The organism is Telluria mixta (assembly GCF_029223865.1).
Lineage (GTDB): Bacteria > Pseudomonadota > Gammaproteobacteria > Burkholderiales > Burkholderiaceae_D > Telluria > Telluria mixta.
Genome location: NZ_CP119520.1, coordinates 3828766 through 3885264, shown reverse-complemented (window position 1 = coordinate 3885264; position 56499 = coordinate 3828766). Strand labels below are relative to the sequence as shown.

Here is a 56499-nt window from a genome sequence, read left to right as displayed (position 1 = left end):
AGGGCGAAGATTTCCTCGTCGTCATAGCTGCCCAGCGACGTGTAGGCCCCGTCCAGGTTGGCCGCGTCGAGCAGGCTGTCCCAGGCGGCGTCGCCATACGTACCGCTTACGGCTTCTTCCAGCAGATTAAAAACAATACCTTTCATGGGACTCCTCCGGCGCATTCGTCAAATTTTCGGCGCGGCGCCCCATGGACATGGGCAAAATGCCGTGCGATCAATGAATCTTGCATTATATCAACAATTTGATCAAATTAATTTTATTGATCTGTATCAAATCGATCAAGCTCCGCTGCGAATGATATTGAGAATGATTCGCGTTTACGATATGCTGCGTTCCCGTCGTTATTGAGAAGGCAAGCTGATGAACGCGATACCGAAACTGCTCAACCCCGTCGATCACTCCCTGGACGCCGTTGCCGCCGAGCTGGCCTCGTCCGACGCCCGCCGGCGCAGCCTGCAGCGCACATTGCAGGCCCTGTTCCGCGAAGCCCTCCTGAACCGGGACCAGTTGATCACGGAAGGCGCGGTATCATGGCTGCCGCTGTGGGCGCAACAAGGCATGCTGCGCTTCGAGGGCCTGAGCCTCGGCCGCATCGGCGATTGCCGGCTGGCCGGCGGCGTCTCGTACTACGCCACCGGGGAACGGCCGCAGCCGGTCGCGCACGCGTCGGCGCTGCTGGCCTGCGTGGCGCCTTCCCTGCCGGGGCGGGGCGCGGACCTGCAGCGGCTCATCCACGAACTCGACAACAGCCTCGCCAACGACGTGCTGTGCCTCAGCTACCGCCGCGGCTGGGCGCGGGCGCTGCGCGCCCGGCTGGGCAGAGCCCACGATCACTTCATCGCCGCGCTGCGCACCTCAAGCCATGCGAATCCCGCCCTGCTGCTGGAACAATGGGGCACGCTGGGCCACCCGTGGCACCCGACGTTCAAGACGAAGCTGGGGCTGTCCGCGGACGAGGTCACGGCCCTGTCGCCGGAATTCCAGCCGACGCTGTCGGTGCCGCTGGGCGCGCTCCGTGCGGACAAGGCGCACGTGACCTTTTCGACCGGCGACGGCGATTACCTGGCGTGGTTCGGCCGCCACTTCCCGCAGCCGCTGCTGCGCTGGAAAGTCGCCCTCGCGGCGCTGGGCAAGTCGCCCGCCGACTGGGTCCCGCTCCCTCTGCACCCCTTCCAGGCCAGCCGGGTGATCCCGGAAAAATTCGCGGCCGAGATCGCGCGCGGCGACCTGCTGCTGCCGGACGACGTCGTGCTGGATGCCACGCCGACCATGTCGTTCCGCACCGTCGTCCCGGCCGGCTCGCCGACCCTGCCGCACCTGAAGCTGCCGGTATCGCTGCGCCTGACCAGCGTGCAGCGGACCGTGTCGCCGAAGTCCGCCGTGATGGGCCCGCGCATCACGCGCCTGCTGGCGACGATCCTCGACGCCGAAGCGGGCTTCGACGGCACGCTCGACATCGTGCGCGAAGACGTGGGCCTGTACTACCTCGACCCGGACGGCGACGACGATCGCGCGCGCCACCTGGCGATCCTGTACCGCGCCAATCCGATGGCCAGGGCGGATGGCGAACGCTTCCCGGTCCCCGTCGGTGCGCTGTTCGCCGAATCGCCGTTCAGCGGCCGGCCGCTCGCGACGGAAGTCGTCGCGCTGGCGTACGGCGACCATGCCGCGGGCGCCGTCGCCTGCTTCGAGCGCCATGCGCGCACCGTGCTGACGGCGCTGCTGTCCGCGTATCTCGTGTACGGCATCGCGTTCGAGGCGCACCAGCAGAACAGCTTCATCATGCTCGACGCGGACTACGCGCCCGTGCAACTGCTGGCACGCGACTTCGGCGACCTGCGCATCCACGGCCCCACGCTGCGCGCCGCGGGCCTGGCGATCGATCCTTACCGCGCCGGCTTCACCGTGTACGAAGACGACGAACCGGTGCGCGACAAGCTGCTGCATGCCGTGCTGCTGTGCCACCTGTCCGAACTGGCGCTGCTGCTGGCGCGCGCGTACGGCCATCCCGAGCACCATTTCTGGGACGTGCTGCGGCGCGAGATCGAGGCCGTCTTCGCTGCCGTGCGTCCGCGTGTGGACGCGGCGCGCTGGCACGCCGAACGCCAGGCGCTGCTGGAGCACGACTGGCCGGCGAAAGCGTTCCTGCGCATGCGCCTGTCCGACACGCAGGACGACGTCCACGGCACCATGCCCAATCCGCTCGCATGACCACCACGCGCTGGCTGTTCGCGCTGCAGCTCGTGGCGATGGGCGCCATGGAGATGAGCGGCCCGTTCTGGCCCCTGCACCTGCGCCGCCTGGGCGAGCTGTCGCCGCACGCGCTGGCGTGGGTCAGCGCCATCGCCTATGCCGGCCCGATGGCCATGGCGATGTGCACGACGCCGTGGTGGGGCCGCCTGGGCGACAAGGTCGGCCACAAACCGATGCTGCTGCGCGCGCTGCTCGCGCTGGCGGCCACGCAGTGGTGGATCGCGGCGACCGACAGCGTGGCCGTCATCCTGTTCGTGCGCCTGTTGCAGGGCGCCCTCGCCGGCTACATCGCGGCGGCGCAGGCCTACGGTGCACGGCTCGTGACGCGCGCGGCACGCGGCGCCCTGATGGCGCAGCTGCAGGCCGCGACGGCCATCGGCTCCGTGGCCGGCCCCGTCCTCGGCGGCTGGCTGTTTGATGTACAAGGTTTTACCAGCGTGAACGTGTGGGCGGGCGCCGCATGCCTGCTGTGCGCGGCGCTGGCCGTGTTTGTCCTGCCATCCGTCACGCCGCCTCCGTCGCAGCCCGCGCGTGCAGGTGCGCAGAAAGCGCCGTTGCCGGCCGGCGCGTATGGCCTGCTGCTCGGCATCGTGCTGGTCCAGGCCGGAAAGATGATGCCGCAGACGTTCTTCGGCCTGTATGCCGACGAAGTCCTGCACGTGTCGAACCGCGTGACGGGCCTGTGCTATGCCGGCACCGCGCTGGGCCTGTGCGTGGCCGCGCCGTTCTGGGCCCGGCGCTTCGCGCACCTGGCGCATGCCCGCGTGCTCGCGCAGGTCGAAGGGATTCTCTGGGCCTGCGTCGCCATCGTCGCGGTACAGGCCGTCACGACGAACATCGTCGCGTTCGTGCTGGCGCGCGTGCTGTGGGGCGTGTGCCTCGCCGCGCTGCTGCCCGTCTTTTACGGCCTGCTCTCGCGCGAAGCCGCGGACGATGAACAGGGCCGCGTGCTCGGCGCCGGCAACGGCGCGGCCAAGGCCGGCGCGCTCGTCGGCGCCGGCGTTGGCGGCCTCGCGCTCGCGTGGGTGCCGCTGTCCGCCATGTTCTGGACCGTCGCGTTGCTGTACACCGTCGCCGCGGTCGGCATGCGCGCCATCCGTACCCGATCCAATCATTACCAACCCATCCAAACAACAACAGGGATATCATGAAACAAGCACTCCGCCCCCTCCCCTATCTCGTCGCCCTCGCCTGCAGCGTGTGGACACCGGTCCGCGCCGAAGAGCCGGCGATGCCGGAGGTCGTCATCCGCGACAGGAAGATCGATACCGGCTCGTACGAAGTCACCGAGACGAACACCGCCACCAAGATCAACGTGCCGCTGCGCGACATCCCGCAGACCGTCAACGTGGTGCCGGCCGTCGTGCTGCACGACCAGAACGCGCTGTCGCTGCAGGACGCGCTGCAGAACGTGCCGGGCCTCTCCTTTTCCGTCGGCGACGGCCAGCGCGACCAGGTGACGATCCGCGGCTTCTCCGGCATCAGCGACCAGTTCGTGGACGGCGTGCGCGACGACGCCCTGTACTTCCGCGACCTCTCCAATGTCGAGCGCGTCGAAGTGCTGAAGGGGCCGGCCTCCGTGCTGTACGGGCGCGGTTCGGCCGGTGGCCTCGTCAACCGCGTGACGAAGAAGCCGCTCGAGAATGCCCTGCTCGAAGCGGGCATCGCGCTCGGCTCGCGCGGACAGCGCCGCGGCGAATTCGACCTCGGGACGACGACCGCCGACAAGGACGCGCTGTTCCGCCTGACGGGCGCCGTCGAAGACTCGACCGGCTTCCGCGACCGCTACTTCCTGCGCCGCCAGGCGCTCGCCCCGTCGGCCACGTTCAAGCTGCGTCCCGGCACGACCTTGACCTTGCAGGCCGACTACCTGCACGACAAGCGCCTGGCCGACCAGGGCGTGCCCAGCTACCACGGCCGCCCCGTCGACGTGCCGGTCGACACCTATTTCGGCGCCGCGAACGCCACCGCGCGCGCATTCGTGCAGAGCGACGTGAAAAGCGCCACCGCGACGCTCGACCACGCATTCACCGCGGACCTGAAACTGCACACGGTGTTGCGCGCCTACGATTACGCGCTCGACCGCAACTACACGTCGATCGGTACCATCAAGGACGGCGCCGACCCGACCGTCGCCATCGGCCAGAGCCACCGCCTGCGCGACGAGGACGGCCGCTACCTGCAGAACGAACTCGCCCAGACCGTCGACTGGGGCACGACGAACCACAAGCTGCTGTACGGTGTGGAACTCGGCCGCCAGAACAAGCGCGAGGTACTCCGTTCGCGCAACAACGTGGCGACGTACAACCTGTTCGACCCGGTGCTCGTCGACCTGCCGGTGCTGCCGGACAGCGTCACGCCCGGCGCGGACAACAGGAACCGCGTCGACATCGCCGCCCTGTATCTGCAGGACCTCGTGGCGCTGACGCCCGAATGGAAAGTCCTGGCCGGCGTGCGCTACGACCACCTGAAGCAGGACCGCGACGACCGCACGGCGAAGAACGTCGACCTGCGCCGCACGGACGATACGTGGTCGCCGCGCCTCGGCGCCGTGTACCAGCCGACGAACCGCGTGGCCGTCTACGCGTCGTGGAACCGCTCGTTCCAGCCCATCGCGGATTCGTTCGTGTTTCGCGCCAACAGCGACACCCTGAAGCCGACGCAGACCGTCAACAAGGAAGCGGGCGTGAAGCTCGACCTGACGGCGCGTTCGAGCCTGACGGCCGCGCTGTTCGACATGACGCAGTCGAACATCCAGGTCGCCGATCCGGCCAACACGAATTTCTCGCTGCCGGTCGGCCGCCAGCGCACGCGCGGCCTGGAACTGAGCTTCATGGGCGAGATCGCACCGGGCTGGGATGCGATCGCCGGCTACGCGAACATGCGCGGCAAGATCGAGGACTCGACGGAACTGACGTCCGCCGGCAAGCCGTTCGAGGGCAACACGGCCGCGCTCACGCCGCGCCACACGTTCAACGCGTGGATCAAGCACCGCCTGGACGGCCACTTCTGGGTCGCCGCCGGCGGCCGCGCGGAGTCGAGCCGCTATGCGTCACCGGACGACCTGACGACCCTGCCGGGCTACGGCGTGCTGCAGTTGGGCGCCGGTTACGACAGCGGCAAGGTCGACGTGACGGTCACGGTGCGGAACCTGCTGAACCGGACCTATTTCGTGTCCGCGCACAGCGGCGCCAACGACTACAACATGCCGGGCGAGCCGCGCACGGTGCTGGTGAGCGCGCGCTACCGCTTCTAAAGGCGTTTTGTGTCAAACTAGCGCCATGTGCGTCAACTACCGCCCTCCGCTGCCCGAACAACTCGACATGGTGCTCGGCACCCTCGTCGACCTGTACCGCGACTGGGACTGGCCCAGCGAAACGTGGAAGGATTACACCGCACCCATCGTACGGGCGGGCGCGGGCGGCGAACGCATGTTGCAGCTGGCGAGCTACGGAATGGTCCCGCGCCGCCACATCCCCGCGGGCGTGAAACCGTTCGACACGATGAACGCGCGCGCGGAATCGCTGGGCGAAAAGCGTTCGTTCGCCCCGGCCTGGCGGCGCGCCCAGTTGTGCGCCGTGCCGATGACCTGCTTTTATGAACCCAACTACGAAAGCGGCCGCGCCGAACGCTTCGGCATCGGCATGCAGGACGACAGCGTATTCTTCGTCGCGGGCCTGTGGCGCGAATGGTCGGAGGCCGACGGCACGATCGCCGCGTCGTTCACGCAGATCACGATCAATGCGGACGACCACCCGCTGATGCGGCGCTTCCACAAGCCGGACGACGAAAAGCGCGCGCTCGTCGTGCTGCCGCCGAACGAGGTCGACTCTTGGCTGCACTGCCGCGATCCGGAGCTGGCGCGCAGCTTCCTGCGGCCCTATCCGGCGGAAGAAATGAAAACCTGGGCGGCCCCGAAGGCGCCTGCGGCGAAGAAAACACCGCCATCCGCGCCGCAGAACCTCGAGTTATTTTGACTCGGCTACTTTTACGACCTCGATCACCTTCTTCGCCACCTCGTTCGGCACCGCCAGCGACAGCTGGTAATGCACGATCTCGAACCCGGCCGGCGTCCTGCGGATGACGCCACTGGCCATGCAATGGCCCATGTTTTCCGTGTCGAGCAATTCGTCGAACCAGATCAGGGAACCGTCCGCCGTCGCGTAGACATTGCGCCGCGTCGGATGAAAGACCCACGCAGCCTGCTTGCCCTCGAAGTACTTGCGGCCCCATTCGCGGAACGCGTCGCGCTGCCACAGCTCGGTGCGGTCCGTGCCGATGTAGACGCCGTCCGGCGCCATCTTGTCGAAGTAGCGCATGCGCGCGTGCGCGGCATCGTCATGCCAGCCGTCGACGAACGCATTGACCTGCTGGACGAGGGCCGGATCGACGCCGGCGGCGTGCGCCAGTCCGGCCACGAACAGGCAGCACGCGAGGATGAACGATTTCATGCTTGGGTCCTTGCTGGAGTAAGTGATCAGGCGCGGCGCGACGTCTTGAGGGGTCGCACGTCGGACGCCGTCTCCACCCGCTGCGGCAGGCCCAGCGCGACGGCGAACGGGATCAGGAACGGATACAGGTTCCACACGATGCGCCCTTCGACGCGCACGCTCAGCGCCGCGTACAGTGGCGGCAACGCCATCAGCACGAGCAGGCTTTTCAATGGCGCGAGCCGTGGCGGCGCGCGGCGCATGCCGGCCAGCGCGAGCGGCAGCACGACGCCGGCGCAGCCGATGAGCGACAGCAGGCCGCGCGTATCGTCCAGCAGCGCGCGCACGGTGCCGAGGTTCGGTGCCCAGACGTAATGCGGCAGGCCGGGAATGAGCCACCAGCGCACGACGACGAGCCAGCCGGCCGCCGCAGCGAGCGCGGCCAGCGCGTGCGGGACCGCGACCTGGCGCATCACGAGCAGCCAGCCCAGCAGCAGGATGTTTTCTTCGCGGATCGCCGTCGCCGCGAGGCCGGCCGCCAGCGCGAGGCGCGGCTGCCCCGTCAGCACGGCGAACACGAACAGCATGCGCATGCAGAGGGCACCGGGATCGACGAGCAGATAAGGCGCATACCAGAACGTCGGCAACGACAGCACGACGAGCAGCCCCGCCGCCAGCGCCCGCTGGGTGCCGAAGCCCATGCGGCGCACGGTCGCCGTCGCCAGGCAGGCCGTCGCGGTGACGAAGATCCAGTTAAGCGCGGCAAACGTATTGTGGATGTCGCCGGGCAGCAAGGCCGCGAGGGCCGGGACGGCGAGGCGATACGGGAACGGCGCGCGCAAGTCCTGCAGCGGGATCTCGCCGCGCACCCAGCGGGCGGTGTCGAAATAGGCGAGCGAATCCTCGACGGTGCCGCCCCAGCGCCAGAGCATGATCGCGAGGGAAAGAAACGCGAAGCCGCCGATGACGAAGGGCCAGTTGAAGCGCCGGGGGATCCGGTAGATATTGCCCGAAAGTTGTTCCATGTGACGTAAATCGAATTGACAGTCGGACGAGGATAGCGAAATGTTGCCACTCCGTCCACCGGGACGGTTCATGCGGCGCTCGCGCATGCGCACGGAATCGTGGATAATTCTGGCCATGAACGATACTACCCAACTCCCACCCCTGCCCGACCGCCTGTCCATCGACCCGAAGAGCCCGCACCACAACGCGGAAGTCTTCAAGCACCCGGTCGGCATCCGTTTCAACGGCAAGGACCGCACGGACGTCGAGGAATATTGCCTGAGCGAAGGCTGGATCAAGGTCGCCGCGGGCAAGACCCTGGACCGCAAGGGCCGTCCGATGCTGATCAAGCTGAAAGGTACGGTCGAGGCGTATTACGCTGTCTGATCATTCACCGATAAGGTCGCAATGCAAAGGCCGCCGGGGCGATCCGGCGGCCTTTTTCATTGCGCAGGCGGCATTGGCGCTGCCGCCCAGGCACCGCCTCAGCGCGCCGCCATCCCTTGCCGCCCCGTCCCGGCGCCGGCGCGCCTCGCCGCGTACAACCCGCCGCCGATCAGCGCAATACCGAGCACGGTGCCCATCGACATGTGAGGCATCAGACGAATTGCGGTGGTCGCCCAGGCCGCCGGGCGCTCGCGCTGCGGGTCCGAATGCCGACGCGTCAGCGCGCCGTTGCCGGCCGGACCGCCGGCATACAGCTGGATCATCTCGCGCACGAAGGGCACCATGTCCTGCGGACCGCGGCTGGTCAGCCAGTTACCGTCACGCACCACTTCCTGGTCGAGCCATGTCGCCCCGGCGTTGACCATGTCGTCGCGCACGCCGGGCCATGAGGTGAGCGCGCGCCCTTCCGCCAGCCCGGTCGACGCAAGCAACCATGGTCCGTGGCACAGGGTCGCGATCGGTTTGCCCTGGTGGTCGAACTCGCGCACCCAGTCGCGCGCCATGGCGGACTGGCGCAGCAAATCCGGGTTGATGAAGCCTCCGGGAATCAGGAGCCCGTCGTAATCGCTGACCCTCGCCTCTTCGATCGTCCTGTCGACGTCGACCCGCCTGGCCGGCTTGTTCAGGTTGACGCCACGGATGGTGCCGCCGTGCAGCGAGACGATGTCGACCTGCGCCCCTGCCGCCTTCAGCGCGGTGACCGGCACACTCAGTTCGACCTGTTCGAAGCCATCCGTCGCCAGCACGGCAATACGCTGTCCAGCCAGTTTCTTACGTCCATTCATCATGCCCTCCCTTGTGAGTTAACTTGGCAGATCGCAGTGAGGACATACAGTACCGTGAATGCAAATGCCCCGACGTTCGATAACCGGCGAGCATTATTTTGGCTCGGCGAGCTGCCAAGCTGACTCGAACGGCTGAGAGCGGCCAAAATCGACATAAAAGTTTTACTGTAGCGATTGCTGATGCGTGCCGGCAACCGGCGCGACAACACCGAGTCGCCGTTCGTCGCCGTGCCGAGTCTTCGATGGAATGCGAACGGGTCGATATCGGTCCTTCGGGTAGACTGCCCTTGGCCACGTGAATCAAGCGGTTGCGCCGCAATGCGTGGCGGTCCGGTGAAGTCATGTCTGTTTAACCACAGGAGATAGGTCATGGTCAAACTCGCGTTATTCGTTCGTCTGGAAGCCAAGCCGGGTAAGGAGAAAGACGTAGAGAACTTTCTGTTAAGTGGTCTTTCCCTCGTTCAAGCAGAACCCGCTACCACAGCCTGGTTCGGCATCCGCCTGGGGCCGTCAACCTTTGGCATCTTTGACGCGTTTCCGGATGAGGCTGGAAGGCAGGCTCATCTTTCCGGCGCGGTCGCAGCCGCGCTCATGGAAAAAGCGGGTGAGCTATTTGCCCAGCCGCCGTCCATCGAAAAGGTTGACGTTCTTGCGGCAAAGCTGCCGGGCTGAGCAAGTCCAACAAGGCGCTGAACGGCCGCATGGGTGCGCAATCGCGCGGCCGGTGTAAAGCAAAAAAAAGCGAGCCCGCAGGCTCGCTTTCTGTCCAACGACGAAGCGGTTTAACGCTTGTCGATGGTCGGCACGTCGCGGCGCGGCGAGCCAACGAACAGCTGGCGCGGACGGCCGATCTTCTGTTCCGGATCGGCGATCATCTCGTTCCACTGGGCGATCCAGCCGATGGTACGGGCCATCGCGAAGATACCGGTGAACAGCGAGACCGGGATGCCCAGGGCCGACTGCACGATGCCCGAGTAGAAGTCGACGTTCGGGTACAGCTTGCGCGACACGAAGTATTCGTCGTTCAGGGCGATCTTTTCCAGTTCCATCGCCAGCTTGAACAGCGGGTCGTCCTGCAGGCCCAGTTCGTTCAGCACTTCGTGGCAGGTTTCACGCATCAGCTTGGCGCGCGGGTCGAAGTTCTTGTACACGCGGTGACCGAAGCCCATCAGCTTCACGCCCGAGTTCTTGTCCTTGACCTTCTCGATGAAGCCAGGGATGTTCTCGACGCTGCCGATTTCCTTCAGCATGTTCAGTGCGGCTTCGTTCGCGCCGCCGTGTGCCGGGCCCCACAGGCAGGCGATACCGGCTGCGATACACGCGAACGGGTTGGCGCCCGACGAACCGGCCAGACGGACGGTCGAGGTCGACGCGTTCTGCTCGTGGTCGGCGTGCAGGATCAGGATGCGGTCCAGGGCGCGGACGAGGACGTCGTTGACCTTGTACTCTTCGCACGGGTTACCGAACATCATGCGCATGAAGTTTGCGCTGTACGACAGGTCGTTGCGCGGGTACACGAACGGCTGGCCGATCGAGTACTTGTATGCCATGGCGACCAGGGTCGGCAGCTTGGCGATCAGGCGGATGGCCGAGATCTCGCGCTGCTTGGCATCGTTGATGTCCAGCGAGTCGTGGTAGAACGACGCCAGCGCGCCGACGGTACCGACCAGCACCGACATCGGGTGCGCGTCGCGACGGAAGCCGCGGAAGAAGAATTGCATCTGCTCGTGGACCATCGTGTGCTTGGTCACGGTGCTGACGAATTTTTCCTTTTCTGCGGCGTTCGGCAGTTCGCCGTTCAGCAGCAGGTAGCAGGTCTCCAGGAAGTCGCAGTTGACGGCCAGCTGCTCGATCGGGTAGCCGCGGTACAGCAGCTCGCCCTTGTCGCCATCGATGTAGGTGATGGCCGACTGGCAGGCGGCGGTCGACATGAAGCCAGGGTCATAGGTGAACTTGCCGGTCTGGCCGTACAGCTTGCGGATGTCGACGACGTCCGGGCCGATCGTGCCTTTGTAGATCGGCATGTCTACCGATGGGCTGCCGTCCGAGAACGACAGGGTGGCTTTGGTATCAGAGATGTTCATGGCACTTCCTTCTTTGGGAGGTGAGTCTACAAGACAAAATAAAACGAAATCTTCCGGTTTCGCTCAGGCTTGCCGCAGCCGCGCCACCAGGGCGCGGACATGCGGGAGGTCGACCTCGCCTTCGGGCTCGGCGCGCCCCAGCAGCAGGTCCATCAGCGGGTTATCCGCCAGGTCCAGCAGACGGGTCAGCGCATCGACTTCCTCGTCCGTCAAGGTTTCTTCATGCGCATCCAGGAAGCGCGTGAGGATCAGGTCGTTCTCGAGCAGGCCACGGCGGGCGCGCCAGCGCAGGCGGGCACGGTTGGCGGGGTCGGATTGATGCGTATTCACACTAGAGTCCGTTGTTGGGTCAACACTATACTCCGGCTGCCGGTAGCCGGCAGTACGGTAGTTTTACTGTTACGTATCGATGAGCCGGGATTAGATCGCGCGGCGTACCAGCAATTCCTTGATCTTGCCGATGGCCTTGTTCGGGTTCAAACCCTTCGGGCACACGTCCGTGCAATTCATGATCGAGTGGCAGCGGAACAGGCGGTACGGGTCTTCCAGGTTGTCCAGGCGCTCGTTGGTCGCCTCGTCGCGCGAGTCGGCGATGAAGCGGTACGCCTGCAGCAGCCCGGCCGGGCCCACGAACTTGTCCGGGTTCCACCAGAACGACGGGCACGACGTCGAGCAGCACGCGCACAGGATGCACTCGTACACGCCGTCCAGCTCTTCGCGCTCTTCCGGCGACTGCAGACGCTCCTTTTCAGGCGGGATCGACTCGTTGATCAGGTACGGCTTGATCGAGTGGTACTGCTTGAAGAAGTTGGTCATGTCCACGATCAGGTCGCGGATGACCGGCAGGCCCGGCAGCGGACGCAGCACGATCGGCTGCGTCAGCTCGTTCAGGTTCGTCGTGCAGGCCAGGCCGTTCTTGCCGTTGATGTTCATCGCGTCCGAACCGCACACGCCTTCGCGGCACGAGCGGCGCAGCGCCAGCGAGTCGTCGACGTCGGACTTGATGCGCTGCAGGACGTCCAGCAGCATCTTGTCGGTGTCTTTCAGCTGGACGGTGACGTCCTGCATATAGGGCTTCGAATCCTTGTCCGGATCGTAGCGGTAAATCTTCAGTTGGACTGTGCGTGCCATTGTTTGGTACCTAAATTAGAACGTGCGGGGCTTCGGTTTGAACGTGTCGACGGTGAGCGGCTTGGTCACGACCGGCTTGTAGTCGAGACGGTTGCCTTCCGAGTAGAACAGGGTGTGCTTCATCCAGTTCACGTCGTCGCGCTGCTCGTAGTCGCTGTGGGCGTGGGCGCCGCGCGATTCCTTGCGCGCCGCGGCCGACACGACGGTCGCCTTGGCCACTTCGATCAGGTTGTCCAGTTCGATCGCTTCGATGCGCGCCGTGTTGAACACCTTCGACTTGTCCTTGAACGAGACGTGCTTGCGGCGCTCGTCCAGGGCCATGATTTCCTTGACGCCTTCGTCCATCAGCGCCTGCGTGCGGAACACGCCGCAGTGCTTCTGCATCGTGGCGCGGATGTCGTTCGCGACGTCCTGCACCTTCTCGCCGCCGGTCGAGGTCTCCAGGCGGTTCAGGCGGCCCAGCGCGTAGTCGGCGAAATCCTTCGGCAGCGCGCGGTTGCCCTGCTCTTTCAGATTCTGCGCAACGATGTGGTTGCCGGCCGCGCGGCCGAACACCACCAGGTCGAGCAGCGAGTTCGTGCCCAGGCGGTTCGCGCCGTGCACCGACACGCACGAGCATTCGCCGATCGCGTACAGGCCATTGACGACCTTCTGCGAACCGGTGCCGTCGGGGACGACGACCTGGCCGTGGATGTTGGTCGGGATGCCGCCCATCTGGTAGTGGATGGTCGGCACGACCGGGATCGGTTCCTTGGTCGCGTCGACGTTGGCGAACTTGTGGCCGATTTCCAGGATCGACGGCAGGCGCTTGCGGATCGTGTCCGCGCCGATGTGGCGCAGGTCCAGCAGCACGTGGTCCTTGTTCGGACCCACGCCGCGGCCTTCCTTGATTTCCTGGTCCATCGAGCGCGACACGAAGTCGCGCGGCGCCAGGTCTTTCAAGGTCGGCGCGTAGCGCTCCATGAAACGTTCGCCATTGCTGTTGATGAGGATACCGCCCTCGCCGCGCACGCCTTCCGTGATCAGGACGCCCGCGCCGGCCACGCCGGTCGGGTGGAACTGCCAGAACTCCATGTCCTGCAGCGGGATGCCGGCACGTGCCGCCATGCCCAGGCCGTCGCCGGTGTTGATGAAGGCGTTGGTCGACGCGGCGAAGATACGGCCCGCGCCGCCCGTGGCGAACACGGTCGTTTTCGCCTGCAGCATCATGACGTCGCCCGTTTCCATTTCCAGCGCGACGACGCCGAGGACGTCGCCGTCGGCATTGCGCACCAGGTCCAGCGCCTGCCACTCGACGAAGAAGTGCGTGCGCGAGCGGACGTTACGCTGGTACAGCGTGTGCAGCAGCGCGTGGCCGGTACGGTCGGCGGCGGCGCAGGCGCGCTGCACCGGCTTCTCGCCGAAGTTCGCGGTGTGGCCGCCGAACGGACGTTGATAGATCGTGCCGTCCGGGTTGCGGTCGAACGGCATGCCGAAGTGTTCCAGTTCGTACACGACCTTCGGGGCTTCGCGGCACATGAATTCGATGGCGTCCTGGTCGCCCAGGTAGTCCGAACCCTTGACGGTGTCGAACATGTGCCAGTACCAGTCGTCCTCGCTCATGTTGCCGAGGGACGCGCCGATGCCGCCCTGTGCGGCGACCGTGTGCGAACGGGTCGGGAACACTTTCGACAGCACGGCCACGTTCAGGCCCGCTTCGGACAGTTGCAGCGCCGCGCGCAGGCCGGAACCGCCGGCGCCGACGATGACGACGTCGAAATGGCGGACGGGGATGTTGGTGTTGATTGCTGCCACGATTACACGCTCCAGAGAATTTGCACAGTCCAGGCGGCGCAGGCGAGCAGCCAGAGCACCGTGGCGATCTGCAGGGTCAGGCGGATGCCGACCGGTTTGACGTAGTCCATCCAGATGTCACGGATGCCCACCCACACGTGGTAGAACAGGCCGAAGAACGTGACCATCGTGAAAAGCTTGAACCACTGGCGGGCGAACAGGCCGGCCCAGCCTTCGTAGGTGAAATTCTGGCCGGTCAGGAACGAGACCAGCAGGATGACGGTGAAGACGACCATCACGATGGCGGTCACGCGCTGGGCCAGCCAGTCGCGCATGCCGTAGTGCGCGCCGACGACGAGGCGGCGCTGTCCGATGTTCTTGGGGGTAGTAGCCATGATAATTAAAACACTCCGAACAGTTTGAGGGCGACCAGCAGGGTCAGCGCCAGGGCGACGACCAGCACGTAACGGGCGGTGCGCTGCGAGGCGTCCTTGTCCAGGGCCATGTGATTGTCCATGAACAGGTGGCGGATACCGGCGCAGAAGTGGTGCAGGTAGCCCCAGGACAGGCCCAGGATGACGATCTTCGTGAACGGATGGCTGACGATGCCCGCGAAGTGCGCGAACGAGATCTCGGAACGGATGCTCTGCTCGAACAGGTAGAGCAGGAACGGCAGGAAGAGGAACAGCACGAAGCCGCTGATACGGTGCAGGATCGACACGATGGCCGACGGCGGCTGCTTGTAATTCATCGTGATGTCCGTAATGCTCACATTACGGATCGGCTGCCCTCTTTTTTGCGCGTTTTTCACGGCTTCGGACATTGGAACACCTCCCTTAAAGCGTATATTTATAGTGGACCCGGGATTGCGCCGGCGGGGTCGTCGACGCTTGCCCAAAATCAAGGCATTGTAATCGCTGCAAGCGATTCATGCACCAGCATAGAGCCGGCACAAAAACAATTCAGGACAATTCGTTTTGGTAATGGTGTTTGGTGGTCAGATACAGCCCACGCCGCAATTCCACCGCCTTGTCTCCATAGGTGAACGACACCCGGTCCGCGCACAGCAGCGGCGTTCCTTCCGGCACTTTCAGCGCCAGTGCCGTGGGCGTGTCCGCCGCCACCGCCCGGATCTTTTCCGACGCGCGGATCATGCGCGTGCCGAACTCCGATTCGAACAGTCCATACATCGGGCCCTTGTATTCCGCCAGGCGCTCGGCCGTCAGCCCCTTGAACAGCTGCCCCGGCAGCCAGAGTTCTTCCAGGATCGTCGGCGCGCCGCCGTCGCTCATCAGCCGTTTGATATAGACGACCGCGTCGCCCGACTTCAGGTCGAGCAGGCGCGCCACCTCGGCCGGCGCACGGATGCGCTTGACCTCGAGGTATTCGTGATCGAAATGCTGGGGGACGCCCTCGTCGGGCATCAGCTTGAGGAAACGGAAGTGGGCACGCGCCTCGTTGTGGGTGGCGACGAACGTGCCTTTACCCTGGCGGCGCACGACGAGGTGCTCGGCGGCGAGCTCGTCGATGGCCTTGCGTACGGTGCCCTGGCTGACCTTGTAGCGGCCGGCCAGCTCGACTTCGCTGGGGATCAGTTCGCCCGGCTTCCACTCGCCGGACTGCAGGCTCTGCGTGATGAGCGCCTTGATCTGCTGGTAAAGTGGAGAGAAGGTGGGGGAAGGCGCCGCGCCGCCGACAGCGCTGCCGGCGCTCGTATTCGTGGCGCCATTGCTGTTCGGATTGGACGGGGCTGGGTTCATAGACAGCGATTTTTTCATAAATCCAAAGGTCCGTCCAGTGGAGAAACCCTCGGATTATGTGTCTTATATAAGACATATGATATGAATTGACAGATGGAATCGTGCGGGCATACACTCGCGGTCGATCGAGCGTGGGCGCCCCGCCTGTCGGCAACTGTCGCACGCCCGGCCCGCGGGTAGTGCTTTTGGTATGATTGCAGTTTTCCCAAACTGGCGTATCCTCTGCGTCGCCCCGTTTTTCTTTCCCACTTTGGAGATTCATCATGGCTAAAACCCCTAAGCGCGTTGCCGTTACCGGCGCGGCCGGCCAGATCGGCTATTCCCTGCTGTTCCGCATCGCCAACGGCGACATGCTGGGCAAGGACCAGCCGGTCATTCTGCAGCTGCTCGAAATCGACAACGAAAAAGCACAGAAGGCGCTGAAAGGCGTCATGATGGAACTGGAAGATTGCGCATTCCCGCTGCTGGCGGGCATGACCGCCCACAGCGACCCGATGACCGCATTCAAGGATGCCGACGTCGCCCTGCTGGTCGGTGCCCGTCCGCGCGGCCCGGGCATGGAGCGTAAAGACCTGCTGGAAGCCAACGCCCAGATCTTCACGGTGCAGGGCAAGGCCCTGGACGCCGTCGCATCGCGCGACGTGAAAGTCCTGGTGGTCGGCAACCCGGCCAACACCAACGCCCATATCGCGATGAAATCGGCCCCGAACCTGCCGGCCAAGAACTTCACCGCCATGCTGCGCCTGGACCACAACCGCGCCCTGTCGCAAGTCGCTGCCAAGACCGGCAAGGCCGTCGGCGGCATCGAGAAGATGGTCGTCTGGGGCAACCACTCGCCGACCATGTACGCCGACTACCGCTTCGCTACGGTCGACGGCCAGTCGGTCAAGGACCTGATCAACGACCAGGAATGGAACGCCAATACGTTCCTGCCGACCGTCGGCAAGCGCGGCGCCGCCATCATCGACGCCCGCGGCGCATCGTCGGCAGCTTCGGCCGCCAATGCCGCCATCGACCACGTGCGTGACTGGGTGCTGGGCACCAACGGCAAGTGGACCACGATGGGCGTGCCGTCGGACGGTTCGTACGGCATCCCGGAAGGCATCGTCTTCGGCTTCCCGGTGACCACCGAAAACGGCGAGTACAAGATCGTGCAGGGCCTGGAAATCGACGCGTTCTCGCAAGAGCGCATCAACCTGACGCTGAACGAACTGAACGAAGAGCGCGCAGGCGTCGCTCACCTGCTGGGCCAGTAATCCCATAACGGCGGCGCGCACGACGCGCCGCCGTTTTTTTCGGAATCAATATGCATCCTTCCGAGGTTTTATTCCAGGGCCAACGCCAGCCATTGCTGCTCCCTGCCTGCGACCACTATGCCGGCAGCGAGAAGCTGATGCGCAAATCGATGGCCCTGCAACAAGAGCTTGGTCCCATTTTCGACATCACCTTCGATTGCGAGGACGGCGCCAGCGCCGGCGACGAGCGCGCGCACGCCGAGCTCGTGGCAACGTTGATCAACAGCGACGACAACCGCCATAACCGGATCGGCGCCCGCCTGCACGACGTGGGGAGTGTCCATTTCGCGCAGGACGTCGAGATCATCGTCGGCGCCGCCGCGCAAAAGCTCGCCTACGTCGTGCTGCCCAAGCCGAACAGCCTCGAAGACGTGCTGCGCGCGCAGGACCTCGTCAACTTGGCCGCCGCAAAAGCCGGACGCGGAGAAGAAAAGCGCCTGCCGCTGCACGTCCTGATCGAAACGCACGGCGCCCTGCACGACGTGTACGCGATCGCCGCCCTGCCCCAGGTCGAATCCCTGTCGTTCGGCATCATGGATTTCGTCTCGGCCCACTACGGCGCGGTGCCGGCCGCCGCGATGCGTACGCCGGGTCAATTTACCCATCCCCTCGTCGTCCGGGCGAAGCTGGAGATGGTTGCGGCATGTCATGCGCATGACAAAGTCCCTTCGCATAATGTGACGACCGAGATCAAGGACAGCGCCGTCGTCGCCAACGACGCCCAGCGTGCCGCCGCCGAATTCGGCTTTACGCGCATGTGGAGCATCCACCCCGACCAGATCAAGCCGATCGTCAAGGCGTTCACGCCGCGCCTGGCCGAGGTGAACGAAGCGACGAGCATCCTGACCGCGGCCATGGCGAAGGACTGGGGTCCGATCGCCCACGGTGGCCGCTTGCACGACCGCGCCAGCTACCGATATTATTGGACAGTGTTGCAGCGCGCGAAGCTGGCCGGCCTTGCGCTGCCGGATGCCGCGGCGGCACTCGTCAATCAACCGGAATCCATCTGATGGCCATCACTCTGAAACACATCGCTGCCGCCTGTGCCTTTGCGCTCGCGGCCGCTGGTCTTTGCGTGCAAGCATCCGCTGCCGAAACGCACCCCAAGGCAACCAAAGTCTTGAAAGAAAAGGCAAAATCCTCCAAGCATAAAAAGGCAAAAAAAGAGGACACTAAGCAAGACATCGCCGACAACGAGCCCGAACCGGACATCACCGACACGACGATGGCCGAGTATTCTTGCGAATTGAACAACAAAGTCACCATCTACCGCAACCTGATGGACGACAGCCACATCGCCCTGCGCTGGAAGAACCGCCTGCGCCTCATGGACAAGGTGGGTACGACCACGGGCGCGCAGCGCTACGAGAATGCGAAGCTCGGCCTGGTCTGGATCGGCATTCCGTCGAAAGGCATCCTGCTCGATTCGAAGCAGAGCCGCCAGCTGGCCAACGAATGCAAGGACGCGGAGCAGGCCAGGCCGCCGGTGGTGGCCGCGGCGCCGGCCGAACCGAAAAGCTGATTGAGTTGCAGGTAACAACAATATCCCCACAAAGGAGAAGTTAATGTCTCAGAACACGTTGAATACGCTGAAGGAATTCCCGCTCGCTGGGGGACAGACCGGCCAGTTCCATTCCCTCCCGGCCCTGGCCGAATCGCTGGGCGTGAACCTGTCGCGCCTGCCGGTGTCGATCCGTATCGTCCTCGAATCCGTGCTGCGCAATTGCGACGGCAAGAAGGTGACGGAAGAGCACGTCCGCCAGCTGGCGAACTGGGGCCCCACCGCCGCCCGCACCGAAGAGATCCCGTTCGTCGTCGCCCGCGTCGTGCTGCAGGACTTCACCGGCGTGCCGCTGCTGGCCGACCTGGCCGCGATGCGCAACGTGGCCGCCAAGACCGGCGCCGATCCGAAGAAGATCGAGCCGCTCGTCCCGGTGGACCTGGTCGTCGACCACTCGGTCACGATCGACCACTTCCGCACCCCGGACGCGCTCGACCTGAACATGAAGATCGAGTTCCAGCGCAATAACGAGCGCTACCAGTTCATGAAGTGGGGCATGCAGGCGTTCGACACGTTCGGCGTCGTGCCCCCGGGCTTCGGCATCGTCCACCAGGTCAACCTGGAATACCTCGCGCGCGGCGTGATGAAGAACGGTTCGATGTACTACCCGGACACGCTGGTCGGCACCGACTCGCACACCACCATGATCAACGGCGTCGGCGTCGTCGGCTGGGGCGTGGGCGGCATCGAGGCGGAAGCCGGCATGCTGGGCCAGCCGGTCTACTTCCTGACCCCGGACGTCATCGGCGTCAACCTGACCGGCGTGCTGCGCGAAGGCTGCACCGCGACCGACCTGGTGCTGACCATCACCGAGATGCTGCGTAAAGAGAAGGTCGTCGGCAAGTTCGTGGAATTCTTCGGCGAAGGCACCGCGTCGCTGTCGACCACCGACCGCGCCACCATCGGCAACATGGCACCGGAATACGGCGCCACGATGGGCTTCTTCCCGGTCGACGAAAAGACCGTCGACTACTTCCGCGGCACCGGCCGCACGGAAGAAGAACTGGCCGCCTTCGAAAACTACTACAAGGCCCAACAACTGTTCGGCATCCCGAAAGACGGCGAGATCGACTACACCCGCGTGCTGCACCTGGACCTGTCGACCGTCACCCCGTCGCTGGCCGGCCCGAAGCGTCCGCAGGACCGCATCGAACTGGGCAACGTGAAGCACAATTTCACCGAGCTGTTCTCCAAGCCGACGAGCGAAAACGGCTTCAACAAGTCGCCGGAAGACCTGTCGAAGGTCTACGAGACGACCAACGGCGTGCGCGTGAAAAACGGCGACGTGCTGATCGCCGCGATCACCTCGTGCACCAACACGTCGAACCCGAGCGTGCTGCTGGCCGCGGGCCTGCTGGCCAAGAAGGCCGTCGAAAAGGGCCTGACGGTCGCACCGCACATCAAGTCGTCGCTGGCGCCGGGATCGCGCGTCGTCACCAACTACCTGGAAGCGACCGGCCTGCTGCCGTACCTGACGCAGCTGGGCTTCGGCGTGACCGCGTACGGCTGCACCACCTGCATCGGCAACGCCGGCGACCTGACGCCAGAACTGAACGCCGCGATCACGTCGAACGACATCATCGCCGCCGCCGTCCTGTCGGGCAACCGCAACTTCGAAGCACGTATCCACCCGAACATCCGCTCCAACTTCCTGGCCTCGCCGCCGCTGGTCGTCGCCTACGCGATCGCCGGCAACGTCACGCGCGACCTGATGACGGAACCGGTCGGCAAGGGTTCGGACGGCGTCGACGTCTACCTGGGCGACATCTGGCCGACCTCGCAGGAGATCCACGACCTGATGAAGTTCGCGATGAACTCCGAGGTCTTCAAGGCCAACTACGCGGACGTCAAGGGCAACCCGGGCGCGCTGTGGGAAGCCGTGTCGTCGGTGTCGGGCCAGGTCTACGACTGGCCGGAGTCGACCTACATCGCCGAGCCGCCGTTCTTCGGCGACTTCGAGATGACCCCGAAAGCGGCCGCCGCCGGCATCGCCAATGCGCGCGCGCTGGGCGTGTTCGGCGACTCGATCACCACCGACCACATCTCCCCGGCCGGTTCGATCAAGGAAGACGGTCCGGCCGGTAAATGGCTGAAGGACCACGGCGTCATCAAGGCCGACTTCAACTCGTACGGCTCGCGCCGCGGCAACCACGAGATCATGATGCGCGGTACGTTCGCGAACGTCCGCATCAAGAACAAGATGATCCCGCCGAAAGCCGACGGTTCGGCAGTCGAAGGCGGCATCACGATCCACCAGCCGAGCGGCGAACAGCTGTCGATCTACGACGCGGCCATGAAGTACATCGCGGAAGGCACCCCGACGATGATCTTCGCGGGCGAAGAGTACGGCACCGGCTCCTCGCGCGACTGGGCGGCGAAAGGCACCCAGCTGCTGGGCGTGAAGGCCGTGATCGCCCGCTCGTTCGAGCGCATCCACCGTTCGAACCTGGTCGGCATGGGCGTGCTGCCGCTGCAGTTCCTGGGCGACGACAGCGTCGAGACGCTGGGCATCACCGGCAACGAGACGTATGACCTGAAGGGCCTGGAAGGCGAGATCCGTCCGCAGATGCAGGCTACGCTGGTCATCCACCGCGCCGACGGCTCGACCAAGGAGACTTCGGTCCTGCTGCGCATCGATACGCCGATCGAAGTGGATTACTACAAGCATGGCGGCATCCTGCCGTTCGTGCTGCGGCAGTTGCTGGCGGCTTAAGCTGCTTTAGAAAAGCAAAAGGGCTGGAACCTTGACGGGTTCCGGCCCTTTTTCATTGTTACCTTTAAGACCGTCGCCCCTGCGAAGGCAGGGGCCCAAGTTCGTTGCCCAGCCGGCAAACTTGGGTTCCCGCCTGCGCGGGAACGACGGTCTTGAGGTCAGGTCTCCGCCCACATCCGGAGCAGGTTGTGATAATGCCCTGTGAGGGCCACCATCTCCGCCCCATCGCCGTGCTTCGCACGCAAGGCCTGGATGTTGGTGTCCAGCTCCAGCAGCATCGCCCTCTTCCAGTCGTCGCGCACCATGCTCTGCACCCACAGGAACGATGCCACGCGCTCGCCGCGCGTCACCGGCTTCACTTCGTGCACGCTGGACGACGGATAGACGATCGCATCGCCCGCCGGCAGCTTCACTTCGTGCGTGCCGTACGTGTCGACGACCGTCAGCTCGCCGCCGTCGTAGTCGTCCGGATCGCTCAGGAACACGGTGCACGACACGTCCGAGCGGACGGGTGATGCACCCCGTTGCGAGCGGATGGCGCCGTCGATGTGCAGGCCGTAGTGTTCCCCGCCCGCATAGCTGTTGAAGAACGGCGGCAGGATGCGCAACGGGAGCACGCTCGAAAAGAACAGCGGGTTCGCCATCAGCGCGGCGCTGACGATCTGGCCCAGTTCCAGCGCGAGCGGAGAACCCTCCGCCAGCTGGCGGTTGCGCTTGACCTGCGCACCCTGGCTCCCGACGCTCGCGCGGCCGTCGATCCAGTCCGTCGCATCCAGGCGCTCGCGCATGGACTTTACCTGGTCCGCGGTCAGCACGCCTGGAATATGGAGCATCATGGACTGCGCGTCCCGATTAGAACTTGACGTTGGCCGACAGGGTGGCCGAGCGGCCCGGACCCACTCCGGCATAGTGCGGCGACGAGACCTTGTCGAAGTACAGCTTGTCGGTCAGGTTCTGCACGTTCAGCTGCAGGCTGATGTCCTTGTTCAGCGCATAGCTGGCCATCGCGTCGAAGCGGGTATAGCCCGGCACCCACTTGTTGTTGTTGACGTTCGCGTAGACCATCGACATCGAGTTCAGGCCCATGCCGAACGTGAAGTCCTTCGTGACGGCATACGTCGTCCACAGCGAGGCCGAATGCTTCGGCGTCGTCGGGAAGCGGTTGCCGTTGTACGGCGAGACCACGTACACGGGCTTCGCGGTCGTGCCGATGTTCAGGTAGCCGTTGTCCGCGATTTCCGCGTCCAGGTACGTGTAGCCGCCGAACACGCTCCACTGCGAGGTCAGCTTGCCGGAGAAGCCCAGCTCGACGCCCTTGATTTCCTTGCGGCCGACGTTCTGCGTCGTGCCGTCCGGTGCCGTCACGCGGGCATTGCTCATCGTGCTCTTGAAAACGGCCGCCGTCAGCGACAGGCGCCCGCCCGGCATCACGTCCCACTTGGTGCCCAGTTCAAAGTTCTTGCTGCGCTGGGGCTGCAGGTTCTGCACGGCCACCGTCAGCGCGTCCAGGCCGTCGCCGCCGTCGTTGCCCGGCGGGGTCGCCGACGTCGCATAGGCCAGGTAGATGCTGCCGTTCGAGGCCGGCTTGTAGACGAGGCCCGTCTGCCAGCTCCAGAAGGTGCTGTCGACGTGTGCCGCCACGGCCGCCGTGGTCGCCGTCGGCAAGGTCTTCAGCGTGGTCTGGAAGTCGTCGTAGCGCGCGCCCAGGTTCACTTGCCACTGCGGGTTGAATTCGATGGTGTCGAACGCGTAGGCCGCCTTCGTCTTCGTGTTCACGTGCGTCAGCGCGCCCGACACGGCGCGGGTATAGACCCACGGATCGTACGGGTTCGGATCGACGAGCGTCGTGCAGTTGTACAGCGTGGTGCTGCCGGACGTCGGGCAGGTGAACGTGTTCGTCAGCGGGTTGTTCGTGCCCGGCGTGAAGACGTAGGCGGCGCGATCCGTCGTCTCGCGGTCGAACTCGACGCCCGCGTTGTACGAATGCTTGATGCCGGCGGTCTGCAGGTCGCCCGACACGCTCGTCACGTTCGACAGCGTGCGGGTTTCCGTGACGCGGGTGTTGGCACGGCGCCAGACGGTGCCGTACAGGACCGTGTTGCCCTTCGAGTCGTCCGGCTGGGTCCAGACGTAGTCGTTGTTCGACTTGCCGTAGCGCGTGACGTTGCGCAGGGTGATGCCGTTGGCCAGCTGGTGGCGCAGGTCGATCGTCGCGATGTCGCTCTTGGTGTCGCGGAAGTCGCGGTTGGCCAGGCCGTAGAACGTCGAGCGGTCGACGTTGAACGGCGTGCCGTTGCCGTTCTTCGACACGTTGGTGCCGGTCGTGATCGGGTTGTTGAACGGGATGCCCGTGTCCGGGATCTCGTGCGACGTCATGTGGTAGACGCTGACGATGGCGCGCGTCGGGCCGGTCAGGCCGAACGTCACGGTCGGCGCCACGCCCCAGCGCTTGCCGCCGACGATGTCGCGGCCCGGCACGTCGTTCTCGTGCGCCATCACGTTCAGGCGGAACGCGCTGTTGCTGCCGATGTTGCGGTTGATGTCGCCCGTGATGCGGCGGTACTTGTCCGTGCCGATGCCGACGCTGGCGTGGTTGAAGTCGTACGACTGCGCCGTCTTCGTGATCAGGTTGACGCCGCCGCCGGCCGACGAACGGCCGCCCAGCGCCGAATTCGGGCCCTTGACGACTTCGACCTGCTCCACGGCGAAGATCTCGCGCGACTGCGAACCGGCATCGCGGATGCCGTCGATGTACGTGTCCGTCTGGGCGTTGTAGCCGCGGATGAACATGTTGTCGCCGACCGGGTTGCCGCCTTCGGCCGCGCCGATGGTGATGCCGGGCACGGTGCGCAGCGCATCCGTCAGCGACGTGGCGCCCGTCTGCGCGATGACCTCGGCCGGCACGATGGTGACGGATTTCGGCGTGTCGAGAAGCGGTGCGGTGAATTTGCTGTTGGCCGAGGTCGGCTGCTGCTGGTTGGCGCCCGTCACCTGCACGCTGGGAATCGACGGATCGGGGGTGACGTCCGGCGCGGCATGGGCGACGGCGGGCAGGGCCAGCGACGCGAGCATGGCCAGTGCCGGGGTCGGCAGCGTACGGACATGCTTGCGGCTGGTGATGAAGGAATTCGGGGTGTTGTTTTTCTTCGTGGTCATGGTGTGGGGGGTGTTGCCCTGCCGGGCGTCTCGCTGCGCCGTCATTAGCAGGAACTAAGCAGGAACATGAATGAGAACGATTCGCATTATGATTCTGATTAGTACTTTTAGCAAGCAGAACTGGACAATAAATACGAAGGTGACGTGGGAATACGACGGTGCCGATCTTGCCGTCGTGTCACTGGGGCGTGGGCGAATCAACTACAATACCGGGGATAAGGGTTTATCATGACCCGAGATGTCAACCAAGAATACGAATCACCTTACTGAAGAGACTCCTCAAGCGTATGCGTCGCCCTTCCAAAGACTCACCCAAACTTTCGGCAGAAAGCCAGCGTCTCATCAGCATCAGCAACGCCATCGTGCAGGCCGCCAGCCGCGTTGAAGAACGGACCTGGGAACGCAACCTCGACACGCAGCTGCAGAAGCTGCTCAAGACGAACCACCAGGACAGCATCGACGCCGCCCTCAACGTCCTGTTCAAGGGCGATCTTGCGGTCTACGACGTGCTGATGGATGGCGTCGAGGCAGTCAGCGAGTCCTCGACGATGACCGAGCAGGCCAAGGACGGTCTTGAAACCACGTGGCAGGTGCTGCTCGTCGCCGCGCCGATCCTGGCCTGGACCCGCTTCTCGATCGCGTCCGGCACGATCCCCGGCGACATCCTGAACACGCTGACGGCGCACTTCTCCGCCCACCTGCTGGCCGACAACACGAAGCTGGCCATTGCGCCGACCCTGTACTCGATCGACCAGCTGCCGCGCACCCACGCCGAGACCTATTCCCTGACGCACAAGCTCGCCGCTGCTGCCCACAAGGGCTCGACGGTGAAGCCGGCCGCGCCGGGCCCGGACACGTCGCAATTCCTGGCCGACACGCGCTACTTGCTCGTGGCCGTCGTGGCCCCGGTGGGCGCCCCGCTGTTCCGCTGGCAGGAGCCGCAGCACCACATCAACTTCGAAGCCGAGCGCGAGAACTGCCTCGAGCAGTGGCGTGCCCAGGCCGGCCCGAACATCGCACGCCTGCTGCCGGGCTGCGGCGTCGAGCTGCTGCTGCCGGAAGCGTATTACGTGGCATGCCGCGAGGCGGATAAACTGATCCGCCCGGTATCGATCCGCGCCGCCGTCCACTACCTGACGAACACGCTGGGCGTGGAACCGAACGACCTGCGCGCGGTCGTGGCCGGCTTCGGCGACGAAGTCAACGACAGCCAGGTCGACGAATACCGCGTCGGCTTCACGTTGCGCCAGTCGTCGGACGTCGTGTACGGCATCGTCTGGCCCCTGTACGGCCAGGAAGACGAGGAAGGCACGCCGATGGAAGGCCCGGCCGGCGGCGGCGACCGCCCGCTCGCGCCGCTGGACGAGATCGTCAAGCACCTGAACGACGTCGGCATCACCCACGTCAAGCGCATCGGCGAACGCTACGTCGCGGAGTACTGCGACGACTGCGGCGCACCGCTGTTCGCCGACCCAAGCGGCGAGCTCGTCCATGCCGAAATGCCGGAAGACACGCCGGCGGGGAACGAGCACTTCCACTGACGCGCGACAGCGCCTCGACCACGAGACCCGGCCACGTGCCGGGTTTTGTTTTTGTTTCCAAGAACCGGGGTCAGATCCCGGTTTTTGGAAATTGCTTCTAATTCCTGCGTTGACGATATCGGGGCCGGCCGCTAAATTAGTTAACACGTTAACTAAATCGCCGCCACCATGGAACCCGTCGCCATCCCCCTCCCCGGTTCGAACACGATCGCCGCCACGTTGTGGCAAGCGCCCGATCCCCGTGCCGTCGTGCTGCTGCACCCGGCCACCGCCGTCACGCAGCGCTACTACGAAGCGTTCGCGCACTACCTGCACGGCCTGGGCCTGCACGTGCTGACGTACGACTACCGCGGCACGGGCCGCTCGCGCCCGCGCGACCTGCGGCAGTGCACCGTGACGATGGCCGGGTGGATGGAGGACGACAACGCGGCCGTCACGCGCTGGGCCGCCGCGCGCTTCCCGGGACTGCCGCTGCTGGCCGTCGGACACAGCGTGGGCGGGCATGCGATCGCGCTGTCGTCCGCCACCGGACTGCTGACCGCGGGCGTGCTCGTGGCGTCGCATGCGGGTGTCACGCGTACGGTCCGGGGCGCCGTCGAGCGGGCCCGCGTGTGGTGCGTGATGCGCCTGCTCGCGCCCGTCCTGTGCCGCCTGCTGGGCTACATGCCCGGCCGCCGCATCGGCCTCGGCGAAGACTTGCCGCGCACCGTGATGCTGCAATGGAGCCAATGGACGACGCTGCCCGGCTATTTCCTCGACGACCCGACAATGGAGGCGCGCCAGCGCATGGCGCGGGTGCGGGTGCCGCTGCTCGTGCTCGGCTTCGACGACGACCCGTGGGCGAATCCGCGCGCCATCGGCATCCTCGTGCAACCGCTCGTCAATGCGCGCGTGGAGCGGCGCCAGGTCGCCCCGCGCGACGTGGGCCTGCCCGCGATCGGCCACATGGGATTCTTCCGCCGCCAGTGCGCACACGCACTCTGGCCGCAGGTGGCCGACTGGCTGCTGGCGCACTGTCCCGTGAAGGAAGCAGCACGATGACGGCTGCCAAAAAACCGCCCCGCTTCGTCTTCCTGCTGAACCGCGCGCAAAAGGTGCTGCAGCGCTGGATCGAGACGCGGCCGCAAGCCTGGGACGGCATCAGCTCGGCGCAGGCGGGCCTGCTGTTCCTGCTCGCGTCGCGGGACGATCCGGCCACGGTCGGCGACATCGCGAAGGGCCTGCAGGTGGCGCCGGCCGCCGTCACGAACCTGTCCAAGCGGATGCAGGCGGCGCACCTGATCGAGCGGGTGGATGACGATGCGGACGGTCGCGTCACGCGCGTGCGCCTGACCGCGCAGGGACAGGATGCGAGCCGCCAGGCCCACGCCGTGCTGCAGGACCTGAACGCGCGCCTCACGACCGGGTTCACGCCGGACGAACTGGACGTCGTCGCGCGCTGGCTGGCGCAGGTCGCCGAACTCGAGCGCGACCTGCCGGGCGGCTGAACAGGAGGATAAACGTCAGGCGCGCGAGCGCACCGGCATGGCGTACTCGACGTCACCGGGCACGACGGACAGGTCCACCCATCCCTGGCGCCAGGCCTCTTCCAGGTCGCGCTCGATCGGTTCCAGCGTCGCCGGGGCGCCATCGGGAAAGCCGAGCACCCCGCACGCGCAATTGCGGCCGCGCGCCTTGGCCCGGTACAGGGCCATGTCCGCCAGGTTGACGACCTGTTCCCAGGTCAGCGCCGTCGCGCCGAGCGCCAGCGGAAACGGCGCGAACCCGACCGAGACGCTGACCGGCACGACGGTACCCCGATGCTCGGCGGCATGCGACGAGATGCCGTGCAGGATGCGCAGCGCGACCTCGTCCAGGCCGTCGTGCGCGACCGCCGGCACGAACACGAGGAATTCCTCGCCGCCCCAGCGCACGATCATGTCGGTCTCGCGCAATGCCAGCCGCAGGTTGTGCGCGACCGTCTTCAGGACGGCGTCGCCGGCCGCATGGCCCAGCGTGTCGTTGATGTCCTTGAACCGGTCGACGTCGAGCAGGAACAGGCCCCCACGGTGCCGTCGCCGCCCGTGCGCCGCTCGTTGCCGGCCCGGCCCATGAATTCCTGGAAGTGGCGGCGGTTGTACAGCAGCGTGAGCGGATCGAGCGCGCTCTGCCGTTTCAATTGCTGGTTCCGTTCTTCCAGTTCCGCATTGGCTTGCCGGACCTTCCGATAGAGCAGTCCGACGACGACCGAAGCCAACCCGAAAACGATGGCGAGCATCCACCAGATGCGTTGATGCAGCCGGCGATTGTCCAGCTCCGCCTTCGTGGCCCGGTTCTCCTGGCGCAGCGCGTCGATCCGGCGCTGCTTGTTCTCGGCCTCGTATTTCTGCTGCAGCTCCATCAACGCCTTCCGGCGCTGCTCGTCGAAGATCTCGCCCGACAGCTTGCGCTCGCGGTTGTACGCGTCGACCGCGCCCTTGTAGTCGCCGGCATGCTCCAGCGCGTAGCCGTACTCGCGCAGCACCGCCAGCAGTTCCGGCTTGTCGCCCTGTTTTTCATAGCTGGCCAGGCCCGCTTCGAACTGCCGCTTGCCTTCGGCCAGATGGCCTTGTCCGAGCAGCGCCTGGCCCAGGTTGACGCGGGCCGTGGCGACGTCGTTGTTGCTCCTGGCGTCGAGCGCGGCCTCCAGCGCCTGCGCGGCATAGGTCTGGGCCTCGTGGAACCGGCCCTCCTTCAGGTAACAATCCGACAGATTGACGAGCGTCGTCGCCGCCATCTGGCGTGCGCCGATGCTGCGTTCAAGGGCGAGTTCCTCGAACAGCGCGCGCCGGGCGCGCGCGAACGCCTTCTGCTCGACAGCCAGCGCATACTCGTCGCCCAGTGCCGTCGCGATATAGCCCGGGGATGCCATCCGCCTGGCCACGGCCAGCGCTTCCCGCTGCGCCTCCCATCCCTTGTCGAAATCGCCCGTGTTCAAATAAAGCTGTACCAGCGTATGCAGCGCACTGGCCAGCGGTGCGGCGTCGTCCTTGATGTGCCGTGCCAGGTCGACGGCGGCATGCAATTTCGCCAGCGCCGCCGGATAATTGCCCTCCTCCTGGAACGATTGCCCTGCGGCGATGGTCGCCAGCACCTTGGTCGGGACGTCGTCCGTCGTCAGGGCGACCCGCTCCGCCTCGAACGCCGTGGCGTGGGACGCGGCCAGTTCTTCCCGCAAATAAAGCGTGTTGGCGCGCCCGATCAGGCCTTTCGCCAGGGCGACGTTGTCATGGTTGCGGCGGCCATACGTGACGAGCTGGTCCGCGAGGGTCAGCGCATGCGTCAGGTCGCCGATCCCGCGCTCGGCGGTGCTGTAGTGGTACAGGAAGTCGGTCCGCAACGATGCGGGCGCGGTAGCCATTTCCCATTCCATCGCGCGCAGCCGGCGCGACGCCTCGTCCGGCACGAAGCGGGCCATGGCGCCGACTTCGCGCAGGCGGCGGGCCTGCGTGTCGTTGCCATGGGCCACGAGCGGGCACAGCAAGACCACGGCGACGCACATTGCGCGCATGCTGGATGATGACAGGACGGAAAAGGCCATTGCGCTCCTCGGGCTGGGCCGAAGGACGGTCGGCCGCGTGCCGGCGCATTATGCCTGCTGTCATCTAGAAGGTTCAACTTAACCGCATCCCTCCCTATGCGCCATGGGTCAGCGCTCGGCCAGGGACGCCAGGTAACCGTGGATCTGCGACACGGCCGCCGCGCCCTCGCCCGCCGCCGCGGCCACCCGCTTGGTCGAGCCGGCCCGCAGGTCGCCCACGGCGAACACGCCGTCGACGCTCGTCTCGAGCGAGCGCGCGCCGTGTTCCGCGCGCGTGTCGGCGCCCGTCAGCACGAAGCCCTTGTCGTCCAGTTCGACGCCGCACTCGTGCAGCCAGTCGCTGTTCGGATCGGCGCCGATGAACAGGAACAGCCGGCGCACGGCGAACGACCGCTCGTCGTCGCCGTCGATGCTGCGGCAGCGCACGCCCGTCAGGCCGTTGTCGTCGCCTTCCAGCGCGGCGATCTCGCGCCGCGTGTGCAAATGGATGTTGGGCGTGGCCGCGATGCGTTCGATCAGGTAGCTCGACATCGTCGCTTCCAGCCCCCGGCGTATCAGCATGTGTACCTCGGATGCATGCGCCGCGAGGAAGACGGCCGCTTGCCCGGCCGAATTGCCGCCGCCTACGAGCATGACGGCTTCGTTGCGGCACAGCCGCGCCTCCACGGGCGACGCCCAGTAGTACACGCCGCGGCCTTCGAACTGCGCCAGGTTGGGCAGGTCCGGCTTGCGGTAGCGCGCGCCCGCGGCCAGCACGACGGTCTTGGCCTGCAGACAGGTGCCGTCATCCATTTCCACCTTCAGCGGCCGCTCGTGGCACAGCAGGCGCGTGGCCTGGGCGGGAATCGCGACCTCGGCGCCGAACTTCAGCGCCTGCACGTACGAGCGACCCGCGAGCGCGCGGCCGGAGATCCCGGTCGGGAAGCCGAGGAAGTTCTCGATGCGCGCGCTGGCCCCGGCCTGGCCGCCATAGGAGCGCTGGTCCAGCACCATTACGTGCAAGCCTTCGGAGGCGGCGTACACGGCCGTCGCGAGGCCGGACGGCCCGGCGCCCACGACCAGCACGTCGAACACGGTCCCGCGCTCGATCCGGGGCAAGGTGCCGAGGCAGCGGCCCACTTCGGCCAGGGTCGGGTTCTTCAGCACGAAGCCGTCCGGCAACGCGACGAGCGGCCAGTCGGATTCGTTGCGCCAGTGCTCGCGCACGAGCTGGGCCGCTTCCGGGTCCGTCTCCGGATCGCGCCGCGTGTACGGATAGGCGTTGCGCGACAGGAAATTCTCGAGCTCGAACAGGCCCTTGTGCGCGTTCGGCCCGATCAGGATGGGACCGCCCGGCTTGTTGTTGATGAGTTGTACGCGGCGGAGGATGAACGCGCGCATCAGGCGCTCGCCCAGTTCGGCCTCGGCCACGATCACGGCGCGCAGGCATTCCGCATCCAGCACGAGGGCTTCCAGCTCGCCCACCGCGAAGCCGTCCGCGAGCGGCGGCCGCCCCGAGAGCTGGGCCACTTCGCCGCTGAACTGGCCGGGTCCGTATTCGATGACTTCGACCCGATTGCCGAGCGCATCCGTCCGGCTGCACGACAACCTTCCGGACAGCACGACGACCATGCCCGGCGAATCCACGCAGGCGCGGAACACGGTGGCCCCGTCCGGCCACGTGCGCGATGTGCCGAAGCGGCGCAGCCGGGCGATGTCGTCCGCGCCCAGGACGGGATAGATCTGGTGGCCGCGCGTGGCCAGGTCGATGGCGGCGCGCGCCTCGGAATCGGGTGCGAGGCTGGCGGAGATGAGTTCGGGATCGTGTTCGGACATGGTCGGCGCCTGGGTTGGTTCGATTGTCATCCTAACTCACACCTGCCCGCCACGCACCCTCTCAAAAGGACGGGTTACCGTACCGGCAGCGCCGCGATCACACGTTTGGCGAATTCGGCCGGATTGCCCGCATGCCAGCGCCACACGATCACGAGATCATGCTCGGGAGACACCACGATGTCGTTGCTCCCGGCGCCCAGCGCCGCGTACGCCGTCGGCGGCAGCCCCGGCAGGTTCTTGCCCTTCGTGTTCAGCCACCACAGATAGCCATAATCGGGACCGTGCGCGCTGGGCGTCAGTGCCGCCTTCACATAGTCCTGCGGTACGATCTGGCGGCCGTTCCAATTTCCCTGGCGCAGCCACAAATAGCCGAAGCGCGCCAGGTCCCAGGAATCGATCCACATGCCGCCGCCCCAGCGCGTGCCGCCGCTGACGGACGCGGCGAGCTTGCCGTTCATGTCCACGTAGCTATTGGTGTAGGGCACCCACTTCCATTGGTGCGACGCGCCGATGGGGTCCATGACCTCGTCCTGGAACACGTCGGGGACGGGCCGGCCGAACACGCGCAGCAGCGACAGCGCGAAGCGGTTGATGCGCACGTCGTTGTATTCGTAGAACGTGCCGGGATCCTGGAACGTGCGCGGCTTGCGCTCGCCCTCGCCGAACGCTTCATGGCCGACGAAGTCCGCGTTCTTGCCCCACATGCTGCCTTCCCACTCGGACTCCTGCTGCAGGTGGTGCTTCCACGTGACGGCCGCGTTGTGAGGCGACGCGTAGCCGCCATCCTTCACGGTCGCGCCGACCGGCTGGTCGAGGTCCGCGATCTTCCCGTCGCGCAGGGCGACGCCGGCGACGGTCGACAGCATGCTCTTTGCCACGGAATACGTCGGGTCGACGAAGTGCGTGTCCCCGAATTCCGCCACGACATAGCCCTTGTAGATGACGACGCCATTCGTCGGCGCGCGTGTCGACGGCAGCGAGCCGAGCGGCTCGCCGAACGTCTGCCGCTGGTCGGAAAAGTCGCGGGCCCGCTCCGTCTCGTGCGCCTGCGCGTACGCGACGGCCTCGCGCAGCTTCGCGGGATCGACACCCAGTTGGGCGGGCGGTTTGTGGGCCCACTCGCCGGCCGGCGGAAAGTAGGACGGCTCCGCCTTCGGCTTCGGCACCGTGGCGCCTTGCGCCGTGGCCATTGCGCACACGGCCAGCGCGAGCAGCAGCCGGCGCTTCACGCTTTGTCCTGCCACTGCGAGTACGGCATCCTGATCAGGCTGGAGTTGTAGTAGCGCTTCTCGCCCGTGACTTCCTGGCCGATCCAGTCCGGCGTCTCGAACGCCTCGTCCTCGGCATCGAGTTCGATCTCCGCCACGACGAGCCCGGCGTTCAGGCCGAGGAACTCGTCCACTTCCCAAGTATGGCCCGCATGCTCGATGCGGTGGCGGATCTTTTCCACCTGCGGCTGCTCGCACAGGCCGTCGAGCAGTTCCGTCGCGTCCGCCACGGGGATCTCGTATTCCCACTCGCCGCGCGATGCCCCGGTACTCTTGCCTTTGATGGTGATGACGGCCCGCTCGCCCTCGATGCGCACGCGCACGGTCCGCACGGGATCCGCCACGAGATAACCCTGGCGCATGCGCGTCGGGGTGCCCTGCCCGCGCCAGCCTTCGTTCGCCAGCAGGAACTTGCGTTCGATCTCGACGCCCATGGGATGCCCCTTAGTCGTCCAGCGATTGCAGGATCGGCTGCAGCATCGCTGCACCCAGCGCGGCGCTGCGGGCACCGTTCCAGCCCACGTACGGGTCGGGCAGGTTGGCGTTGTCCTTGAACGGCATCTCCAGCGTCAGCGACAGGCATTTGAACGTGTGGCCGATGTACTTCGAGGCCAGGGTCAGCAGTTCCTCGTTGTACTTGCTCGCGGCATAGCCGTAGACGTTCTGGAAATCGGGGCTGGCGGCCATGTAGCGCTCGATGAACGCGTTCTGCGCTGCCAGGCGCTCCGGCGTGAAATCTTCCAGCATCTCGCTGCCGGCCACGAAGTTGTACGGCAGCGCCTCGTCGCCGTGGATGTCGAAGAACATGTCGACGCCCGTCTCGTGGATCTTGTTCTTCACGCACAGCACTTCCGGGCTGCGTTCGGGCGACGGCGTCATCCACTCGCGGTTCAGGTTGGCGCCGGCCGCGTTCGTGCGCAGGTTGCCGCGGACGGAACCATCCGGGTTCATGTTCGGCACGATGTAGAAGACGGCGCGCTGCAGCAGCTTGCGCGACACGGGGTTCGAATTGTCGAGCAGCGCATCCATCATGCCCTCGACGAACCACTCGGCCATCGTCTCGCCCGGATGCTGGCGCGCGATCACCCAGATCTTTTTCTCGGCCTTCGGATTGCCGACCACGACGAGGTTCATGTCGCGGCCGTCGACGGTCGTGCCGATGTCGTGCACGCGCGCGATCGGATTCTCGGCCACTTCACCGAGCAGGCGCAGGTGGCGCTCCCAGGTGTAGGGCTCGAAATAGGCGTAATAAATGCTGTCCAGCTCGGGGGTGTGGTTGACGGTCATCACCTGGCCGTCGAAGGAAGTCGGAACCCGGAACCAGTTCTCGGTGTCGTAGCTGGCCGCCACCTGGTAGCCCTCGAAGCCCTTCGGATACGTCGCCTGGCCCGCGTTCAGGAAGCGGATCGTGCAGGCCTGGCCGCGCGCGCCCTGCAGGCGGAAGTGGAACCACTGGTGGATGTCGGCTGAAGAATCCTTGCGCAGCTTGAGGTCGATCTGGCGCGGGTCGGTGGCCTGGACGACGTCGATCGCACCGGAATCGAACAGCTGGCTGATCTTGATGGGCATGGGCGGGTTCCTCGAAAAACGTTCAAAGACCGCATGATAGCCGAGCCCACGCCCGCCGGCCATCACTGACGGCCGGCGCGTCGACTTACGCGTCGAGGTCGATCAGGTCCTTGCTGTAGGCCAGCATGATCTGGCGCATCAGCTCGACGTTGCTGCGGTCGAGGACGACGGTCAGGTCCGGTTTGCGGTCGAGGTTGTACGTCATGCTGATCTTGCCCGGCAAGACCTTGCACTGCACGGTGAACGCGCGCGGGATGTTCGGGTGGTCCCAGTCCCACTGGGTGATCTGCGGACCGGCCGGCGGCGGCTGCAGGTTCGGATCCTGGTTGACCGGCAGGTGCTTCAGGAGCCAGAACACGATCGATGCCGGCACGAACACGGCGACGTCGCTCGCGCCGTGTGCGGAGAATTTGGTCAGCAGAAGGTTGCCGACCCGGTCGCACGACATGGACATGCTCTTGACTTGACGGATGACCGCTGATTTCACGACGAATTCCTATGGGCTAAGTGGTTGAAAGCCCGGGGATTCTACCGCATCCCATTTAAGAATTGTGTTAAAGAAATGCAAAACGGGGAGCCTGCGCTCCCCGTGTGGAATCCCTGGCAGGAGGACGGTGCCGCCACCGTCCCGCCTGCGCAACATTACTGCTTGTTGCCCTTGGACGAGCTGCGCGACGACGAGCCCGAAGCCGACTGGCGGTTGCCATGGCTCATGCTGCCTGCGCGACGTGCCTCTTCCGAGGTGAATTCATGGGCGGTGCCCTTCTGGTGAGCAGCCTTGCCGCCTTCGCTGGCGATCTGGCGCTGACGCTCCGGATCCATCGATGCAAAACCGCGGTTTTTGGTGCCGCCACTCTGTTTGTTGCCTTGGTTGCTGGATGCCATGATGTTCTCTCCTCGTTGCAGTTGAAACCGCCGCGTCCTGCGGCAGGCCTGCCGATGCTGTCGGATGAGCGCTCGGTCGGAAGACATGTTAGGCATGGTGATTGGATGAGACTATAGGAGCATTTCAGATGACTTTGTAGGACAATGTGACACAGAAAATTCACTCTTGAAACACTACTTCCGGTCGTAAATAACTCGTCGGTAATCGTCCTACATATAACCGCAACGTCTTCCTATACTGAAGTCTCTCCCGGACGCGCATCATCTCAGTTCCAGATCGAAAGGAGACGACCATGGACGCGAACCAACGCAGCGAAGCGAACAACCAGACGAACAACGGCGCCAACGAAAAATGGACGCCCGGGTCCGAGGGCGCCAGCGCCGACCGCGGCCAGCCGCTCGACCACACGTATCCGCAAGGCACCGGCGTACAACAGGGCAACCAGCAGCGCGACATCATGGGCGGCCAGGGCGGCGTGGGCGGCCGTGAGTATGGCGAGGATGCCGGCATCCCCGGCGGCTCGATGGACAACCAGATCAACGGCGGCTCCGGCGCGGTGCAAGGCATCACGGACAGCCACCAGCGCCAGATGGAACAGAAATCCGGCGCCTACGGTTTATTGGAACAGCCCGTCGGACATCGTCCGAAAGACTCGGGTGTGAATCTGAACCAGCAACGGGACATGCACCGAGACGTCGTGCGCGGCAACCTGCCTTCGCAAAGCGCCGCGCAGCCCGACCTGCAGGGTGGCTCGCTGTCCGACTCGCGCGGCAACCTGCAGGCCTCCACGCACACGCACGGCGGCGGCATGCACGGCCCGCGCAGCGAACTGCCGTCGCAGCCGCCCCGCGGCTCGATGGGCAACCGCCAGTCGACGTCAGGCACATCAGGCTCGACGCAGGGCGGCGGCATGCCGGGCCCGGGCGCAGCGGGCGGCCATGAAGCCCAGCGCGGCAACACGCAGCTGGACGTGGCCGGCTCCCGCTCGATGTCCAACCAGAACTCCGACGTGGGTGGCGTGCACCAGTCGAACGACGTGGCCGGCGGCCTGCCGCGCTCGCCGGGCAACACGGGCGCGGCCAGCACCGACCGCCAGGGCTCGCAGACCGGTTCCCACAACGGTCCGCCGGTGCACGAGTCGAACGATGCCTCCGGTGGCTACCCGCGCAGCCCGGGCTACGCCAACAAGCTGCACGGCGACGACAACATGGACGACGATACGGGGTTCAAGCGCAAGCCTTGAGGTGTTCTTGATCCAGATTCAAGCGCCGGGCTAGTCCCGGAACCCAGCCATTTCGCTCGCGGTCGAAGCTGTCACATTGCCAGACCGCGAGCGAAGCATGCCAAACCAGAACGGGATTGCACTCGAGCTTAGTGCCGCCGACAGTGCCGCCGCCATGCGGGCAAGGGAGGCGCCATGCGCCGCCTGAACGTCCTGACGTGGCACACGCATGGCAGCTACCTGTACTACCTGTCCCATGCGCCGCACGACTTTCACGTGCTGGTGAAACCGGGCCGTCCGCCCGGGTACGGCGGCCGCTGCGGCCCCTTCCCGTTCGGCCCGAACGTCCACGACCTGCCCGCCGACCAGGCGCGCACGCAGACATTCGACTGCATCCTGTTCCAGGAAGACCATCACTGGGAACGCGACCAGTACGAACTCCTTACGCCGGCCCAGCGCGCGCTGCCCCGCATCTACCTGGAACACGATCCGCCCGGACTCCCCCCGGACGACAGCGCCGCTGACGCCCGCCGGCCGCAATGGCCGACCGACGTGCGCCATCCGGTCGACGATCCCGCCGTGCTGCTCGTGCACGTCACGCCGTTCAACGACCTGATGTGGGACAGCGGCCGCACGCCGACGCGCGTCATCGAACACGGCGTCGCCGTGCCCGACGGGGTGCGCTGGCGCGGCGACGTCGAACGGGGCCTCGTGATCACGAACCACCTGGCGCGGCGCGGCCGGCGCATGGGTGCGGACCTGTTCGCCCGCCTGCGCACGACCTTGCCCCTCGACCTCGTGGGCATGGGTGCGACGGACCTGGGCGGCCTGGGCGAGGTCGACCACCCGCAACTGCCCGCGTTCGCCGCCGCCTACCGGTTCCTGTTCTCGCCCGTCCGCTATTCCAGCCTCAGCCTGTCCGTCATCGAAGCCATGACGATCGGCATGCCTGTCGTCGCGCTGGCGACGGCCGAGATGGCGACCGTGATCGAGCATGGCGTCTCCGGCTTCGCCGTGACCGACACGCGCCAGCTCGCCGCCGCCATGCGCGCGCTGCTCGGCGACGCCGGCCTGGCGCGCAGCCTGGGCGAGGCGGCGCGGCTGCAGGCGCGCGAACGCTTCGCCATCGCCCGCTTCAGCGCCGACTGGGATGCCGCGCTGCGTGCCGTGACCAGTTGACAGCGCCATGAAACTCGACGACCAGCCACGCGCTGCCGCGACGCCCCGTCCGGCCCACCCTGCCGGCAGCCGCCGCATCGCCCTCATCAGCGACCACGCATCGCCGCTCGCCGCACCGGGCAGCATCGATTGCGGCGGCCAGAACGTCTACGTCGCGCATCTCGCGCGCGAGCTGGCGCTGGCCGGCCACCTCGTCGACGTCTTCACCCGCCGCGACGACGCGAAGCAGAAGCAGCTCGTGCGCTGGCGCGAGAACCTGCGCGTCGTCAACGTGCCCGCCGGGCCGGCCCATTACGTCCCCAAGGAGCAGATGCTGCCCCACATCCCGTCCTTTTCCCGCTTCACCGCCCGCTTCGCCCGCCACCAGCCGGTCCCGTACGACATCGTGCACGCCAACTTCTTCATGTCCGGCATGGTCGCCCGCCACCTCAAGCAGGCGCTCGGCCTGCCGTTCGTGATCACCTTCCACGCGCTCGGCCGCGTGCGCCGCCTCGCGCAGGGCACGGCGGACGCGTTTCCGGCGGCGCGCACACGCATCGAAAGCGGCCTGATGCGGCACGCCGACCGCATCATCGCGGAATGCCAGCAGGACCGGCAGGATATGGAACGCCTGTACGGCGCCAGCGGCGAACGCATCGCGATCGCCCCATGCGGCTTCGATCCCGACGAGCTGTGGCCCATGCCGCGCGACGAGGCCCGTGCCGCGCTCGCGCTCGACCCCGACCGCTTCACCGTGCTCCAGCTCGGACGCATGGTGCCGCGCAAGGGCGTGGACACCGTGATCGAAGCGGTCGCGCTGCTGCGTGCCGCGTACGGCATCGATGCCGGACTGCTCGTCGTCGGCGGCGACGCCCAGCCGGGCGGACGCGACGGCGCGGAACTGGCACGGCTGCGCGCCCTCGCCCATACGCTGGGCATCGACGGCCACGTGCAGTTCGCCGGCCAGCAGCCGCGCGCGGCGCTGCGGCTCTGGTATGGCGCGGCGGACGTGTTCGCCACGACGCCGTGGTACGAGCCCTTCGGCATCACGCCCGTCGAAGCGATGGCCTGCGCCCGTCCCGTCGTCGGTGCCGACGTGGGCGGCATCAAGAGCACCGTCGTCGACGGCACGACCGGCTTCCTCGTGCCGGCGCGCGACCCGCAGGCGCTGGCCGCGCGCCTCGCCCGCCTGCAGCGCGATCCTCCGCTTGCGCGCACGATGGGCGAAGCCGGACTGCGCCGTGCCTACCGCCATTACACGTGGCGCACCGTCGCCCAGCAGGTCGCGGCCGTCTATGCCGCCGTCCTTGCCGAAGCGCGCGCCCCCATCGCCCTGCCCCAACCCCAGGAGTAAGCATGGCCGACCTCAATGCCTCAACCTCAACCTCGACCTCCATCGCCGCGCAACCGGCCTTGGATGCACTTCCCGACCCCGCCCCGGACCCGATCCGCTGGCAGCGGCCCCTGCACGGCAGGGTCGCGCTCGTCACGGGCGCCGCCAGCGGGCTTGGGGCCGCGCTGGCCGCCGTGCTGGCGGCGGAAGGCTGCGACCTCGTGGCCGCCGACATCCGCGCCGACGCGCTGCAGATGGCCATGCCGGCCCTGCTCGGCCACGGCGTGCGCGCGAGCGCGCTGGCCCTCGACGTCGGCGACCCGGGTGCCGCGCGCGCCGCCATCGAACGCTGCGTCGCGACGATGGGCCGCATCGACATCCTCGTCAACAACGCCGGCACGGACGTCACCCTGCCCCTGTCCGACCTGTCCGAACAGGACTGGCTCCGTGTCATCAACACGAACCTGAACGGACCGTTCCTGCTGGCCAAGCACGCGGCCGCGCACATGCGCAGCCAGGGCGGCGGCGACATCGTCAACGTGACCTCCACGGCGGCCAAGCGGGCCTGGCCGAACGCGAGCGCCTACCACGCCAGCAAGTGGGGGCTGCTCGGGCTGTCGCATGCGCTGCATGCCGAACTGCGGCCGCACGGCATCCGCGTCACGGCCGTCGTCGCGGGCGGCATGCGCACGCCGTTCCTGCTCGACCGCTTCCCCGACCTCGACCCGACCCGGCTGCAGGATCCCGCCAGCGTCGCCCAGGCGATCCGGCACGCGCTGCTGCTGCCGCGCGAAAGCGTGATCGCGGAACTGACCGTCCTGCCCATGCAGGAAACCTCCTGGCCCTGAACAGCCCCTATGAAAGCCGCGCCTTGAAAGCCATATTTCTCGACAAGGACGGGACGCTCGTGCCCGACCTTCCCCACAACGTCGAGCCCGCGTGCATCACGCTGTGCCGCGGCGCCGGCCCCGCGCTGCGCCTGCTGGCGCGGCTGGGCTACCGGCTGTTCGTCGTCACCAACCAGCCGGGCATCGCATTCGGACGCTTCGCCGCGGCCGCGATGGACGCCGTGAACGCCCGCGTACGCGACCTGCTGCTGCACGAACACCTGGCCCTCGACGGCTTTTATTTCTGCCCGCACCATCCGGAAGGCACGGTCGCGCCCTGGGCGATCGAATGCCATTGCCGCAAACCGCTGCCCGGCCTGCTGCTGAAGGCGGCGCACGAACACGGCATCGACCTGCGCGCATCGTGGATGGTGGGCGACATCCTGCACGACGTGGAGGCCGGCAACCGGGCCGGCTGCCGCACCATCCTCATCGACAACGGCAACGAGACGGAATGGCGGCTCGGCCCCCGCCGCGTGCCGACGCGCATGGCGCCCGACCTGTACACGGCCGCCGTGCTGATCGCCAGCCATGGAGACACGCCATGACGGCCACGTGGCTGCAAGCCCGGCGCATCCTGTGCGTGCGCCTCGACTCCCTCGGCGACGTGCTGATGTGCACCCCGGCCATGCGCGCGCTGCGCCAGGCCGTGCCCGGCCGCACGCTGACCCTGCTGAGCTCCCCGTCCGGCGCCGCCGCCCTGCCCTTCATTCCCGAGCTGGACGACGCCATCGCCTGGTCGGCGCCGTGGACAAAATCCGCCACGCCGGCCACCGCTTCGGCCACCGCTCCGGCCCCGCTCGCCACGCTCGCCGCACGCGCCTTCGACGCGGCCGTGATCTTCACGACCTACACGCAGAGCGCGCTGCCGGCGGCCCTGCTGTGCCAGCTGGCCGGCATCCCGCTGCGGCTGGCGCACTGCCGCGAAAACCCGTACGACCTGCTGACCGACTGGGTGCCCGAGCCCGAGCCGGCCACGCTCGTGCGGCACGAAGTCCAGCGCCAGCTGGCCCTCGTGCAGCGGGTCGGATGCCGCAGCGCCGACCTTGGCCTGTCGTTCGTCCCCCGTCCGGCGGACTTTACGGCGGCGCGGGCACGCCTGACCGCCGCCGGCATCGACCCGGACCGGCCTTGGATCCTGCTGCATCCGGGCGCCAGCGCGGCTTCGCGCCGCTATCCGGCGGGACACTGGGCACACGTGCTGCGCCTGCTGGCGCAGGAACTGCAACTGCCCCTCGTGCTCACGGGCAGCGCGGAGGAATGCGAGCTCGTCGACGGCATCCAGTTCGCCAGCGCCGTGCCTGCCGTCTCGCTCGCGGGACGGCTTGCGCTGGGCGAGCTGGGCGCGGCACTGCGCCTGGCGGCCATCGTCGTGACCAACAACACCGGACCCGCCCACATGGCCGCGGCCGTGGGTACGCCCGTCGTCGACCTGTACGCCCTGACCAACCCGCAACACACGCCGTGGAACGTGCGCAGCCGCGTCCTGTTCCACGATGTGCCGTGCCGCTTCTGCTACAGGAGCACGTGTCCGGAAGGCCACCAGGCGTGCCTGGACGGCGTCGCGCCGCAGCGTGTCGTCGAGGCCGTGCGCGAGCTGCTGGGCGCGACGCAGGCAGCGCCGGCGGCGGTGCCGACCTGACCGGGGCCACGCGATGCTGCGCCTGCGCTTGTCCTTGCCATCGTGCCGATCACCGTCCGGACTGTTTGTCCGCCACCGGTTCCGCGGTCGGCGGCGCGGACGGTGCGACGACGGGTCGCACCGCATGCGCACGCACGAGCGCCTGCAGCGCGTCGCGTTCGACGGTTTCGTGGTCGAGCAGTTGGCGGGCCAGCGCATCCAGCAGCGGCCGCTGCTCGCGCAGCGTGACCCGGACGCGCTGATGCGCCTCGTCCAACAGCCGGGCGATCTCCGCATCGATCAGGCGCGCGGTGCGTTCGCTGTACGCCGTATTCGGCGGCTGGACCGGCGCATACGGCGCGGCGGCCGGCTGCTCGAACGTCGCGAGTCCGAGGCGCTCGCTCATCCCGTACTGCGCGACCATGTGGCGCGCGAGGTCTGTCGCCATCTGCAAGTCGTTCTGCGCCCCCGTGGACAGGTCGCCGAACACGAGTTCCTCCGCCACGCGTCCGCCGAGCATCACGTCCATCCGGTCCAGCAGTTCGCTCTTCTTCAGCAGGTAGCGGTCCTCGGCCGGCAACTGCTGCGTATAGCCGAGTGCCGCGATGCCGCGGGGGATGATCGACACCTTGGCCACGCGATCGGCATGGGCGCGGAACTCCGCCGTCAACGCATGCCCCGCCTCGTGGAACGCCACGGTTTCCTTTTCCATCGGATTGATCAGGCGCGAGCGCTTTTCCATGCCCGCGATGACACGGTCGACGGCTTCCTCGAGGTCGCTACGCTCGACCCGCTCCTTGCCGCGCCGCGCAGCCAGCAGCGCCGCCTCGTTGATCAGGTTGGCGAGGTCGGCACCCGCAAGACCGGGCGTCTTCGCGGCCACGGCCGCCAGGTCCACGTCCGGCGCCAGCCTGACCTCGCGCGCGTGCACCTGGAGGATCTTCTGGCGGCCCTTCAGGTCCGGCCGGTCGAGCGCGACGTGGCGGTCGAAGCGGCCGGGACGCAGCAGGGCCGGGTCGAGGATCTCCGGACGGTTGGTGGCGCCGAGGATGATCACGCCCTTGTTGGTGTCGAAGCCGTCCATCTCGACGAGCAGCTGGTTGAGCGTCTGCTCCTGCTCGTTGTAGCCGCCGACGACGCCGGCCACGCCGCGCGCCCGGCCCAGCGCATCGAGCTCGTCGATGAAAATGATGCAGGGCGCCACCTTCTGCGCCTGCACGAACATGTCGCGCACGCGGGCAGCGCCCACGCCGACGAACATCTCGACGAATTCCGAGCCGCTAATCGAAAAGAACGGCACCCCGGCCTCCCCGGCCACGGCCCGGGCAAGCAGGGTCTTGCCGGTGCCGGGCGGCCCGACGATCAGCACCCCTTTCGGAATGCGCCCGCCGAGCCGCCGGTAGCGCTGCGGATTCTTGAGAAACTCGACGATCTCCATCAACTCGTCGCGCGCCTCGTCGATGCCGGCCACGTCGTTGAAACTCACGCCGGTCTTACTCTGCATGTAGACCCGGGCCCGGCTCTTGCCCACATCAAACAGCCCGGCCGCAACGCCACCCCGCTTCGCCATGACACCCCACATCCAGAACAGCAGGAGCAGCGGCAGCGCCCACGACAGCAGCGTACTCAGCCATTCACTGTGCTGCTGGCCGAAGTAGCGCACGTGCGCCGCGTCGAGCTCCTTGACGAGATCCGGATCGGCCACCCGGACGGCGTTGAACGGGCACAGCCCATCCGCATTGCACTTGACGGACTCGGCGCGGTTGCGGGGCAGGATGGCGTCGAGGCCGCCGGACTTGAGCGTGCCGGACACGCTCGTCTCCGCCAGCGTGACCTCGTTGACCTTGCCGCCGTGCAGGAGCTCCTTGAACTCGCTGTACGCCAGCGGCGACGACGTGATCACGTCCGTCACCGACTGGAACAGCATGAACAGGACGATGGCGAACAGCCAGTACCACAGCATGGGACGGAGCGTCGGGCTGCCGCCGCCGTCCGCGCCGGGCCCGGTTGGAGTCCCCTTCGTATCGGACATATCGTTCACGCCGCCTCCCTGCGCCTGAGCTCATTCAGCGCCTACACCTCTCGCCCCACTGTCTGACAGATCACGCCCACATCACTTTGACCTGGATCAAAGTGACGCGTTCACGTCTAGTGCCGCTCCAACTGCGCCAATCGCGCCTCGCACTCGCGCTGCTCGCGCCGGTCGCGGCGCCAGGTATACAGGGTATTGGTCAGGCAGGTCAGGACGGCGGTCGCAATACCGACCGCCGCGCCGACGTCCGCCATGGTCAACGACGCGCCGATCGACGCCATGCCCGCGACATAGCTGGCCACGCCGAAAATACTTGGTCTGTTCATCACTGTTCTCCCCCATCGATAGCTCGCCTCCCTTCACAAACCCCGGCAAGTCGAGTAGAGTCCAGTATAGAACTCTAAACTGATCAACGTCAAGAACACTAAACTCAACTGAGTGCAGGCCCTGAAATGAACCTCTTATCCGACCGCCTCGACCACATCTATCGCACCACGCCCCACCTCGAAGGCGAGCGTGGCCAGACCGGCCTCGTCAAGGCCTCGGGCGCCTCGAAGAGCGTGGTGAACCAGTGGCTGACCGGAAAAATCAAGTCGATGGACATCCGCTACGCGCTGAACATCGAGCGCGAACTCGGGTTCTCGCACATCTGGCTGATGACCGGCGAAGGCGACGCGCGCCAGGCGCCCTTCCACGGCCTGAAGGACGGCATGCCGGTGCGCCCGGCCGATAACGACGACGCGGAATTCGTCCAGATCCGCATGGTCAAGCTGCGGCTGTCGGCCGGGATCACGGGCTTCCAGACGGAGCCGGAACGCCGCGACGGCGGCACGCTCGGCATGCGCCGCACGTGGATCGAACGGCACAACTACCATCCCGACCACCTGATGGCCATCCTCGTCAAGGGCGAGAGCATGGAACCGGCGCTGTACGCGGGCGACATCGTCATCATCAACACGCTCGACACGAAGCTCGTGGACGGCGCCGTGTACGCCTTCAACTACGAGGGCGAAGCCGTCGTGAAGCGGCTGACGCGCGACGCCGGCAAATGGTGGCTGATGTCGGACAATCCGGACCAGCGCAAATACCACCGCAAACTCTGCCAGGGCAATGCGTGCATCGTCATCGGCCGCGTCGTCCGCAAGGAAAGCGACCGGATATGAAGCTCGAGGTCGCCCTCGCCGAGCTGAAAGGCGTGCGCGTGGCGCTGGCCTTTCCGCCGCCGGCCTGGGTCGCGCCCGGCGTCGGCGACGTTCTGCTGGAACGCCTGCGTCCTTACTTCCCCACCCTGCCCATCCTGCTCATGTCTGTGCAAAGGAATGGCGTGCGCGCGCATGCCGCGTTCCAGGCACAGGCCCTCGTCGACGGTGCGGACCTGACGCACCTCGCGCGCACGACAATTGACCTCGACGTGCCGCCGGACCCGCCGGACGAGCCGCCGCCGTTCTAGCCATCCGGCCGGCAAAACGTTTTCGCTCCGACTCCCGTCAACACGTCGCCACGCCCTGAAAACGCCTAGTTAAGCGTTTTCCTATTTTTGTTGACACCGCTTCCTGTTCTGATTACGATTTGCTCAATAATCAGACCAACAAGGAGACGGGTTCCATGACTGCGAAAACGATTATCTGCGGAATCCTGCTGGCGGCCTGCGGCGCGTCGGCCGCAACGGCCGCGGAACCGATCGGCGCCGTCATCGCGAAGGACTTCAAGGTCGCCAGCGCGCAGTACCGCGTCCTGCTGGACAAGGCGGCGGGCAAGCCGGGCTTCCCTCGCACCGTGGAGCGCGGTGAACTGAAAATGGTCGGGCCGGGCGACTGGACCGCCGGCTTCTTTCCCGGCTCGCTGTGGTACCTGTTCGAAGCCACCGGCGACGCGTCCTGGAAAACGGCCGCGCTGCGCTACACCGCACTGACGGCGCCCGCGAAGTTCGACAAGTCCCAGCACGATCTCGGCTTCATGCTGGGCGCCGGCTACGGCAACGGCCTGCGCCTCGTCGACGACGCTGCCACCCGCGTAGCCTACCGCGACGCCCTGCTTGCCGGCGCGACGACGCTCATCACGCGCTTCAATCCGAACGTCGGCAGCATCCAGTCGTGGGACCTGTGGCCGAATACGACGTGGGCCTTCCCGGTCATCATCGACAACATGATGAACCTGGAACTGCTCATGTGGGCCGCGCGCGCTGCCAATGAGCCGCGCTACCGCGAGATCGCCATCGCCCATGCCGACACGGCACTGAAGAACCACTTCCGCCCCGACGGATCGAGCTTCCACCTTGTCGACTACGACCCGAAGACGGGCGCCGTGCGTGCACGCGTCACCGTACAGGGTTACGCGGACGGCTCCGCATGGGCACGCGGGCAGGCGTGGGGCCTGTACGGCTACACGATGATGTACCGCGAAACGCATCGCGACGAATACCTTCGGCAGGCCCATAAAATCGCCCGCTTCTACACGACCCATCCACGCCTGCCGGCCGACAAAGTGCCCTATTGGGACTTCGACGACCCGGCCATTCCCGACGCCCCGCGCGACGCGTCCGCCGCCGCCATCGCCGCCTCCGCCCTGCTGGAACTGGCGACGTTCTCCGACCGCGAGACGGCCGCGCGCTACCGCGACTTCGCCGAACAGACGCTGCGCAGCCTGTCGTCCAGTGCGTACCTCGCGGCGCCCGGCGAGAACGACGGCTTCCTCCTCAAGCATGCGACCGGCCACAAGCCGGCCAAATCGGAAATCGATGTGCCGCTGAATTACGCGGACTACTACTTTCTGGAGGCGCTGCTGCGCATGAAGGCGGCGCGCAGCGGGACTGGCAGTTTTCATTAGAAAAACAAAGGAGACGTTGTGAGCAAGCAGAGAACACCGGGCGCGCGGATCGCGGTCAAGCCCGTGGCGGCTGTCGTTGCACTGGCCGTCGCCCACTGGGCGGCACCGGCGCAGGCGCAAGAGAACCCAAACCAGTTGCAGACCGTGCTGGTCACCGCCAACAAGCGCGTGGAGCGGCTGGAAAACGTGCCGGAGTCGATCTCCGTGCTGTCCGAAGCGGAGATCCAGCGTAACAACGTGCGCGAGATCGAGGACGTCATCAACCTGACGCCGTCGCTGACGCTGTCGTCGGGCACGACGGCCGCCAACAACGCCATCTTCATGCGGGGCATCGGTACCGTCTCCGTCGGCATCGGCGTGGAGTCCGACGTCTCCGTCATCATCGACGATATCCCGATCGCCAGCCAGTTCCAGGCCTTCCGCGACCTGGCCGACGTGGCCCGCGTCGAGGTGCTGAAAGGTCCGCAATCGACGCTGTTCGGCAAGTCCGCCGTGGCCGGCGCCATCAACATCGTGACGAAACCCATCAGCGGTCCGATCGTCTACCGCGCCAACGCCTACTATACGAACGACCACGAGTGGCGCGTCGGCGCATCGGTCGGCGGCAAGCTGCGCGACGACTTCGGCATGCGTATCGCCGTCAACAAGAGCGACATGCCCGGTAACTTCACGAACCTGACGAACGGCCAGAAGGTCAACGGGTCGGGCGGCAAGACGATCATGACGAAGTTCCAGTGGAACCCGATCAAGGACCTGGAGATCGACTTCACGCCGCACTACAACGCGCAGGAAAACAGCCGCGGCGTGACGGCGGTGAACGGCTTCTATCGCACGGCCGGACCGGCCGACCTCGCGACCGCGTACATGAACGGCAATCCGCAACTGCCCGCGTCGCTCACGCTGGCGGGCATCAATCCGTACGATCCCAACAACCGCAACGTGCGGCGCGACTTCCCCACCGGGATCAACTCGACCACGTTCGGTACGGGCCTGAAGTTCTCGTACGTGCTGCCGAACGACGGCACGCTGATGTCGATCTCCTCGTACGAGCATTACAAGGCAAACGATTACCGCGACCAGGACTTCGTCGACGTCCCCACGATCGCCAGACCGGGCGAGACCAGGTTCAGCGTCGGAAACGCGCAGTTCGGCACGTACGACATCCGTTCGAAGACGCAGGAATTCCGTTACGTGTCACCCGACATCGGCAAGCTGCGCTACGTGGCCGGCCTGTGGTGGGCGCAGAACGAGATCGACCGCCACTTCATCCGCGGCTTCTGCGTGCGCCCGAGCGTCTGCACGGCCAGCTCGCCGTCGAGCCCCACGAACTACTACACCGACATCTACAACGTGAACCGCGCCGTGTTCGGCCAGGCCACGTGGGACCTGTACCCGACCTACACGCTGGTCGCGGGCATCCGCCGCAACGTGGAGACGTCGGGCTTCAACTACATCCGCAACTTCTACACCGACCAGCTGGACCGCTCGACGTTCGTGCCGGGTCCCGTCGGCCAGGACCAGTTTTCCAGCAGCGGCAACCGCGACTGGGCGACGACGGGCAAGCTGTCGATCCAGAAGCAGATCAACAGCGACTGGATGGTCTATGCGATGACAGCGACGGGCTACAAGGGCCTCGCGTACGACGTGACGAGCGGCCTGAAAGCGGCGGCCGCGTTCCCGGTGGCGCCGGAGACGAGCCGCAGTATCGAGCTCGGGACCAAGGCGAACCTGTTCCGCAACCGCATGTCGCTCGCGGCCACGATCTACAAGACGGACTTCAAGAACTACCAGCAGAACACGTCGTTCGTGCTGCCGAACGACCCGACGATCTACACGCAACTGAACTCGATCCCGAAGATCCGCACGCGCGGCTTCGAAATCGATTCGCACTTCCTGCTGACGTCGAACTGGTCGATGAACGTGTCGTACGCGTACACGCGTCCGGAAATCGTCGACTGGAAGAACGGCCCGTGCTACCAGGACAACACGAACCCCGCCATCGGCACGACGGGCCTGGGCGAAGGCGGTTCGCTGGGCGGCTGGAACCGCGCCTGTTTCCCAATCCGCGCCGGCTCGACGACGGGCGTGCAGAACCTGTCGGGCGGGATCTTCCCGGGCACGCCGAAGAACAAGGTCAACATCGGTACGAACTACGACTACCGCTTCGCGGAACGCCCGTATGGGGCCTTCGTAAACGCGAACGTGCGTTACCAGAGCGAATACCAGACCAACATCAACAACGACCCGCGCTCGGTGAACAACGGGTACTCGATCACGGACCTGGGTTTCGGCCTGCGCCAGAACAACGACATGTGGCGCCTGTCCTTCCGCATCAACAACCTGTTCGACCGCTTCTACATCGGCAACGCCAACGCCAGCGGCCCGTCGTACCGCGCCGGCCCGACGTCGGCCTCGCCCGCCATCACGGTCAACAGCTGGGTGCCGCCGCGCGACGTGTTCCGCTTCTACAGCGTGCGCCTCGACCTGAAATTCTGAGTTTCCTCCGCGGGCTCCGGCCCGCGTTTCCCTCGATGCCGCCGGGGCGACCTGGCGGCATTTTTTTGTTCCAGGCCATTTCCATAATTCGGGGTCAGAGCACATTTATTTCCAAATTCGGGGTCAGAGCACATTTCAGATCAATGTCCAACTGCGCAATAAACACCGAATAACGCCCGCCGCATCAACATGCGGACAAGCGGACCTTCCTCTACCACCTCTTCGCGCTTACGTCATAGAACTTGCACCGAAAAGTGCTCTGACCCCGAATTTTGCAGAAAATGTGCTCTGACCCCGAATTGAAACGGGCCGGCAAATTCCTGCGCCGGCCCGTCCTGTCGCTTTCTTAGGCCATTTCAGTCTTCGTAGATCGGCCCCGCCGTCAAAAACGGCCCGCCCTGGTACACGGCCGTGATGTCGTCCGCATCCGCCCAGTTGCCGCCGGCCGGGAAGCGGTCGGAGAAGGCGCGTGCGCTGTGGCGCGGCTCGAAGCCCAGGTGGGCCGCTGCGCGGTTGTCCCACCAGCGCACCGGGTTGTCCGACACGCCGTACGTGATCGTGTGGCCCACGCGCGGCGTGAACAGGGCGCAGCGCACGAGTTCGACGAGGTCGTCGTACGCGAGGAAGGTGACCAGCATGCGCGCGTTGCGCGGCTCGCCGAACGACGAACCGATGCGCAGGCACACGGTCTCGATGCCGAAGCGGTCGAAGTAATAGCGCGACAAGGCTTCGCCGAAGCATTTCGACACGCCGTAGATGCCGTCCGGCCGCAGCGGTGCGTCGGCGTCGACGACCTGCGTGGTCGGGTAGTAGCCGACGACGTGGCTGGAACTCGCGTAGATCACGCGCTTGATGCCGCGCTTGTGCACCGCTTCGTACAGGTGATGCAGGCCCAGGATGTTGGCGTGCATGATCGTCTCGAACGTGTCCTCGACGGAGACGCCGCCGAAGTGCAGCACGGCGTCGACGCCTTCCGTCAGCGCCATCACGGCGGCGCGGTCACCCAGGTCGCAGCGCACGACCTCCTCGCCCTCACCCGCGGGCGCAATGTCCTTGATGTCGCTGAGGCGGACCACGTCGGCCCACGGCTTGATCCGCTCGCGCAGCATGGTGCCCAGTCCGCCGCCGGCGCCGGTCAGGAGGAGACGATGGAAGGGCTTGGACTCGGTCGCTTGGGTCATGGACTGGCTCGCATTGTGTTAAACGTTTAACCGAGTATATCCAAAACGGTTTCGATGTCAATTTTTTGACCGGCTTTTCGGCCGCGGCGCCCCTTCCGTACAGGTGGCAACGATTCCATACACCGATTTCTTGCCCCAGCTCGCTTCCGCCCGTAAGGACGCATGCTAAGATGTGCCGCTGAGTAACGATTAACCTCCCATGAAAAAGTCCGCCCCGACCATCCGCGACGTCGCCGCAGCAGCCCAGGTGTCCACCGCCACGGTGTCGAAATTCATCAATGGCGCGCAGCGCTTTTCGCCCAAGGTCGAGGCGGCGATCGAGTCCGCGATCGCGGGCCTGGGCTATAAATCGAACCCGCTGGCCAAGTCGATGATCACGGGGCGCACGAACACCATCGGCCTCTCCGTGCTGGACATCACCAACCCGCACTTCTCCAGCATCCTGAAGGGCGCGAACCGCGTGGCGCACGACCAGGGCTTTTCCGTGCTGCTCGTCGACACGGAGGAAACCCCCAGCCGCGAACGGCGCACCCTGGAAGAGCTGAGCCGGCGCGTGGACGGCATGATCGTGTTTTCGCGCATGCGCGAGCACGAGATGGCGTGGATGGCCGACATCGACAAGCCGCTCGTGTTCTTCGGCACCCTGGCGAAGCTGCCGCTGCCGACGGTGGCCAGCGACGACCACGCCGGCGCCTACATGCTCGCGCAACACCTGCGCATGCTGGGCCACCGCCGCATCGCCTACCTTGGCTTCTCCAAGTCGCGGCGCGACGAGGAGCGGCTGGGTGGCATCCGCGAATCGCTGAACGCGGCCGGCCTGGAACTCGCGATCTTCGATGCCGAGGCGCCTTCGCTGGCCGAAGGCGAGCGCCTGTGCTCCGCCATCGTGCTGGGCGGCCAGCGCCCGGATGCGCTGATCTGCTACAACGACCTGATGGCGCTCGGCTTCATGAAGGAAGCGTCGAACCTCGGCATCTCCATCCCGCAGGACATCTCCGTTGTCGGCTTCGACAATATCCCCTACGGCAAATACACGACGCCGGCCCTCACGACCGTCGACCTGCAGAGCGAGCGCATGGGCGCGACCGCGATGGAAAAGCTGCTGGCCGTGATCCGCGGCGAGCACGTCGAGAAGCTCACCAAGGTCGCGCCACAGCTGATCCTGCGCGCGTCGACGATCGCCCGCCGTCCCTGATCCCGCGTCGCCGTTTACTTTCCGGAAGAGTTGACCTATCCTTTTAGGAAAACGTTTAACAACACCGGAGACACGCATGCGCCCAGCCCTGCCCGTCATTACGATGGCGGTTCTCACCCTGTTACACGCCGCGCCCGCACTCGCAACAAAGCCCCTGCACCAGACGGTCGAACAGGCCTACCCGCAACTGGACTATTTTTTCCAGAAGCTCGTGAAAGAGCAGGACGGCATCATGATCGACGGCCGTGCGCCGTTCCAGAGCCACGACAAATTCCTGCCCGGGAAAATCGCGACCGGCCTCGCGGACGTGCTGCTGCACACGCCGGCCGACGACCCGCGCCTGCCCGGCATGCTGCGCGATTACGCGTCCATCGCCGATCTCACCGTCGGCATGGAAAACGATACCTGGGGCATCTATTACTACATGGGCGCGCTGCACAGGCTGAAGCAGGCGGGCCTGCTGGAGCGCGCGGTGCGCCCCGCCACGCTCGAGCAGCTGCGCAAGAAGCTCGACTGGCGCACGTTCGTGCGCGTGCCGGCCTACGAACTGATCGACCTGCCGACCAATTACTATGGCGTCGCCTTCAGCATCGCGCGCCTGCGCCTGCTGATGGGCTGGGAAGACGCGCAGGCGAGCGACGTCCTGCTCGACCGGATGCTGAAGCATTACGCCGATTACTCCGGCACCTACGGCTTTTCCGACGAGACGGATGGCCAGGGCCGCTTCGACCGCTACAGCATCCTGCTGGCCGCGGAGATCTGCGAGCGCTTCATCGAGACCGGCCTCACGGTGACGCCGGAACTGAAGGCGCTGCTGCGCAAGTCGGCCGACGTCGCGCTGAACGCGGCCGATGCGGACGGCAGCGGCTTCACGATGGGCCGCAGCCTCGGCCCGTACGGCGAAACGGCCATGCTGGAGATACTGTCGACGGCCGCTTACCTCGGCGTGCTCACGCCGGAAGAGAAGGAGTACGCGTACGCCTACTCGGCGCGCATCGGCGAACGCTACATGCAGTTCTGGTACGACCCGGCGCTGCACTCCGTCGACATGTGGGGCAAGGGTCGCCGCACGGACACGTACCGGGGCAAGCACCGCATCCTCGGCGAGAACTTCTCGCTGCTGCACCAGTTGATCAGCACGGACGAGATGTGGAACCGGGCCGGCATGAAGAACGCCGTACCGCGTGCGGACCTCGCGGCATGGCTGGAACGCGCGCGTCCCGCGTTCAGCCTCACGCGCTTCGCGGGCGGCGAGTACGACCGCCCCCTCGCCATCTGGCGCGACGGGGCGCACGTGTTCAGCCTGTCGATGATCAACGGCGGGCCGAGCCAGCATGCGAACAGCCCGTATTATCCGCTGCCGTTCGCGTACGGGATCGTCTCCGGCATTGCCGACAGCGGCGCGGCGCATCCGCAGCTGCTGCCGAAGTTCAAACTGGCCGACGGCAGCGAATTGATCGCGACCGCGTTCTTGAAAAACATCCAGACGAGCGACATCGACGACGGCCATCGCGTCACATACCGCCAGGACGCGCTCACGAAGCTGGGCAAGAACGTGCCCGTGAAAGACGCGCGCATCGCGGTCGACACGGCGTACACGCTGCGCCACGGCGTCATCACGCGCACCGACACCTATACGCCCGCGGCGCCGCTGGACGTGGCCGGCGTGAGCCTCGAATTCGCGTCGTTTTCAAGCGGCGCCGCGGTGGACGGCAAAACGATCGCCTTCCGCGACGGTGCCGTGCGCGCGTTCGCCGTCGACGGCCTCGCAAGCTGCAGCGCCGACGACGTGACCGGCCGCGAAGCGTACCGCGCGCCGTACGGACCGATGGCCACCCTGGCCACCTGCCGCACGGGCGCGTTCACGTTCGATAAACCGTTGAAGATCAGCTGGACGATCCGCTACCGGTGACGACGTGTTCGAGCGGATTGGCCAGGCTGCGGTCGCCGCCCATCCTGGCATCCCAGTTCACGGCCGGCAGCTTGACGGGAACGGGGACCTTGCCGCCGTGGCGCAGGTAAATTGCGATCCAGCCCGGCACGCCGCCCGACCACTCCTGCTCGACGCCCGTCATCTTCGCGAAGGTCGACGGATCCGCGACGCCTGCGACGGAGAAGGCAATGAGCCGGTCCAGCCGGGGAGACTGCACGTCGAAGATCGACGCCATCATCACGAGCGGCGCGGCCGCGTACAGGTGGTAGTGCAGCGCCCTGCCCGCCCGTTCCAGTTCGTACGGCAGCACGCCGTCCGGGCGGATCTGCGCCATCGCATCGTCGAACGCCTTGCGGCCCCAGGCCAGGCAGCGCGCGTCGTCCGTCACGGCCCCCGCCGCCGTCACGGCCAGGCCCTCCCAGTAATAGTGGTTGTTGCGCACGCCCTTGTGCGCATCCGAGTGACGGATCGTCGCATCGGCCAGCGCCAGCAGCCACGCCTCGATGCGGCGGCGTTCGTCGGCCGTCGCCGCGGGTTTCACGCGCGCATAGCTGAGCGCGAGACCGCCGAGCGTCCACTTGCGCGTGTAGTAAGACTGCTCCGTCGTCATCGTGCCCAGCATTGCCTTACGGTCGGCCCAGTCGGCGAGCCAGGCCAGGGCGCAGCGGGCGTCCGCGTCGCGATGCGTGCGCTGCCACGCGACGGCGGAGCGGGCCACCGCGTCGAGATAATCGTTGACAGGTTTGACGGCCGCCTCGTTGCGCGCCTTGCGCACCGGGTCGACGATCGAATGATGGCTGTCGCTGTAATAACTGTTCGCGTCGATGTCGATGACGGCCGGCGGCGGCGTCTCGCACGCGCAGGCCTGGCGCGCGGCCAGTGCCGCGATCAGCATGGCTGTCCTGATGCCTCGTATCCGCATTGCCTCCTCCCTTTATGAAAGCGTTTACCTTATCCTAGCTTTGCGCCAAAATCCACATATCCAGTTAAACGTTAACCTATCATGATCCCGACTTCCCCCTTCAGGTACGCCACGCTCGCCCTGCTGCTGCTCGGCCCCCTCCTCCCCGGCTGCGCGACACGCACGCCGCCCGCCGTCCAGGCCGAAGCGCAGGCGCTGGCGCCGGCCGCCGTGCTGGCGACGATGGAAAGAGTCGCCGACTGGCAGCTCGCGCACCCGAGCGCGCACGACACCACGCACTGGACACAGGGTGTCGGCGATGCCGGCATCATGGCGCTGGCCAACCTGTCCGGCACGCGCAAATACCGGGATGCGATGGTCGCGATGGGCGAACGCAATGGCTGGCAGCCGGGCCCGCGTGCCTATCACGCGGACGACCATGTGGTCGGGCAGACGTATGCGGAGCTGTACCTGCAGCTGCGCGACCCGGCCATGCTGGCGCCGCTGAAGGCGCGCTTCGATGCCATCCTCGCCGAGCCGCATGAAGGCACACTGGAATTCACGGCGCCCGGCAACCAGGACCGCTGGTCGTGGTGCGACGCCCTGTTCATGGGACCACCGACGTGGGTGCGCCTGTACGCGGCCACCGGCGACGCACGCTATCTCGACCACGCCGTCGCCGCGTGGTGGCGCACGTCGGACTACCTGTACGACGAGGACGAACACCTGTACTACCGCGACAGCAATTACTTTGCCCGGCGCGAAGCGAATGGCCGCAAGGTCTTTTGGGCACGCGGCAACGGCTGGGTGATGGCGGGCCTGGCGCGGACGCTCCAGTACCTGCCGGCGCACCATCCGGCGCGTGCCCGCTTCGAACAACAGTTCAGGGAGATGGCCGCGAAGGTGCTCACGCTGCAGCAGGCCGACGGCCTGTGGCGCGCGAGCCTGCTGGATCCGGCCACCTATCCGGCACGCGAGACGAGCGGCACGGCGCTGTTCGCGTACGCGCTCGCGTGGGGCGTCAACCAGGGCCTGCTGGACCGCACCGCGTTCGAACCGGGCGTGCGGCGCGCGTGGGCGGCGCTCGTCGCCAGCGTCCAGCCGGACGGCAAGCTGACGCACGTGCAGCCGATCGGCCAGGCGCCCACGGGCTTCGCGGAAGACGCGACGGAAGTCTATGCCGTCGGCGCCTTCCTGCTCGCGGGCAGCGAAGTGTTCCGCATGGCGCTGCTCGATAGCGCCCCGCGCACCGTGCGCGTGACGAATCCGGGCGACTTTTATCGGGCCGACGAGACGATCGAACTGGCCACCGGTCCCGACGCACCGCAGGCCGTGATGGAAGCCGACACGTCGCGCCTGCTGCCCACGCAGCGCATCGGCGACACGCTGCTGTTCCAGGCGAACTTCGCGCCCGGTGAACAGCGCCGCTTCCTGCTGCTGCCCGCGAACGCCCTGCCCGCGCTGGCGCCGCCGGACGTCAAGGTGCACGCGCGCTACGTACCGGAACGCTACGACGACTTCGCGTGGGAGAGCGACCGCATCGCCCACCGCACGTACGGCCCGGCGATCCTGCACGTGCCGAACGAGCACGTGGGCAGCGGCGTGGACGTGTGGCTCAAGCGCGTACGCCGGCCCGTCGTGGATACGTGGTACAAGCGCGGCGAGTACCACAGCGACCATGGCGAGGGCCTCGACAACTACAGCGTCGGCACGGGCCGCGGCTGCGGCGGCACGGCAATCTACCGCGACGGCAAGGCGTATCCGTCATCCGTCTACGCGGGCTGGAAAGTCATCGCGGATGGTCCGCTGCGCGCCGTGTTCGAGCTGCGCTACGACGCGTGGAGCGCGGCCGGACGCCAGGTGTCGGAGACGAAACGCATCTCGATCGACGCGGGCTCCAACTTCAGCCGCGTCGAAAGCCGCTACACGAGCGGGCAGGCGGGCGTATTACCCGTCGCCGTCGGCATCGCGCAGCGCAAGGGCGACGGCCGGCTCGTACGCGACACGAACGCGAGCTGGATGAGTTACTGGGAACCGGAGAGTGCGCCGAACGGACACACGGCGTGCGCGGTGATCGTCCCCGGGCAGACGACGCGCGCGGCCACGGACGGCAGCGACGCGCTGCTGGTCGGGACCGCGCAACCCGGGCAGCCGTTCGTGCACTACCTGGGCGCGGGATGGAGCAGGAGTGGAGATTTCCCCAATGCGCAGGCGTGGGAAGCCCACGTGCGCAACGTCGCGCAGCGGCTGGCGGTGCCGCTGCGGGTAACGGGTCAGGACTGATCAGCCGCTGTTGCGCAGACCCGCCGAGATGCCGTTGATCGACATGTGCAGGCCGTTGCGGGTCGCGTCGTCGTCGACGCCGGCCCGGTAGCGGCGCAGCAGCTCGACCTGCAGGTGGTTCAGCGGATCGATGTACGGCAGGCGGTTGCGCAACGAGCGCTGCATCTGCGGGTTCCCGTCCAGCAGCTCGTCCTGCTCCATGATCTGCCTGAGGATCTCCACCGTGCGCGCATGCTCGGCGCTGATCGCGCCGAAGATGCGGTCGCGCAGCGCTGCATCGGCCACGAGGCCGGCGTAGCGGCCGGCGATCGCGATGTCGCTCTTGGCCAGCACCATGTCCATGTTCGACAGCAGCGTCGTGAAGAACGGCCAGGTCTTGTACATCGTGCGCAGCAGC

At 66.2% G+C, this 56499-nt stretch carries 52 protein-coding genes (2 of these 52 cut by a window edge); 26 read left to right on the top strand and 26 right to left on the bottom strand.

Going from position 1 to position 56499, the window contains the following annotated elements; all coding sequences use genetic code 11:
• On the bottom strand, positions 1–146 hold the beginning of the coding sequence (locus P0M04_RS17235) for a heme NO-binding domain-containing protein (protein WP_259447851.1). 397 nt of this gene lie to the left of the window's left edge; the window shows 146 of its 543 coding nt (coding positions 1–146); its start codon is at positions 144–146; the stop codon falls past the left edge of the window.
• A gap of 217 nt (positions 147–363) precedes the next feature.
• Here P0M04_RS17235 and P0M04_RS17230 point away from each other — a divergent pair, with 217 nt between their 5' ends.
• From P0M04_RS17230 to P0M04_RS17215, 4 genes are read left to right on the top strand one after another with little or no spacing between them, the layout of a single operon-like run.
• A complete protein-coding gene (locus tag P0M04_RS17230; RefSeq protein ID WP_259447852.1) occupies positions 364–2214 on the top strand; it encodes an IucA/IucC family protein in 1851 nt (616 codons plus the stop codon).
• Positions 2211–3407 carry an MFS transporter gene (locus P0M04_RS17225; RefSeq protein ID WP_259447853.1) on the top strand — a complete coding sequence of 399 codons (1197 nt, stop codon included), beginning with the start codon at positions 2211–2213 and terminating at the stop codon, positions 3405–3407. The genes P0M04_RS17230 and P0M04_RS17225 overlap by 4 nt, the downstream gene beginning before the upstream one ends.
• Positions 3404–5512, top strand: a complete 2109-nt coding sequence (locus P0M04_RS17220) for a TonB-dependent receptor (RefSeq protein ID WP_259447854.1) — start codon at positions 3404–3406, stop codon at positions 5510–5512. Before P0M04_RS17225 ends, P0M04_RS17220 begins: the two co-directional genes overlap by 4 nt.
• A gap of 25 nt (positions 5513–5537) precedes the next feature.
• The gene (locus P0M04_RS17215; protein ID WP_259447855.1) at positions 5538–6233 is read left to right on the top strand and encodes an SOS response-associated peptidase; all 696 of its coding nucleotides are present in this window, start codon (positions 5538–5540) and stop codon (positions 6231–6233) included.
• Here the strand turns inward: P0M04_RS17215 and P0M04_RS17210 are convergent.
• Complete coding sequence (locus P0M04_RS17210; protein WP_259447856.1) at positions 6225–6707, bottom strand: nuclear transport factor 2 family protein; 483 nt, start codon at positions 6705–6707, stop codon at positions 6225–6227. The genes P0M04_RS17215 and P0M04_RS17210 overlap by 9 nt on opposite strands.
• Before the next feature lie 26 nt (positions 6708–6733).
• Positions 6734–7711, bottom strand: coding sequence for a hypothetical protein (locus P0M04_RS17205; RefSeq protein WP_259447857.1), 978 nt, complete (start codon positions 7709–7711; stop codon positions 6734–6736).
• Positions 7712–7826: 115 nt separating this feature from the next.
• On the opposite strand from P0M04_RS17205, the gene P0M04_RS17200 reads away from it, so the two are divergent.
• Positions 7827–8078, top strand: a complete 252-nt coding sequence (locus tag P0M04_RS17200; protein ID WP_258816385.1) for a DUF3297 family protein — start codon at positions 7827–7829, stop codon at positions 8076–8078.
• Between the two features lie 98 nt (positions 8079–8176).
• Here P0M04_RS17200 and P0M04_RS17195 read toward each other — a convergent pair whose 3' ends face one another.
• A complete protein-coding gene (locus tag P0M04_RS17195) occupies positions 8177–8923 on the bottom strand; it encodes a type 1 glutamine amidotransferase domain-containing protein (protein WP_281042034.1) in 747 nt (248 codons plus the stop codon).
• Positions 8924–9292: 369 nt separating this feature from the next.
• Here P0M04_RS17195 and P0M04_RS17190 point away from each other — a divergent pair, with 369 nt between their 5' ends.
• On the top strand, positions 9293–9595 hold the full coding sequence (locus P0M04_RS17190) for a putative quinol monooxygenase (RefSeq protein WP_259447859.1): 303 nt from the start codon (positions 9293–9295) through the stop codon (positions 9593–9595).
• A gap of 110 nt (positions 9596–9705) precedes the next feature.
• On the opposite strand, the gene gltA is transcribed toward P0M04_RS17190, so the two are convergent.
• The 7 genes from gltA to P0M04_RS17155 all read right to left on the bottom strand — a co-directional run bounded on the left by gltA (position 9706) and on the right by P0M04_RS17155 (position 15671).
• Positions 9706–11007 (bottom strand): citrate synthase, encoded by a 1302-nt coding sequence (gene gltA / locus P0M04_RS17185; RefSeq protein WP_259447860.1) that lies wholly within the window; start codon positions 11005–11007, stop codon positions 9706–9708.
• Positions 11008–11070: 63 nt separating this feature from the next.
• Entirely contained in the window at positions 11071–11337 is a 267-nt protein-coding gene (locus P0M04_RS17180; protein WP_091665316.1) for an FAD assembly factor SdhE, read from the bottom strand.
• Between the two features lie 90 nt (positions 11338–11427).
• Complete coding sequence (locus P0M04_RS17175) at positions 11428–12138, bottom strand: succinate dehydrogenase iron-sulfur subunit (RefSeq protein WP_281042033.1); 711 nt, start codon at positions 12136–12138, stop codon at positions 11428–11430.
• A 15-nt stretch (positions 12139–12153) separates the two neighbouring features.
• On the bottom strand, positions 12154–13932 hold the full coding sequence (gene sdhA / locus P0M04_RS17170) for a succinate dehydrogenase flavoprotein subunit (protein ID WP_281042032.1): 1779 nt from the start codon (positions 13930–13932) through the stop codon (positions 12154–12156).
• 2 nt (positions 13933–13934) lie between these two features.
• The gene (gene sdhD, locus P0M04_RS17165; RefSeq protein WP_259452988.1) at positions 13935–14306 is read right to left on the bottom strand and encodes a succinate dehydrogenase, hydrophobic membrane anchor protein; all 372 of its coding nucleotides are present in this window, start codon (positions 14304–14306) and stop codon (positions 13935–13937) included.
• Between the two features lie 5 nt (positions 14307–14311).
• On the bottom strand, positions 14312–14734 hold the full coding sequence (sdhC, locus tag P0M04_RS17160) for a succinate dehydrogenase, cytochrome b556 subunit (protein ID WP_281042031.1): 423 nt from the start codon (positions 14732–14734) through the stop codon (positions 14312–14314).
• 139 nt (positions 14735–14873) lie between these two features.
• Positions 14874–15671: a GntR family transcriptional regulator gene (locus P0M04_RS17155; RefSeq protein WP_259452822.1), complete on the bottom strand. Its 798-nt coding sequence runs from the start codon at positions 15669–15671 to the stop codon at positions 14874–14876.
• Positions 15672–15934: 263 nt separating this feature from the next.
• Between P0M04_RS17155 and P0M04_RS17150 the strand changes: the two genes are divergently transcribed.
• From P0M04_RS17150 to acnA, 4 genes are read left to right on the top strand one after another with little or no spacing between them, the layout of a single operon-like run.
• Positions 15935–16927, top strand: coding sequence for a malate dehydrogenase (locus P0M04_RS17150; RefSeq protein WP_259452821.1), 993 nt, complete (start codon positions 15935–15937; stop codon positions 16925–16927).
• Between the two features lie 50 nt (positions 16928–16977).
• A complete protein-coding gene (locus P0M04_RS17145) occupies positions 16978–17976 on the top strand; it encodes an HpcH/HpaI aldolase/citrate lyase family protein (protein WP_259452820.1) in 999 nt (332 codons plus the stop codon).
• The gene (locus tag P0M04_RS17140; protein WP_259452819.1) at positions 17976–18488 is read left to right on the top strand and encodes a hypothetical protein; all 513 of its coding nucleotides are present in this window, start codon (positions 17976–17978) and stop codon (positions 18486–18488) included. Before P0M04_RS17145 ends, P0M04_RS17140 begins: the two co-directional genes overlap by 1 nt.
• A 43-nt stretch (positions 18489–18531) precedes the next feature.
• Positions 18532–21240 carry an aconitate hydratase AcnA gene (gene acnA, locus P0M04_RS17135; RefSeq protein ID WP_259452818.1) on the top strand — a complete coding sequence of 903 codons (2709 nt, stop codon included), beginning with the start codon at positions 18532–18534 and terminating at the stop codon, positions 21238–21240.
• A gap of 158 nt (positions 21241–21398) precedes the next feature.
• Here acnA and P0M04_RS17130 read toward each other — a convergent pair whose 3' ends face one another.
• The gene (locus tag P0M04_RS17130) at positions 21399–22076 is read right to left on the bottom strand and encodes a Fe2+-dependent dioxygenase (RefSeq protein WP_259452817.1); all 678 of its coding nucleotides are present in this window, start codon (positions 22074–22076) and stop codon (positions 21399–21401) included.
• A 16-nt stretch (positions 22077–22092) separates the two neighbouring features.
• Positions 22093–24396, bottom strand: coding sequence for a TonB-dependent receptor (locus P0M04_RS17125; RefSeq protein WP_259452816.1), 2304 nt, complete (start codon positions 24394–24396; stop codon positions 22093–22095).
• Between the two features lie 287 nt (positions 24397–24683).
• Here P0M04_RS17125 and P0M04_RS17120 point away from each other — a divergent pair, with 287 nt between their 5' ends.
• The 3 genes from P0M04_RS17120 to P0M04_RS17110 all read left to right on the top strand — a co-directional run bounded on the left by P0M04_RS17120 (position 24684) and on the right by P0M04_RS17110 (position 27424).
• Positions 24684–25937 (top strand): DUF2863 family protein, encoded by a 1254-nt coding sequence (locus P0M04_RS17120; protein WP_259452815.1) that lies wholly within the window; start codon positions 24684–24686, stop codon positions 25935–25937.
• A gap of 168 nt (positions 25938–26105) precedes the next feature.
• Positions 26106–26978 carry an alpha/beta hydrolase family protein gene (locus P0M04_RS17115; RefSeq protein WP_259452814.1) on the top strand — a complete coding sequence of 291 codons (873 nt, stop codon included), beginning with the start codon at positions 26106–26108 and terminating at the stop codon, positions 26976–26978.
• Positions 26975–27424: a MarR family winged helix-turn-helix transcriptional regulator gene (locus P0M04_RS17110; protein WP_259452813.1), complete on the top strand. Its 450-nt coding sequence runs from the start codon at positions 26975–26977 to the stop codon at positions 27422–27424. Before P0M04_RS17115 ends, P0M04_RS17110 begins: the two co-directional genes overlap by 4 nt.
• Positions 27425–27439: 15 nt before the next feature.
• Here the strand turns inward: P0M04_RS17110 and P0M04_RS17105 are convergent, their stop codons facing one another.
• From P0M04_RS17105 to P0M04_RS17070, 8 genes are all read right to left on the bottom strand, one after another.
• Complete coding sequence (locus P0M04_RS17105; protein ID WP_281042456.1) at positions 27440–27943, bottom strand: GGDEF domain-containing protein; 504 nt, start codon at positions 27941–27943, stop codon at positions 27440–27442.
• The gene (locus P0M04_RS17100) at positions 27901–29496 is read right to left on the bottom strand and encodes a tetratricopeptide repeat-containing diguanylate cyclase (protein WP_281042030.1); all 1596 of its coding nucleotides are present in this window, start codon (positions 29494–29496) and stop codon (positions 27901–27903) included. Before P0M04_RS17100 ends, P0M04_RS17105 begins: the two co-directional genes overlap by 43 nt.
• Before the next feature lie 108 nt (positions 29497–29604).
• On the bottom strand, positions 29605–31341 hold the full coding sequence (locus P0M04_RS17095; protein ID WP_259452811.1) for an FAD-dependent oxidoreductase: 1737 nt from the start codon (positions 31339–31341) through the stop codon (positions 29605–29607).
• A gap of 44 nt (positions 31342–31385) precedes the next feature.
• A complete protein-coding gene (locus tag P0M04_RS17090) occupies positions 31386–32540 on the bottom strand; it encodes a serine hydrolase domain-containing protein (protein ID WP_259452810.1) in 1155 nt (384 codons plus the stop codon).
• Positions 32537–33013 (bottom strand): CYTH domain-containing protein, encoded by a 477-nt coding sequence (locus tag P0M04_RS17085; RefSeq protein WP_259452809.1) that lies wholly within the window; start codon positions 33011–33013, stop codon positions 32537–32539. The genes P0M04_RS17090 and P0M04_RS17085 overlap by 4 nt, the downstream gene beginning before the upstream one ends.
• Before the next feature lie 10 nt (positions 33014–33023).
• On the bottom strand, positions 33024–34148 hold the full coding sequence (locus P0M04_RS17080) for a M14 family metallopeptidase (protein WP_259452808.1): 1125 nt from the start codon (positions 34146–34148) through the stop codon (positions 33024–33026).
• An 85-nt stretch (positions 34149–34233) separates the two neighbouring features.
• Positions 34234–34635: a hypothetical protein gene (locus P0M04_RS17075; RefSeq protein ID WP_259452807.1), complete on the bottom strand. Its 402-nt coding sequence runs from the start codon at positions 34633–34635 to the stop codon at positions 34234–34236.
• A 155-nt stretch (positions 34636–34790) separates the two neighbouring features.
• Positions 34791–35033 (bottom strand): KGG domain-containing protein, encoded by a 243-nt coding sequence (locus P0M04_RS17070; RefSeq protein ID WP_052170513.1) that lies wholly within the window; start codon positions 35031–35033, stop codon positions 34791–34793.
• A gap of 293 nt (positions 35034–35326) precedes the next feature.
• Here P0M04_RS17070 and P0M04_RS17065 point away from each other — a divergent pair, with 293 nt between their 5' ends.
• The 6 genes from P0M04_RS17065 (at position 35327) to P0M04_RS17040 (ending at position 41276) form a co-directional block, all read left to right on the top strand.
• On the top strand, positions 35327–36277 hold the full coding sequence (locus tag P0M04_RS17065) for a hypothetical protein (RefSeq protein ID WP_259452806.1): 951 nt from the start codon (positions 35327–35329) through the stop codon (positions 36275–36277).
• A gap of 174 nt (positions 36278–36451) precedes the next feature.
• On the top strand, positions 36452–37435 hold the full coding sequence (locus P0M04_RS17060) for a glycosyltransferase family 4 protein (protein ID WP_259452805.1): 984 nt from the start codon (positions 36452–36454) through the stop codon (positions 37433–37435).
• A gap of 7 nt (positions 37436–37442) precedes the next feature.
• Positions 37443–38768, top strand: coding sequence for a glycosyltransferase (locus P0M04_RS17055; protein ID WP_259452804.1), 1326 nt, complete (start codon positions 37443–37445; stop codon positions 38766–38768).
• A 2-nt stretch (positions 38769–38770) separates the two neighbouring features.
• Positions 38771–39595 (top strand): SDR family oxidoreductase, encoded by an 825-nt coding sequence (locus P0M04_RS17050; RefSeq protein WP_259452803.1) that lies wholly within the window; start codon positions 38771–38773, stop codon positions 39593–39595.
• Positions 39596–39618: 23 nt separating this feature from the next.
• The gene (locus P0M04_RS17045; RefSeq protein ID WP_259452802.1) at positions 39619–40182 is read left to right on the top strand and encodes a D-glycero-alpha-D-manno-heptose-1,7-bisphosphate 7-phosphatase; all 564 of its coding nucleotides are present in this window, start codon (positions 39619–39621) and stop codon (positions 40180–40182) included.
• Complete coding sequence (locus tag P0M04_RS17040; RefSeq protein WP_259452801.1) at positions 40179–41276, top strand: glycosyltransferase family 9 protein; 1098 nt, start codon at positions 40179–40181, stop codon at positions 41274–41276. Before P0M04_RS17045 ends, P0M04_RS17040 begins: the two co-directional genes overlap by 4 nt.
• 49 nt (positions 41277–41325) lie before the next feature.
• On the opposite strand, the gene ftsH is transcribed toward P0M04_RS17040, so the two are convergent.
• Together ftsH and P0M04_RS17030 are read right to left on the bottom strand one after the other, a co-directional pair.
• The gene (gene ftsH, locus P0M04_RS17035; RefSeq protein WP_259452826.1) at positions 41326–43218 is read right to left on the bottom strand and encodes an ATP-dependent zinc metalloprotease FtsH; all 1893 of its coding nucleotides are present in this window, start codon (positions 43216–43218) and stop codon (positions 41326–41328) included.
• Positions 43219–43403: 185 nt separating this feature from the next.
• Complete coding sequence (locus P0M04_RS17030; protein ID WP_259452800.1) at positions 43404–43613, bottom strand: holin; 210 nt, start codon at positions 43611–43613, stop codon at positions 43404–43406.
• Positions 43614–43739: 126 nt separating this feature from the next.
• On the opposite strand from P0M04_RS17030, the gene P0M04_RS17025 reads away from it, so the two are divergent.
• The 4 genes from P0M04_RS17025 to P0M04_RS17010 all read left to right on the top strand — a co-directional run bounded on the left by P0M04_RS17025 (position 43740) and on the right by P0M04_RS17010 (position 48609).
• On the top strand, positions 43740–44450 hold the full coding sequence (locus P0M04_RS17025) for a LexA family transcriptional regulator (protein WP_259452799.1): 711 nt from the start codon (positions 43740–43742) through the stop codon (positions 44448–44450).
• Positions 44447–44737 (top strand): hypothetical protein, encoded by a 291-nt coding sequence (locus tag P0M04_RS17020; protein ID WP_259452798.1) that lies wholly within the window; start codon positions 44447–44449, stop codon positions 44735–44737. Before P0M04_RS17025 ends, P0M04_RS17020 begins: the two co-directional genes overlap by 4 nt.
• Before the next feature lie 155 nt (positions 44738–44892).
• Positions 44893–46113 carry a glycoside hydrolase family 88 protein gene (locus tag P0M04_RS17015; RefSeq protein ID WP_259452797.1) on the top strand — a complete coding sequence of 407 codons (1221 nt, stop codon included), beginning with the start codon at positions 44893–44895 and terminating at the stop codon, positions 46111–46113.
• Positions 46114–46131: 18 nt separating this feature from the next.
• Complete coding sequence (locus P0M04_RS17010) at positions 46132–48609, top strand: TonB-dependent receptor (RefSeq protein WP_259452796.1); 2478 nt, start codon at positions 46132–46134, stop codon at positions 48607–48609.
• A 356-nt stretch (positions 48610–48965) separates the two neighbouring features.
• Here P0M04_RS17010 and P0M04_RS17005 read toward each other — a convergent pair whose 3' ends face one another.
• Positions 48966–49790: an NAD-dependent epimerase/dehydratase family protein gene (locus P0M04_RS17005; RefSeq protein ID WP_259452795.1), complete on the bottom strand. Its 825-nt coding sequence runs from the start codon at positions 49788–49790 to the stop codon at positions 48966–48968.
• A gap of 199 nt (positions 49791–49989) precedes the next feature.
• On the opposite strand from P0M04_RS17005, the gene P0M04_RS17000 reads away from it, so the two are divergent.
• A complete protein-coding gene (locus P0M04_RS17000; RefSeq protein WP_259452794.1) occupies positions 49990–50985 on the top strand; it encodes a LacI family DNA-binding transcriptional regulator in 996 nt (331 codons plus the stop codon).
• Positions 50986–51061: 76 nt separating this feature from the next.
• A complete protein-coding gene (locus P0M04_RS16995) occupies positions 51062–52897 on the top strand; it encodes a hypothetical protein (protein WP_259452793.1) in 1836 nt (611 codons plus the stop codon).
• On the opposite strand, the gene P0M04_RS16990 is transcribed toward P0M04_RS16995, so the two are convergent.
• Positions 52872–53813 (bottom strand): alginate lyase family protein, encoded by a 942-nt coding sequence (locus P0M04_RS16990; RefSeq protein ID WP_259452792.1) that lies wholly within the window; start codon positions 53811–53813, stop codon positions 52872–52874. The two genes, P0M04_RS16995 and P0M04_RS16990, sit on opposite strands and share 26 nt — an antisense overlap.
• Before the next feature lie 108 nt (positions 53814–53921).
• Here P0M04_RS16990 and P0M04_RS16985 point away from each other — a divergent pair, with 108 nt between their 5' ends.
• On the top strand, positions 53922–56102 hold the full coding sequence (locus tag P0M04_RS16985) for a glycoside hydrolase family 88 protein (RefSeq protein WP_259452791.1): 2181 nt from the start codon (positions 53922–53924) through the stop codon (positions 56100–56102).
• Here P0M04_RS16985 and ppc read toward each other — a convergent pair whose 3' ends face one another.
• Positions 56103–56499, bottom strand: the end of a protein-coding gene (gene ppc, locus P0M04_RS16980; protein WP_259452790.1) for a phosphoenolpyruvate carboxylase. 2351 nt of this gene lie beyond the right edge of the window; only the last 397 of its 2748 coding nucleotides appear in the window; its start codon lies beyond the right edge, outside the window; the stop codon is at positions 56103–56105. It lies immediately after the preceding gene.

What these genes read in the sequence shown, in the direction of transcription:
- P0M04_RS17210 (WP_259447856.1), bottom strand. Translation starts at nt 6,707, where the DNA reads ATGAAATCGTTCATCCTCGCGTGCTGCCTGTTCGTGGCCGGACTGGCG.
- P0M04_RS17205 (WP_259447857.1), bottom strand. Translation starts at nt 7,711, where the DNA reads ATGGAACAACTTTCGGGCAATATCTACCGGATCCCCCGGCGCTTCAAC.
- gltA (WP_259447860.1), bottom strand. Translation starts at nt 11,007, where the DNA reads ATGAACATCTCTGATACCAAAGCCACCCTGTCGTTCTCGGACGGCAGC.
- P0M04_RS17140 (WP_259452819.1), top strand. Translation starts at nt 17,976, where the DNA reads ATGGCCATCACTCTGAAACACATCGCTGCCGCCTGTGCCTTTGCGCTC.
- P0M04_RS17015 (WP_259452797.1), top strand. Translation starts at nt 44,893, where the DNA reads ATGACTGCGAAAACGATTATCTGCGGAATCCTGCTGGCGGCCTGCGGC.
- P0M04_RS17100 (WP_281042030.1), bottom strand. Translation starts at nt 29,496, where the DNA reads ATGGCCTTTTCCGTCCTGTCATCATCCAGCATGCGCGCAATGTGCGTC.
- P0M04_RS17000 (WP_259452794.1), top strand. Translation starts at nt 49,990, where the DNA reads ATGAAAAAGTCCGCCCCGACCATCCGCGACGTCGCCGCAGCAGCCCAG.
- P0M04_RS17025 (WP_259452799.1), top strand. Translation starts at nt 43,740, where the DNA reads ATGAACCTCTTATCCGACCGCCTCGACCACATCTATCGCACCACGCCC.
- P0M04_RS17175 (WP_281042033.1), bottom strand. Translation starts at nt 12,138, where the DNA reads ATGGCACGCACAGTCCAACTGAAGATTTACCGCTACGATCCGGACAAG.
- P0M04_RS17220 (WP_259447854.1), top strand. Translation starts at nt 3,404, where the DNA reads ATGAAACAAGCACTCCGCCCCCTCCCCTATCTCGTCGCCCTCGCCTGC.
- P0M04_RS16995 (WP_259452793.1), top strand. Translation starts at nt 51,062, where the DNA reads ATGCGCCCAGCCCTGCCCGTCATTACGATGGCGGTTCTCACCCTGTTA.
- P0M04_RS17095 (WP_259452811.1), bottom strand. Translation starts at nt 31,341, where the DNA reads ATGACAATCGAACCAACCCAGGCGCCGACCATGTCCGAACACGATCCC.
- sdhD (WP_259452988.1), bottom strand. Translation starts at nt 14,306, where the DNA reads ATGGCTACTACCCCCAAGAACATCGGACAGCGCCGCCTCGTCGTCGGC.
- P0M04_RS17230 (WP_259447852.1), top strand. Translation starts at nt 364, where the DNA reads ATGAACGCGATACCGAAACTGCTCAACCCCGTCGATCACTCCCTGGAC.
- P0M04_RS17005 (WP_259452795.1), bottom strand. Translation starts at nt 49,790, where the DNA reads ATGACCCAAGCGACCGAGTCCAAGCCCTTCCATCGTCTCCTCCTGACC.
- P0M04_RS16990 (WP_259452792.1), bottom strand. Translation starts at nt 53,813, where the DNA reads ATGCTGATCGCGGCACTGGCCGCGCGCCAGGCCTGCGCGTGCGAGACG.
- P0M04_RS17225 (WP_259447853.1), top strand. Translation starts at nt 2,211, where the DNA reads ATGACCACCACGCGCTGGCTGTTCGCGCTGCAGCTCGTGGCGATGGGC.
- P0M04_RS17085 (WP_259452809.1), bottom strand. Translation starts at nt 33,013, where the DNA reads ATGGGCGTCGAGATCGAACGCAAGTTCCTGCTGGCGAACGAAGGCTGG.
- P0M04_RS17150 (WP_259452821.1), top strand. Translation starts at nt 15,935, where the DNA reads ATGGCTAAAACCCCTAAGCGCGTTGCCGTTACCGGCGCGGCCGGCCAG.
- P0M04_RS17115 (WP_259452814.1), top strand. Translation starts at nt 26,106, where the DNA reads ATGGAACCCGTCGCCATCCCCCTCCCCGGTTCGAACACGATCGCCGCC.
- P0M04_RS17040 (WP_259452801.1), top strand. Translation starts at nt 40,179, where the DNA reads ATGACGGCCACGTGGCTGCAAGCCCGGCGCATCCTGTGCGTGCGCCTC.
- P0M04_RS17020 (WP_259452798.1), top strand. Translation starts at nt 44,447, where the DNA reads ATGAAGCTCGAGGTCGCCCTCGCCGAGCTGAAAGGCGTGCGCGTGGCG.
- P0M04_RS17190 (WP_259447859.1), top strand. Translation starts at nt 9,293, where the DNA reads ATGGTCAAACTCGCGTTATTCGTTCGTCTGGAAGCCAAGCCGGGTAAG.
- P0M04_RS17080 (WP_259452808.1), bottom strand. Translation starts at nt 34,148, where the DNA reads ATGCCCATCAAGATCAGCCAGCTGTTCGATTCCGGTGCGATCGACGTC.
- P0M04_RS17130 (WP_259452817.1), bottom strand. Translation starts at nt 22,076, where the DNA reads ATGATGCTCCATATTCCAGGCGTGCTGACCGCGGACCAGGTAAAGTCC.
- P0M04_RS17120 (WP_259452815.1), top strand. Translation starts at nt 24,684, where the DNA reads ATGCGTCGCCCTTCCAAAGACTCACCCAAACTTTCGGCAGAAAGCCAG.
- P0M04_RS16985 (WP_259452791.1), top strand. Translation starts at nt 53,922, where the DNA reads ATGATCCCGACTTCCCCCTTCAGGTACGCCACGCTCGCCCTGCTGCTG.
- P0M04_RS17110 (WP_259452813.1), top strand. Translation starts at nt 26,975, where the DNA reads ATGACGGCTGCCAAAAAACCGCCCCGCTTCGTCTTCCTGCTGAACCGC.
- P0M04_RS17030 (WP_259452800.1), bottom strand. Translation starts at nt 43,613, where the DNA reads ATGAACAGACCAAGTATTTTCGGCGTGGCCAGCTATGTCGCGGGCATG.
- P0M04_RS17195 (WP_281042034.1), bottom strand. Translation starts at nt 8,923, where the DNA reads ATGAATGGACGTAAGAAACTGGCTGGACAGCGTATTGCCGTGCTGGCG.
- P0M04_RS17070 (WP_052170513.1), bottom strand. Translation starts at nt 35,033, where the DNA reads ATGGCATCCAGCAACCAAGGCAACAAACAGAGTGGCGGCACCAAAAAC.
- P0M04_RS17055 (WP_259452804.1), top strand. Translation starts at nt 37,443, where the DNA reads ATGAAACTCGACGACCAGCCACGCGCTGCCGCGACGCCCCGTCCGGCC.
- P0M04_RS17050 (WP_259452803.1), top strand. Translation starts at nt 38,771, where the DNA reads ATGGCCGACCTCAATGCCTCAACCTCAACCTCGACCTCCATCGCCGCG.
- P0M04_RS17125 (WP_259452816.1), bottom strand. Translation starts at nt 24,396, where the DNA reads ATGACCACGAAGAAAAACAACACCCCGAATTCCTTCATCACCAGCCGC.
- P0M04_RS17200 (WP_258816385.1), top strand. Translation starts at nt 7,827, where the DNA reads ATGAACGATACTACCCAACTCCCACCCCTGCCCGACCGCCTGTCCATC.
- P0M04_RS17145 (WP_259452820.1), top strand. Translation starts at nt 16,978, where the DNA reads ATGCATCCTTCCGAGGTTTTATTCCAGGGCCAACGCCAGCCATTGCTG.
- P0M04_RS17065 (WP_259452806.1), top strand. Translation starts at nt 35,327, where the DNA reads ATGGACGCGAACCAACGCAGCGAAGCGAACAACCAGACGAACAACGGC.
- P0M04_RS17215 (WP_259447855.1), top strand. Translation starts at nt 5,538, where the DNA reads ATGTGCGTCAACTACCGCCCTCCGCTGCCCGAACAACTCGACATGGTG.
- acnA (WP_259452818.1), top strand. Translation starts at nt 18,532, where the DNA reads ATGTCTCAGAACACGTTGAATACGCTGAAGGAATTCCCGCTCGCTGGG.
- P0M04_RS17155 (WP_259452822.1), bottom strand. Translation starts at nt 15,671, where the DNA reads ATGAACCCAGCCCCGTCCAATCCGAACAGCAATGGCGCCACGAATACG.
- ftsH (WP_259452826.1), bottom strand. Translation starts at nt 43,218, where the DNA reads ATGCTGTGGTACTGGCTGTTCGCCATCGTCCTGTTCATGCTGTTCCAG.
- sdhC (WP_281042031.1), bottom strand. Translation starts at nt 14,734, where the DNA reads ATGTCCGAAGCCGTGAAAAACGCGCAAAAAAGAGGGCAGCCGATCCGT.
- P0M04_RS17060 (WP_259452805.1), top strand. Translation starts at nt 36,452, where the DNA reads ATGCGCCGCCTGAACGTCCTGACGTGGCACACGCATGGCAGCTACCTG.